This window comes from Bifidobacterium vespertilionis (assembly GCF_008698145.1).
GTDB lineage: Bacteria > Actinomycetota > Actinomycetes > Actinomycetales > Bifidobacteriaceae > Bifidobacterium > Bifidobacterium vespertilionis.
In genome coordinates, this window is record NZ_RZNZ01000006.1 from 57,672 (window position 1) to 115,342 (window position 57,671).

Sequence of the window (57,671 nt, forward strand, 5' to 3'; positions counted from 1 at the left end):
CGTCGGGGCGCATGTAGGCCTCCAGCGGCACGGGGTTGGCGGTGGGCGGAACATCGTCGGACGCAACTTCCTGAACCTTGTTGATGGAGTCTGCGATGACGTTCAGCTCGCCCTGCAGACGGGTGATTTCCTCATCGGTGAGCGCAATTCGGGCCAGATCGCCCAAATGCACGATTTCTTCGCGTGAAAAAGTAGGCATGCCCCTCACTATATGTGCCGTATGTGACGAGCGGAAGTCGTGCGGGCCCTGCGGTCGGCATGCGGAACGGGGATGCGGGACGGGAGGGACGGGCGCGGCCGTCCGCAGCCCTCGCGCAGCCGTCCACAGATTCCGCCCGACCGCCGCAGACCCGCATGACCATCGCAGCTCTCGCGCGACCGCAACCCTCGCGCGACCGCCCGCCCGTCGCGTGGCGGCCGTGAATCGTCTAAGATGAACTGCGGCAAGGGACCCGCCCACGGGTCCGATCCAAGGAGGGATGACCATGTCCGCCGATCGCACGTTCAGCACATCTTCCACATCCAGTGATCCGAGCGCAACGGGCGCGCGCGTCAGGCTCTTTTCCAATGCGTGGGCGTCGGGCAACGCTGCCCAGTCATTCCAACCGTTCCAGCCATTCCGCCCCTTCGCACCGGCGGACGATCAGGCGGCCGATCGGGACGCATGGCGATCGCTTCCCCCGTTCCTCGCCGCCCTGCACCGCCGGCGGGCCGCCGCACACCGCGAACGCCCATGGCCGCGGCTGTTCGCGCACGACTGGGCGCGTTTCTTCCGCGACGGCGATCGCATGGCCTACGAGATGGCGTACGGCGAAATGCGCCGGCGCGTGGCGGACGATCTCATGGCCTATGGTGTGGCCCGTACGGCGGACGGCCCCGAAGCGCGCGAATGCGGGGCGCTGCTGGCGGACATCATCGACGGGATCTCGATCATCTGCGGCCAAAGCGCCTGGCAGCTGCCGGCGCACAACGCCTATGTGCGCGACGCCCCGCAGCTGCCTTGGCCCGACCCGGACCGGCCGCTGCTGGATCTGTTCGCCTGCGAGACCGGGCAGCTGCTCGCCGCCGCGCTGTACGTGCTGGGCGACGATCTGCCCGAGCCCATTCGCCGGCGCGTGGAGGGAGAGCTGGATCGCCGCATCATCGCGCCATATCTTGGGGACCGGTTCTGGTGGATGGGCGATGTGGACGGTCCGACCAACAACTGGACGGTCTGGTGCACGCAGAACGTGCTCCTCACGGCGTTCCTCGCCCCGTTCGGGCTCGACACGCGTCACGCGGTGGTCACACGGGCCTGCGCAAGCCTTGACTCATTCCTCTCCGACTACGGCGAGGACGGGTGCTGCTCGGAGGGCGCGGGCTACTACCACACGGCCGGCCTGTGCCTGTTCGGCGCGATGCGGGTGCTGGCGGATGTGCGGCCGGACGCGTTCGGCGGGTTGTGGCGCGAGCGGCGGATCGCGAACATCGCCACGTACATCATGCGCGTGCGGATAGGCGAAGACCGGTACTTCAACTTCTCCGACTGCGCGGTGAAGGCCGGGCTCATGGGCGCGCGCGAATTCCTGTTCGCGCGGGCCGTGGGGGATGACGGCATGGCCCGCGCCGCGGCGCTCGAATGGCGACATGCCGTGGCGGCCGGCGCGGACACGACCCGGACGCCGGCGACGGGAATGGACCGGATCAACACGGTGTATCTCCTGTGGGAGGCCGGTGCGGCCGGGGAGATGCTGGATGAGTCGGCAGGCCCGAACCATCCGGCCGGACTCGGAGGCGATTGCGTTGAGACATGGTTTCCTAGCACCGGCATCGCCGTGATGCGCGGCGGAGGGTTCGACGTGGGCGTCAAAGCCGGGCGCAACGGATTCAGCCACAGCCACAACGACACCGGCAGCGTGATCGTGTGGCGGGACGGGCACCCGGTGCTCATCGACGCCGGCGCGGGAACTTATACGCGGCAAACGTTCTCGCCGCAGCGCTACGAGCTGTGGACCATGCAGTCGTCGTGGCACAATCTGCCCGATTTCGACGGCGTGATGCAGCGCGAAACGCCGGAGTGCAGGGCTTCGGATGTGAAGGTGACGTTCGAGCCGGAGGAAAGCAGCGTATCGGCCGACCTCACGCATGCATGGCCGGCGTCCGCGGGACTGCGGTCCTATGTGCGGACGGTCACGCTGAGCAAGCGCGACGGAGCACTGACGATTCGGGATATAGCCCGCGGAACCTTCGGGACGGCGACGATGCATCTGCTGACCGCGGAGGAGCCGAAGCGCGTGCCGGGCAATGCGATCGCGCTGCGCGTAGGCGACGCCATGCTCGAGATGCGCGGAACCGACGCTGCGGACAGTTGGATCGGGCCGATCACGATCGAGCCGAAACCGCTGGAGGACGCCAAACTGCGCGCTGATTGGGACGCAGACCGTCTGTGGCGGATCAATGTGCCGTTCCGTGGCGGGCTGATCGTCGAAGTGCGCTGAATGCACTGAATGCGCAGTGGCCACTCCGGCCGGGGCCATCCATCGGGGATTCCCAATCGTCCCCATCAAGGCGCATTCAGCGTTGCACCCTGCTTACGTCCTGCTCGAATCCCGCTCGAATCCTGCGGTATCTTGCACATTGGGGGCGGATTTCGCCTGTTGCAGGATGCTATCTGCGTTTCCGGGGGCACTTCCCTGACTGCTTTCCATTACAATCGGCACACTGACCATTGGAATTCCGCGGTTTTCCCGGTGCCTGCATCTCCTTGATCGCCGTTAACCGCCATCAAGGTGCCCTCGGAAACGCAGATAGCATCCTGCAAGGTCCAAAATCCGCCCCCATTATGCGAATAACACGTGAATGCTGCACGCGCGCAAGCTGTCGCACGCGCCGTCGCACGGGCGCTGCACCGTCACTCACACGGAAAACGCACATTTCGCGCGCGCATTACGCGTGAAACATCTTGCGGCACCGCAGTCTTGCAACACCGTGTCTTGCTACGTCGCACGCGCCATCCACATCACTTCACATCGGAGCGTCTGATGACCAGCTGTCCGATCGCATAGGCCACCGCAGCCCACGCGAGGAAGATCAGACCGGACTGCCACCATGTCGGATCGAAATAATCGATCTTGCTGTCTCCTGTCACGCCTATTGACAGACCGCTGTCCATCGCGTTCCCCACCATGCCGTTGAGGAAATCGCCGAGCGCGGAGCTGGGCATGCAGTTGGACAGACTCTGAAACGCCGGACGCAGCTTCTCGCTGAACGCGGCGATGCTGAGCATGGACGGCAGGATGGTCCACAGGCCGATCAGCGCGAAAACGCCGCCCACCGTGGATCGGCAGATCGCACCGAGCCCCAGCGACATGATCGTCATGAGCATGCTGGCCACCGGGCCTCCCAATATGCACACCACAGGCAGGAGCCGCTGTGATTGAGTCAGCGGCGTGATCTCGATGCCGGAAAGGATGCCCCGGACCGCCGCCCACGACAGCCCGACGCCCACAAGCGAAGCAAGGAGCGACAGCGCGCCGGCCACCGTGGCCTTCGCAGCCAGATACATGCCACGCCGCGGATTGGCCACGAAACCGGACTGAATGGTGAGATTCGTGTACTCGCTGGTGATCGACATGACGCCGAAAATGCCGAACACCAAGGACGCGGTGGTGATCATGCCCACCGTGGACGTCCAGATATACGCCGCCTCGACGGGCTTCGGCGTGGTCAGCGTGACCATTTCGCCGGTTTCGACGTTGTAGTCCATGAATGCCATCGCCTTGTACGACCATGCTGAGATCGCTCCGCCCGCCACGATGAGTAGCGCGGCGACACCGAGCAGCCAGCAGGTGGATTTGATGGATGCGAGTTTGGTGAGTTCGGCGCGCACGCTGCCGATGTAGGTAAGTTTGAGTCGGCTGGCGGCCATGCGACGGCCGGTGGTGTAGCCTCCGTTGCCGGCGGCATTGCGCGCGGGGGTGGTGGTCGGGGCGGTCATCGGTCGGACTCCTTCGTGGGTTGCACGGGTTGCATGGTTTGCACGGTTTGAGAAGGCTGCGTTGGCTCGTCCGTCGGGGACGACGGGGCTGGAGCGGCGGGAACGGCTGGCGCAGCGGGAGCAGCGGGAGCTGTGGGAGCAAAACTGGGCTCCACCGATGCCGGCAAACCGTATTGTATGGGCCGCTGGCCAGGCACTTCGCGGTTCGCGTACTGCACCTGACTGTGGGTGAGGGTCATGTACGCGTCTTCCAGCGAGGCATGCTCCTCAATGAACTCGTAGGTGATCAGCTGCGCCTGTGCGAACACGCGGGCGGCGGCTTCCAGATCAGCACCCGCAATGCGGAACACCTCGCCATTGGCCGGATCGGAGGCATTGCGCTCCGCCGGTTCAATCCTCACCTGCGGCGCCGATGCGAAGATTGCCCGCAGCTTGCCGGGTTCAGGCGTCGCAACACGCAGCGCATGCGCGGAATGCTCGGCCACGAAGTGGGAAACCGTTGTGGTTTCAAGAATCCGCCCCTGTCCGATGATGACAAGGTTATCCGCCGTGAGCGCCACCTCGCTCATGAGATGGGAGCTCAACAGCACCGCGCGTCCCTGCCCGGCATAGAAGCGGCACAGTTCACGCACCCATTTGACGCCTTCCGGATCGAGTCCGTTGACCGGTTCATCCAGAACAAGGTTCCGGGGATCGCCCAGCAGGGCCGCGGCGATGGATAACCGCTGACTCATACCAAGGCTGAACGCGCCCGCCCGGCGTTTTTTGACCGATCCTATGCCGGTCAGATCGATCACCTCGTCCACGCGGGACGCGGGAATGCCGTTGGTCTGGGCCAAAGCCTTCAGATGCGCATAAGCGGAACGCCCCTTATGAGCCGACTTGGCATCAAGCACCGCACCAACGGCGGCCATGGGCGCCTTGATCGACGCGAACGGTTTGCCGTCGATGAGCGCCCGACCGGAATCGGGCGTGATCAATCCCAGCGCGGCACGCATCGTCGTGGATTTGCCGGCACCATTGGGCCCGAGGAAACCGGTGACCTTCCCGTCCTCAGCCATGAAGCTGACGTCGTTCAGAACCTGTTTTCCCCCGAAACGCTTGCTGATATGTTGGATCTCTATCATGTTCCAACCGTAGCATTCCAAGGCCCGCGGCGACAGCCCCGGTCAACGCCTGTGGACCACGGGATCAAGCACTGAGCGCGTGCGATCATGCAATCCCTTGTGGAGGATGCGGCAGTGGGGACGCGACAACATGGTGATGCAACAGCGGGGATGCAACGGGACCGGCCTCAATGGCGTCGCAATGACGTCGCAATGGCGTCACGATGGCGTCACGATGCAAACGGCATAACCTGACGGCAAGTGCCTGCGCTCGGAGACAAACGCCTGCGCGGGGCAAGCACCTACGCGGCGTGCTGCGCGATCCAGCTGTGCATGGCCACGGCCGCCGCCGCGCCCGCATTGATGGAGCGCACCGACCCAAACTGGGAGATATACACCACGTTATCCGCCAATTCGAGCGCTTTGTCGCTCAATCCCGGCCCCTCCGCGCCGAACAGCATGAGGCACCGCTTGGGAAACCGATAGCCTTCGATGGGCACGGCGCCGGGAATGATGTCCAGCGCGATCACGCGGGCCGATTCCAGTTCCCGGATGCGCGCATCGGCCTCGTCGACCTTCCGCATGGCTGAGTGAAGAGCGTCCGCATCCCCAGCGCCTGCCGCCTGATGAGCATGGAAGGCCGCCGCCGCTGCATCGGCACGCGCCGATGCGATTTCACCGACGATGCGGTACCGCCAGGATTCCACCAGCGCGGCGATGGAAGGGTGATGCTCGACGTGTTGGTACAGCTCGGTCATCAGGGCACCCTTGCGGTTCCATTTGTGCGGGCCGACGATATGGACACGCCGCGCGGTGAATGCATTGGCGGTACGGACCATGGAGCCGATGTTGAAATCATGTGTCCAGTTCTCCACGGCCACTTCGAAGTCATGCCGGCCCTTGGCATCCAGATCGGCCTTGATGGCTTCGACGGTCCAGTACCGATAGCGATCAAGCACATTGCGGCGGTCGCCTTCATCCAATAGGACCGTGCTATATCGACGATCGAAATTGGATGATGACGGGTCGTCGGGGCGAGCCTCGCCGGGGTGGGCCTGGCTCCAGGGACCGACGCCGACTTCGCGGAATTCCGGTTCCCCGGATGCCTTTGCCGCCAATGTGATGGGATTGGGTTCTCTCATCAGCCGCGCAGTTGATCCTCATCGTAGGCGCGAATGAACGGCAGATCGCTCTCGTCACCGGTCACCGGATGGATGACTTTCAGCGTGCTGAACGGGCCGCCGATGAGTGCCGCCACCGCCAGCACTTCCGCGCCTTCGTTCTTCACAATGCCGAAGTCGAGGCTCAGTTCATTGCCATTGCGCAGCGTGACCAAAGAGGAGGTCTGCACATAGGACTTCTCGCTCAGCCAGGAATCCACCAGAATGACTCGCTTGCCCTTGATGGAGGGGCCCTTGATGGAGGGGTAGACGAAATCCATGACGAAACCGTCGAGATCCTGTCCGCGGGATCCCGCCGCCGTAATCATGGACGTGACCAGCGGAACCGCCGCCGCGGTCAATGCTCCGACTGCGTCGAAGTCGTCGAGCGTATAACCGGATTCCTCGACCGTATCCAGCAGCACGTGGCCGGTCAGCTCGGCGCCACGATGGTGGAACGTCACATCGGACAGCTCACTGAACGGCTTCCGGGCAACGAAGGCGGACAGCAGCTGACCAAGCTGAGTCTTTGGATCCTGCATTTCGAACGACACATCGCCACGCAAACCGGCGGGACCGGTGGGGCGGAAACCAGTGGAAGCGTCATCTGTCAAAGCCATGATCCCAGCCTATCCGCAACCTCGTACCTATTATTCATGCGCACTCCTTTCACTGCGTGCCTTTCGCTGCGCACCTTTCGCTGCGCATCTTTCGCTGCGCACCTTTCACTGCACGCCTTTCGCTGCACGCCTTTCGCTGCACGCCGCATCCGATGAATTTGCGCAGCGCATCCAGTCGGCAGCCACGCTTCAGCTTGCGACCAGTGTCCCGAGCACTCCGGTTCCGCGCGAACATGGTTCCACCACTGATCCGCGATATCACCGTTTGCAATCACTGTTCGCATTGTCACCGGTCCGCGCCTGCCACCGCTTGATGGTCCCCCGATTCGATTCCCGCCTCGGCGGGCTGCATCTCGGGAGCTTGCGTTTCGGGAGCCGTCAATTCTCGGATATTGCCTTTCTCCGAATCAATGAGTTCCACATCGCCGATCACGCGCGACCGGTCCAGTTTCTGCAGTTTGCGCGCCGAAACCAGCACACGCGATTCCAGCGATGCCGCAAATTGGTTGTACGCGCCAACGGTCTTGGTGATGGCCGTCCCAAGCTTGGTGGCACGATCCCCCAGCACTGCAAAACGCTCGTACAATTCGCGGGACAGGTCGAACAGCGTTTTTGCATCGTCGGTCAGACTCTGCTGCTGCCACGCGTAGGCCACCGACTTGAGCACCGCCCACAGCGTGACTGGGGACGTCAAAGCGACCTTCCGGGCAAATGCGTCATCCATCAGGGCCGGATCCGATTCAAGCGCCGCCTGCAGCAACGCCTCATTGGGAATGAAAGCGATTACGAAGTCCGGCGCAACCGGGAATGCTCCCCAGTACGCCTTGTCGGACAACGCACGGACATGCTCCCGCAGATCATGGGCGTGGGCATGCAACAGGTCGGCCTTGCGTTCCAATTCCTCAGGCGAGGCGGTGTCGGGAATCGCACACGCCCTCTGATAACTGGCATATGGCACCTTGGCATCAATGGGAATCGTTTTGCCGCCTGGCAGATGAACCACCATGTCCGGCCTCAGAATCCGGCCTTCCGCGTCCGTTACAACCACCTGGGTGTCGAAATCGACATGATCCAACAGACCAGCGGATTCCACGATATTCCTGAGCTGGGCTTCCCCCCATGCTCCGCGTACCTTATTATTGCGCAACGCAGCCGACAGAGAGCTGGTCTCACGATCCAGTCGCGCCTGCTGCTCACCAAGCCCCTTAAGCTGCTCGCCCAATGCGCCCATCTCCTGCTTGCGTCCCTCTTCGATCTGCGTGACCTTGAGTTGCAGCGCATCCAGGTTCTTTTGCACGGGTGCCAGCGCACTGAGCACCTTGCTTTGCTCCTTAAGAGCACTCTCCTGTTCGCGTTCGCGACGCGCAGCCTCCTCCTGCGCACGCTCCCGCTCGCGCTGCAGGCGCACCTGCTCGGCCTGCTGGGATTGCGCCAGCTGAGATTGAACAAACCCCAGCTGACGCTCCAGTCCCTCGGATTGCGTGCGCGCGGCAACCGCCTGCGAATTGGCCCGCTCCAATTCCGCGCGCATGGTTTCCAGACGGGAACGGCCGTCCTCCAGCTCGTGCGTGGCTTGGGCACGCACCGATTCCGCCCCCTTGGTTTTGCCCAGCAGGTACCCTGCCAGCAGCCCCAAAGCGGCTCCGATCACCAGCGCTGAGATCAGCGCGACTATTGCAGTTACATCGAACATATGTTCTATGCAAGCATTCCGCATGGACCACACCTACCGGACCTTTACAGGAGAAACTTCCGCACCCCTTGCAAAATAAGGCGACACGCCGATCGTCCATGCTCGAACATATGTTCTATATCAACGCCGAAACGCCGAGAGCTTAAATATCTAAGCCCCGGGGAGAAAAGCGGCCGGTCTCCCTTTCGGAACGCATGCGGCCGCGTAGAGTTGGCAACGTACTTATCGAGACGGAGGAGGAACGATGGGATTCGATCTCTTCATGCTGGCCATAGCCGTCATCACGGCTGGTCTGCTCACCTGGTTCATTATTCGTTTCTTCTTTGGCGAGCGCAAAGCCTCGGAAAGCACCGTTGCCAATGGCTCGCAAAGCGCAAACATCACAGTCCACGGCGGCTACTCGCCAGACATCGTCCAGCTCAGGGCCGGAATACCGACCGAATTGGTCTTCGACCGGCAGGAGACCGGCGAATGCACATCGCATGTCGTATTCGCGGATCTTGGCCTCGACGCGGCTCTACCCGGGAACGCCAAGACAACCGTCAAGCTTCCCCCACTGCCTGCGGGTGATTACCCGTTCGCCTGTGGCATGAACATGGTCCATGGCCTGCTGAGGGTAACCGGCGAGTCATCCGCCTCGACGCCGAAAGCTGAGGAAACGCGCACCGGCGGAGTAGCGGCCAACCCGGCGGATGCCTTGGAAAACGAACGATTGGATGCGGAGGAACGTCGCGCGGAGATCAAAAGCACGGCACGACTGACGCTGATCGCCGCCATTTTCACGATTCCGGTATTCATCGTGGCAATGCTATCCATGCACAACGGCTCCATGCTTCCCGAATGGATGACCAATCCATGGCTGCAAGCCATCCTGATCACACCCGTCATGTTCTATTGCGGCAATCCCATTCATCGCGTTGGCTGGGCCGCCATGCGGCATCACAGCCCGGATATGAACTCATTGGTCGCACTCGGAACCGGAGCCGCCTACGTCTATAGTCTGGTGACCTGCATCGCCTCCAGTCTTATGCCCACAGGATCCAGGGATCCCTACTTCGAATCGGTGGGCGTGGTCATCACGCTTGTGCTCGTCGGCCGTCTGCTTGAAGCGAAGGCCCGCGAAGGCACTGGCAAGGCCGTGCAGTCTCTGATCAAGCTCGCCCCCAGAACGGCCCGCCGTATCACGCAGGACGATCTCCATGCCGGCGAAGCCCATTGGAAACTGCTGAGCACCGGCACGGACGTTGCCGTCGATCAGCTTTCCACCGGAGATCTGTTGGTCATCCATCCCGGTGAGCGCATCCCCGCGGATGGCGTGGTTGTCGCAGGATCGGCACAAGTGGATGAGTCCATGATCACCGGCGAATCCAAGCCCGTTGCCAAGCAAGTGGACGCCACGGTAACAGGCGCCACCATGACGATGAAGGGCTCGTTCGTCATGCGAGCCACTCAGATCGGCGCGGACAGCGTCCTGTCGCAGATCATCACGCTGGTGTCCCGTGCACAGGCGACCAAAGCCCCCGTGCAGAAGCTGGCCGATCGCATCGCCCGGATTTTCGTGCCCGCGGTGATGATCATCGCCATCTGGACGTTCGTGGTCTGGACTGTGGTGGGACCACAACCCCGCTTGGCGCACGCACTGGTGGCAGCCGTCAGCGTGCTCATCATCGCATGCCCGTGCGCACTGGGATTGGCCACCCCGCTGTCGGTGACCGTGGCCACCGGCCTGGGGGCAACTAACGGTGTGCTCGTCACTTCCGCACAGGCATTGGAAGACGCAAGGCGCATCAGGACCGTCGTATTCGACAAAACCGGAACCATCACCCGCGGCATCACGGATGCGGGATCCTCACTGGATAAAGCGTCCTACACCAACGACACCATCAAGGATGGATCCAAGGAGGCGGTCACCGCATTGCGCAACGCCGGCATCCGCACGGTGATGCTGAGTGGAGACAAGGCCGAAGTCGCCGAACGCATCGCCAGCGAAGTCGGCATCGATACCGTCATCGCGCAGGTACGGCCGGATGGCAAGGCCGACTGGATCGCCAAACTGCAGGCCGAGCGCGATCAGACCGGGCACCACGACGAACTTATCGCCATGGTCGGCGACGGCATCAACGATGCCCCCGCCTTGGCACGTGCGGACATCGGATTCGCCATCGGCACCGGCACAGACGTGGCCATGCAGTCCGCGGACGTGACGCTGATGAGCGGCGATTTGCGCGGCGTGCTGAGGACCATCAACCTTTCGAACGCCACCATGCGCAATATCAAAGAGAATCTGGCATGGGCGTTCGGATACAACGTCATCGGCATCCCACTTGCCGCCGGCGTTCTCTATCCATTCACCGGGTGGCTGCTGAGCCCCATGATCGCCGGACTGGCCATGGCACTCAGCTCGGTCTGTCTGGTACTGAACGCGAACCGTCTGCATCATGCAAACATCCGGGAGGACGCCGTCGGTGCACCGGCAGCAGCACGCAGTGGCCAGAGCTCCAGCAGCAATACTGGCATCGCTACGAATTCCAGCAACCGGACCGGACGCGTGAACGTCATTATCGACGAGCACACCACGATTGTCGGCGCCGGCACCGGGCTTGCCAACAATGCCGCGGCCAACAATGTCTCAGCCAGCACCAGCAATACTGCGACCATTGATGTCGAATCCGCATCAGGGATCACCAGCCAAGCGCCGCACGCAACCGCATCCGGTAGTATGCCCGCACATCACACTAGCAACGAAGACGGCACCGCCGTCAACAACAATCACAACAATAAGGAGAACACCATGGAAATGCACCACATGCATATGGACAAGCCTGTCGAAGGCGAGACCGCCACCGATCCGGTGTGCGGTATGACCGTCGCCATCAACGCCGACGCCATCACCCGCGAATATGAGGGCAAGACCTACTACTTCTGCGGCGAACACTGCGCCACCAACTTCAGCAAGGCACCGCAGGTTTTCCTGAGCTGAGCACGTAACGGCGGGCAGGGCAGGCAAGGCGGGCAAAGAAGGCACAAACCGGCAAGACCGGCGCAAGGCAGGTACACGGACAGCACACGGACGGATACCTGCTACATACAAAAATCGGTTCCCCTCCATATTTCCAAATCTTCATATGAAGGGGAACCGATTTTCAGAATGGCAGCTCAAATCACCCAGCGGACTGTCCGTTCGCTTGTGTCCAGTTCGCCTGTGCGCATGTGCGCCCGTTCGTCTGCTCGCTGGCCGCCCAAGGGGTCGCCTCGGTCACCCGAGTGACTGCTTGCTTTTGAACCAATCCGTTGGATCAAGAGCAAGCAGTCAGCCCGCCGACGTCAGTCCTTCGACCCCTGAGCGGATCCATCGCTACCCGCACCGGATTCACCCTCAGCATCAGAACCGTCCGCGGAGGAATCCGCGTCCCCATCGGCCTCGACATGGTCCACGGAGACATCCGGATCGTCGGGGACGATCTTGTCGGACGCCCAGGCGGAGAGCTCCAGATGGTCGCCGCCGGTCTGATCGACCAGCACGGTGTCGCCGTCGTGGACCTTGCCGGCCAGCAGCATGCGGGCCAGCTGGTCGCCGACCTCGGTCTGGACCAGACGACGCAGCGGACGAGCGCCGTACGCCGGATCGTAACCGGTGTTGGCAAGCCATTCGCGGGCCGAATCGGTCACGTCGAGGCTGATGCGGCGCTCGGTGAGGCGAGCGGCCACGCCCTTGACCTGGATGTCCACGATGCTGCCCAGCTCCTCGCGGGTGAGCGGGTGGAACATCACGATGTCGTCCAAGCGGTTCAGGAACTCCGGCTTGAAGTTCATGTGCACAGCGTCCATCACGGCCTTCTTCTTGGCGTCCGCGTCCATATCCTCGTTCACGAGGAACTGCGAACCCAAGTTGGAGGTCATGATCAGGATCGTGTTCTTGAAGTCCACGGTCCTGCCCTGGCCATCGGTCAGGCGGCCATCGTCCAGCACCTGCAGCAGCACGTCGAAGATCTCCGGATTGGCCTTCTCGACCTCGTCGAAAAGGACCACCGAGTACGGACGACGGCGCACGGCCTCGGTCAGCTGGCCACCCTGCTCGTAGCCGACGTAACCCGGCGCGGCACCGATCAGGCGGGACACGGAGGCCTTCTCCATGTACTCGGACATGTCGATGCGCACCATGGCCTTCTCGTCGTCGAACAGGAAGTCCGCGAGCGCCTTGGCGAGCTCGGTCTTGCCCACGCCGGTGGGGCCGAGGAACAGGAACGAGCCGGTCGGACGGTTCGGATCGGAGATGCCGGCGCGCGAACGACGCACGGCGTCGCTCACCGCGGCCACGGCCTCCTTCTGACCGATCACGCGCTTGCCGAGGTAGTCCTCCATGTGCAGAAGCTTCTCGTTCTCGCCCTGCATCAGGCGGCCCACGGGGATGCCGGTCCAGTCGGAGACGATCTCCGCCACGGAATCGGCATCCACGCGATCGGGGACCATCGGCTCCGGCTTAGGAACACCGTTCGCGCCATCGCCCGAATCCACGGATTCGGCGTCGGCGGATTCGGCCTTGGCCAGCTCCTTCTGGATGGCGGGGATGTCGCCGTACAGGATCTTCGACGCCTTGGCGAGGTCGCCCTCACGGGTGGCCTTGTCCGCCTGTACGCGCAGATCGTCCAGCTTGGCGCGCAGATCGCCGACCTTGTTGTGGCCGGCCTGCTCAGCGTCCCACTTGGCCTTGAGCCCGCCCAGCTTCTCGCGGGTGTCGGCCAGCTCGGCCTGCAGCTTGCCCAAACGCTCCTTGGACGCGGGGTCCTCGGCCTTCTTAAGCTGCATCTCCTCCATCTCGAGACGCGTGACCTTGCGCTGCAGCTCATCGATCTCCTCGGGCTGCGAGTCGAGCTCCATGCGCAGGTGCGCGGCGGCCTCGTCAACCAGATCGATGGCCTTGTCCGGCAGCTGACGACCCGAAATGTAACGGTTCGACAGCGTGGCGGCCGCGACCAGCGCATCATCGCCGATCGTCACCTTGTGGTGGGCCTCATAGCGCTGCTTCAGGCCGCGCAGGATCGCGATCGTGTCCTCCACGCTCGGCTCTCCCACGAACACCTGCTGGAAACGACGCTCAAGCGCCGGATCCTTCTCGATGTTCTCGCGGTACTCGTCCAGCGTGGTCGCGCCGATCAGGCGCAGCTCGCCGCGGGCCAGCATGGGCTTGAGCATGTTGCCGGCGTCCATGGAGCCCTCCGCGGCACCGGCGCCCACGATCGTGTGGATCTCGTCGATGAACGTGATGATCTGCCCGTTGGCGCTCTTGATCTCGTTCAGGACGGCCTTCAGGCGCTCCTCGAACTCGCCACGGTACTTGGATCCGGCCACCATGGAGCCCAGATCCAGCGAGATGAGCTTCTTGCCTTGCAGCGTGGTGGGCACGTCGCCGGCCACGATGCGCTGGGCCAGTCCCTCGACGACGGCGGTCTTGCCGACGCCGGGCTCGCCGATCAGCACCGGGTTGTTCTTGGTGCGGCGGGACAGGATCTGGATGACGCGGCGGATCTCCGAGTCACGGCCGATCACCGGATCCAGCTTGCCCTCCTTCGCCTGGGCGGTCAGGTCAGTGGAGTACTTCTCCAGCGCCTTGTAGCTGCCCTCGGCGTCCGGGCTGGTGACCTTCGCGCCGCCACGCACGCCGGGCACGGCCTTGCGCAACGCATCCGCGGTCACGCCGTTCTGCTTGAAGATGTCCGCGCTCTGGTTGGGCGCCGACGCCACGATGCCGATGAGCAGGTGCTCGGTGGACACGTACTCGTCGCCCATCGCCTGCATTTCCTTTTCCGCCTGGGCCAGCGCGGCGGTGAGCTGACGGCTCGCCTGCAGCTGGGAGGTGGTGGAGCCGGACGCGCTCGGCAGTCCGACCAACGCATTGCGCACGGCGGCCCCGATGCGTTGCGGGTCGCCGCCTGCGGCCTGAATCAGACCGCGAACCACGCCCTGCTCCTGACGAAGCAGCGCGTCAACAAGATGCAGCGTCTCCACCTGGGCGTTGCCCGCGGCGGAGGCACTCTGGATGGCGTCCCCTATGGCTTCCTGCGCCATCGTTGTGAACTTCTGTTCCATATCGTCCTCCTACGTAGCGCGCCACGATCGACGTCCCGGTCCGGCCGCATCCTCCGCGGCCCGGCCGACCGATCCCGGCGCTATGTCGTTGCCTGACATGCTCAACCGGTTCGTCACCCATTCTATTCCCAAAACTTGAGCCCAACACACTCAAGTTTTGAGATCGAGGATGCGAAACGCGGACACAAAGCCCACACACAGCCCACGCGAGGACCGCACGAAAGCCCATCAAGCCCCCAACCCCACCCACGATTTAGTACAATTGAGATCAGCTTCGATCGAAAACAAAGGAGAACGATCATGAAGGGGCAGGGAACAACCGACGGCGCACCGCTGCGCGTGGGCATCGTGGACAACGACCCGCTTGTCCTGACGATGCTGGAGCGCAGCCTGACGTCACCGGGCGCGCCGGTCACGGTCATCTGGACGGCCACGAGCGCCGTGGAGGCCCTGCAACGCTGCATGACCGCCGACGATCGCCCCGATCTGACGCTCACCGACCTGCAGATGCCGGGAGTCGACGGATTCGAGCTCGCCCGCAGACTGCGCGCCCAATACCCCGGCATGTCCATCGTGGGCATCACCGCGTTCCTGACCAGCCTCGCAGCCAGCACGAAGGACGCCGGCACAGGTGCCGCACTGGACGCCATTGTGGACAAGGCCACGCCCGCGCGCGACCTGATCGCCGAGCTGGCCACGATCAGCGGCAACACACGCCTGCTCACATGGGTAGCGCAACAGGACGCCGCCAAGGAGCTGAGCCCCCAGGAGCTCGAAGTGATGCGCCTGTATTCCGACGGCCACACCAACGACGCGATCGCACGCCGCCTGAACGTGAGCCTGACCACCGTGAAGACATACGCGCGCAGGGCGTTCGAAAAACTCGGCGTCCACTCACGGACCGAGGCCGCGATCGCCTGCCTCAAGCGCGGACTGATCTGAAATCCAGATCCGGTTACCGCAGTTTGCCCAGAGGATCACGCCCGCAGTCGTAAATCTGCTTGCCCCTGTCGCTTCCGGATCCTTCCTCATCCAGAATCGCATACGGTCCAGTGCGCTGCCGAGTGTCATGGGTTAACTCATCGACGGTATAAGACTCATCCACAAGCCTATGATCAATCAAACACTGCACAATATAAGGAGCGGTATCTATGTTATCCGGGTTTGCCGTAGCTTGACTATATATTGGAGCCAGCATGCCATATCCCGTATCGTAATTGCATCGCTGCAGTGCATCTTCAGAATGCGTATCTCGCCCCGTTATAGGCTGACCATCCAGTCGCGCGAGTGATCCAGCACCACTTTCATTTGTTTGCACAAAGACGAAAACTCTCATCCGAAAAACATTTTCGAACTCTGTTCTGGAATTCATTCATCTCATCAACAGAGACAATATTATCAGAAATGATCTGTTTCAGATAATCACTATTGTTGATCTTAAGTAATTTCTGAATATCTGTCTGATAATTACTTATATCTGCATCATAAGAATAGGTAATATTCTCCTCATTAAAAGTAGGACCCTCATCAGTACGATCAGTAGAATTCGCACAAGAACCAAATAGAACAGCACAACAAAACAATAAAACGATACAAGCAGAAGTATGAAATATATTCTTCATCATATCTACTCCACATTCCCCAATGGATCACGAACACAAACAGAAGTTTGATTCCGCTTTTGCACATCAGCACTTTCATCATCCAAAACTTCAAATGGTCCAGATCGCTGCTGACTATCATGAACGTAATCCGCAATACTATATGATTGATCCGCAAGACCATGGTCAATCAAACACTTCACAACATATGGTTTGAGATCAAGATTCTTAGGATTATATACTGCACTAGCATATTTCACCACCAATCTGGAATATCCAGTGTCATCAGAGCATTTATAAGTCACGTTATCCAAATCTTCCAACGAGACTTCCACACTTTGCCCATCAAGGCGACTGACAGTGCTGTTTCCGGAATTGACATCGTAAGAGAAATTATATCCTCTCTGCGCATAACACTGCTTAACACGTCGATTGAACTCATTCATCTCGTCAGCGGTAAGCGCATCATCAGCAACTATCGCTTTAAGATACTCATTATCCACACTACCTGTAACAATGGCATCGATCTCTTGTTGATAGGCAGTAATATCAACATTCTTCAAGAACCGAGTCCCTTGATTTACTTGACTCGACTGAGGTGAATTACCACTTGAACAAGACACTAAAAGAACAAGCATAACAACCATAATCACACAACGATTTATCTTTTTCATCTATTACTCCTCAATAACAATTGGGCATTGATTCTTATCAATGCCCAATCATCTCAAGTATATCAATGATATACTCGCATCCACCATCGCGTTATTGCAGGCACCTGCGCCGGCAACACCGCCACTCGACTTACACCTGGACCATCATTAAAAAAAGGATCATCATCACCAGGAGCCACACGTGGTCCGCGTTTTTCAGTACCATAAAGAATAAGTACGTGTTGGATTCCGGCGTCACAACTGAAGTTAACACTGTACTCTTTATGCGTACTATACGAACAATTATAGTTATCGTAAGCCGATGCAGAATTCAAAGAGAATGGCAAGATTGCACTAACTACCGCAATTATCATTGCACATGCCATATACCTGACTGCAATAACATGCTTTTTCATGATTATTCCTTTCATTATATTTTATGCGTAAAATACACGAGTCCAAAACTGAGAGATACCCATGGCCTCACCTGAAAGCAAAGGCACATAACTCACATCCTTGCCATAGCCGAAGTCATCGTTGGGATCAACAACTTGTCCATAATGAATCTGAGTAAACGTAATCAGTACATGCTGAATCCCATAATCACAGCTGTAGTTAACACTGCGAATAGGATATGTGCGATACGTACATTCATATTCATTTACGGAATCTGATGCCGCATATGCCGTTCCACCCATGCTAAGCAAACAAGCCATGGTAACAGCCATCGACAACATGATTGCCCGTCGCTTCAATCGAGAACACTTCATTGTATTTCCTCTTTCTAAGTTCATTTTGAACTTACTATCAATATATCCCTGCATCATTTTTATTTCTCATCACTTTTGTCGTCCGAATGGTCAGTTTCAGCGATTTGCAATAATTAAATCACTGGACAAATATACAGTGATTCATAATTCTTTTTCAGGAGCAATAAAAGATCCATCATCCCATCCTCCCCAGCGGATCAATCCCGCACTCGTACACCTGCTTGCCCTTGCCGGACTGCGGCCCCTCCTGATCGAGGATCCTGTACGGGCCGGAGCGGGAGGCGCTGTCGCGCTGGTAGTCCGCGACCGTGTACGACGGGTCCACCAGTCCGTAGTCGATGAAGCACTGCACCACGTACGGGGAGAGATCCTTGATGTTGTCGGGGTTGCGGACGGCGTTGGTGTAGATGCGCTGGATGGTGCCGAATCCGGTCTTCTCCTCGCAGGAGATGGCGACGTCGTTGGCACCTCGTGGATCATCGGACGGGGATTTGCCGTCAAGCCGATCAACCTGCGCGCCGCCGGTCTGCAGCGCCGTGTATTTGTATCCGGCATCAGCGTAGCATTGTTGCGTCCGCCGGTACACCTCGTCCATCTCCTCGGCGGTCACCACGTCGTCGGCTATGATCGTCTTCAGGAAATCGCTCCCGGTGCGGGCCGCTTCGCGATCCAGATCGTCCCGATAGTTTCGCACATCGGCATCGCGGGAATAGCGCACCTCATCGAGCTGTGTTTGTGTGGCGACCGGCGAACCGACCCCGCCCATTCCGGCGCACGACCCCAGCATCGACAATATCGCCAACGTCATCATCGCCGCCAACGCGACCGCGCACTTCGGCGTGCGTCCTGTTCCATCCCCATTCATCATTGCCTTCCTCCAAACTCGCGGGTCTTCGCTGAACCTGCTTTCACGCTACCAATCCGCGGCACGCAACGGGCGTCGGCATTGTCGTCCGTTCGGCCAGTTTGGCGAGTTCGGAGCATTCGTCCATCACGCCGCGGCATGCGCCGGCGCGGGCAGCGTGACGGCGATCGACCACTCCCCCTCCTCGCGGGAGACGGCTACCGTGCCGCCATAGGGCTTCAGGCTGCGCCGCATGAGCGGCAGTCCGACGCCGCCGGAGAGCGGATCGTCCGCAGGCGATGCCGAACCATCAGGCAACTCCGGGCCAACGGACGAACCGTCAGCCAAGCCACCAGACGCGTCCGCGCCGTCAACAGCGCCCGCGCCGGTGCACATATTGGACGACCATATGCGCGCGCCGGACCCATTGGACATCATGGTCACGGCGATGGCGCATGGGCCCGGCGAGGCGTATTTGAGCATGTTGTTGCCCATTTCGTCGATGATCCGGACCATCAGATCGAGCCGCGCCGCACCCATGACCGTCAAGTCGCCGCGCGTCAGGGTCTCGCATCGCAACCCCACGGTATTGAGCCGGTCGGCGATCTGCCGCATGCGCCGATCGACCACGATCGCGCCGATCTCGGCATTTCCGGCGAGCCCGTCCGCGTCCGCGGCAGGCTCCCCCTCCCCGGTCGGATTTCCCCCTGACCGCCCAGCTGCCTCCCCATCCGGCGCGGCGACGGTCCCCTCGTGTTCATCGACCAAGCGCCGGGTGGGATCGATCACCTCGCGGCGCAACGTCCCGAGCGTCTGCGCGAGCACGCCCTCCACCTGACGCGCCCGCTCGCGCAGCGCCGACAGGTCCATACCCCCTTGACCGTCGCCGCGATCATCCTCCAACTCGCGGCACAGCCAGATCGCATACGTGAGCGATCCGGCCACGGATCCATGCAGCTCATGCAGCAGCCGCAATCGCTCCTCGTACTGCCGATTCTCCTGCAGCAGCAATTCATGCCGCGCCTCGGCCCGACTGTGCTCGCGCACGGATACCCGCCACATGCGCAGGCTCACGCCCAGCGCCGCCGCAAACAGCATGAACGGCAGCATCTCGAACGAACTGTGATGCGAGACCGGCCACATCGGACGGTCACCCTGCGCCCACGCGATGCCACACACCACCGCCACGGCCGCCGCGGCGGGCACGATCAGCCCCTCCATGGCGAACACGGCCAACGCGTAGCAGAAACCCCACAGGCTTTGGACGAACGCATCCGATGGCAGCAGCCCTTCGGCGACGGTGACGATGACGATCGCCACGGCGGACGAGACGGGCTTGAACGGCAAAGCGACCAATGCCGCCATGTAGATCACGGACACCGCGACGTCCGGCCCATCCATCATCTCGAACCCGATGGGGTGCAGATTCCACAAGGCCATCGCGAGACATGCAATCGCCGCGACGGCGTGCATGACGTTGCGGGCGGGCGGCCGGCCGAATGGATGAAAACGGCCGGAAGGACTAGGAAGGCCGGAGGGAAGGATGGTCGATGGCATATCCGATGCTCGCTTTCCGAGCCGCCGTTGAGCTCGCTGCCTTCCAATCTAGCGCGGGCGCGGGCGCGGGGCGAACGGGCCTTGTCGTCCGTTCGGCCGGATTGCGGTTGCGGGTCCGCTCAGGCGTGCGCGCACAGATTCGCAAGCCTGTCGCGGAATGCCGCGATGAACCGGCCGGCATCCACGTCGAGGGCCACATGCGCGGTCTTGGGCCACTTGCGCAGGCGGATCGGGTCGCCGATCGTGCGGCCGCGGAAACCGTGCCCGTTGCCGGTGGCGGTTTCGACCATCATGTTCACGTCGAAGCACGTGACCAGACTCGGATCCAGCGCCACGGCGGCGGCGAGCGGGTCGTGCAGGGGGCTGCCGGCCAGGAAGACCGGATCGGATGCCTCGTTAGCGTTGATGTAGAAGCCGACCATGTCCGCCAGGAACGCGCCGGCCGGGGTGCCGGTGGCGCGCCAGGCGGCCGCGTCCGCGCGGGTCATGAGGCACTGGTGGGTCACGTCGAGGCCGATCATCATCACGTCCGGAACCGTGCGGAACACCAGGTTCGCGGACTCCGGGTCCTGGAAGATATTCGTCTCGCAGATGAGGTCGTAGCAGTTGCCCTCCTGCGTCAGGGCGCCGCCCATGATCACGAGCTTCAGGTCAGGGACGATGTCCGGGGCGGCCTTGATCGCCGCCGCCACATCGGTGAGAGGACCGGTGGCCAGCACGGTCACGGCCCGACCATGGGCGCGGACCTCGTCGATGATGAATCGGACGCCGGCGGGCGGCTCATCGCCATCACGCCACTCGGACGGGCGGGTGGCGAAGGATCGGTTCGCGGATTCACCCGGAGTGAGGTCGTGCCGCTCGCCGCCGAGGGACAGCACGGCGGGACGGCTGAGAGTCGCGACACGGGCGGAGACGGGTGACGGCTCGGCGAGTGCGAATGCACCGGGCGACGGCACCGCCTGTGCCGGCAACGTCGACGGCACCGGCGGGCGGACATTGCCCAACCCATTGGTGCCGTGGAACCGGGCGCATCCCTCGTCCACCGCGAAGCCGTCGACCCACGCCGGGCACACGCAGCCGCGCAGCACCGGGATGCCAGCCGCGCCCGGAACCGCGCCGGCGAACAGATCCAACACCGCGCGATTGTTGCGCACGGCCGTGGACGCCAGAACATTGCCATAGGTGCCCACCACGCCCGCAAGCTCGCATTCCCCCGTGCGGGCCGCGTCCAGCAGATAGCACAGGGCCAGCGTGTCATCGATGCCGGTGTCCACATCCAATACGATTCGGGGGGTTGCGGTCATTGTGGTCCTTTCTCATTGGCCGGGGACGGTCCAGTAGTCTCGTCGCTGCATAACGGCCGCCCCGGCGAAATGGTTCCAGCATATCGTTCCGGTATCTCAAACCCGGTATCTCGAGGTATCTCACACAGTGGGGGCGGATTTCGGCCTTTGCACGACGACATACATCAAAGTGGGGGCGCCGATGACCGGCATCCGCCCTGCAAATGGGCTCAATTCACGCCTAAAACGCCCATATTCTCGAGGTATTCGCCCAACGCGACGCCCCCACTTTGACGTATAGCGCTCTGCAAAGGCCGAAATCCGCCCCGACTATGCGAGATACCTCGCAAAATGCACGGCCGCGGACGCAGACGCCGCCACAGCCACAGCCACAGCCACAGCCACAGCCACAGCCACAATGCGACGCGTATCACACGCGTACCACACCACCCGGCGCGCAGCTTGTTGACACAAAAAACGCGCCGCGCGAACCGCCGTAAACCGGCAGCCCGCGCGGCGCGTCGAGCCTTCCCCCATCAAACCGTCGCGCGGTCTGCGCGAGGCTCCAAGGCAATCCCCTTACTTGCCCAGGAACTCGTTGGTCGAGACGTCAGACACCTTGGGCGCCTGCTTGACCACGTTGTCGCTCGCATCGGTGAACGCGTCGGCCTCGGCAATGAAGTCGAGGTACTTCTGCACGCCGTCGAAGTCGTTGGTGCCGAGCACGAAGGAACCGTCCTTGATCTTGGCCGGGTCACCCCAGTACTGGCCCTCGGTGATCACCTGCATGCTGCGCTTGACGAAGTCGAGCTTAAGGGTGTCGTCGCCGGCGTCGTCCACAAGGATCTGCGCGGCCTCGTCCGGGTTCTGATAGGCGTACTCGTAGCCCTTCTGAGCGGCCTGGGTGAACGCGCGCACGGTATCCGGGTCCTCCTTGATCTTCTTCTCGGAGGTGATGATGCCGATGCCGTCCGCATTGCCGGGCACGCCGTAGTCGGGCTCGGTGAAGCAGTTGAGCTTGGGGCCGTACATCTCGGCCTGCACGCCCTCCCAGGTGGCGTAGAAGCCGCCAAAGTCGGCCTGGCCGGAGCTCAGGGTCTGGAACGTGTTGGTGCCCACGGTCACCTTGTCGAACTCGCCCTTGCCGCCGTCGGCCTGGATCATGCGGCGGATCACGGCGTCGGACTCGTTGGAGCCGAAGGTGGCGAAGGTCTTGCCGTCGAAGTCCTTCGGGGACTTGATGGCGGTGTTGGAGGCGAGCGAGCACCACACGGCGGACGGCTTCTGCTGGACCTGCAGGGTCTGGATGATGCCGGCGCCCTTGAGGCTGTAGCTCGCGGCGTTGGTCAGGTTGGATAGCGCGAAGTCGGCCTGGCCGGTGGACACGGCGTGTTCGGCGCCCGCCTGACCCACGGCGATGATGTCCACGTCAAGGCCGGCGTCCTTGAAGTAGCCCTTGTTCTTGGCCACGTACACGCCGATGTGGTTGGTGTCGGGCACCCACGCGAGCATGAAGGTGACCTTCTTAAGCTCCTTGGACGCCGAGGACGACGTCGACCCGGAGGCCGGGGCGGAGGCGGTGGTGTTGGCGTCGCCGCCGCACGCGGCCAGCGAAAGCGCCATGGCTGCCGCGCCCGCAAGCGCGACGATCTTGCGCATGATCTTCATGATGATTCCCTAATCCATCTCTCGAAGCGCCGCGCTCTGGGAGCATTTGAAAACACGATCGAACCGGCAGAGCACGGCGCGTAGGGCCGGTTCGCGGCGCCGATGTCCCCTCGCGCCCGCTCTTCAAGGCGCAGGTTTGCCACACATCGGCGTCAAAACACTGCAAGTATAGCGCGGCCCCTTCACAGCCCCGCCCCGGCACCGCCATCCGCCCCGGCACCCGCCCCGTCACCCGGCCCGTCCGCAATGCGCCCATCGCGCCCCCGCACCCGCCCGATGCTCCTATACTCACCTGCGTGAGAGAGCCCCGCGACCGCACGGGGACAACCCCTACCGGGACCGAGGGATCATGCTGTTTCAATCCGGCTCGCTGCTGCTGGTGATCGTCGCCGCCTATCTGCTCAAACACCTCCACGTGTTCGGCGACCGCGACTACAAGGTGGCGCAGGGCCTCGTCTTCAATCTCACGCTGCCCTGCGCGATTGTGATGAGCTTCGCCACCAACGAGCACGACATGTCCATGCTGTGGATCGTGCTGTTCGGCTTCGTCTGCGCGCTCGCGCCCATGATCGTGGTCTACTTCGGTTCTCGCCGCGACGAGACCCGCTACCGCGCCTACCAGATGCTCAACGCCTCGGGACTCAACCTGGGCGCGTTCTGCCTGCCCGTGGTGCAGACGATCATCGGGCCCTCGGCCGGCCTGCCCGTGGTGATGATGGACATCGGCAACGCGATGGTGGCCACCGCGCTGGCCCTGACCCTCACCAAGGGCCTGCTGCACATGGGCGACGCGGCCCAGTCCCTGCCGCTGGGCATGCGGCTGCGCAACATCGCGCGCGACTTCCTGAGTTCCACCTCGTTCGACACGTACATGCTCATGCTGCTGCTCATGTTCACGCATGTGACGATCCCGCATTGGATCGTCTCGCTGGTCACGCCGTTCGCCAACGCCAACGCGTTCATGACGATGGCGATGATCGGCCTGATGATGGAGATCCCGCAGGAGCGCAAGGATCGTATGGAGCTGCTCAAGGTGGTGGCGTGGCGCGCGCTGTTCGCGGTGCTGATCGGCGCGGCCGGTTGGACGCTGCTGCCGTTCGATCGCGAAATCCGCGGGATCATGCTGCTGTGCGCGGCCAGCCCGGTGACGATCTTCTCCACGAAGTTCACCGATTCGCTCACCGGCAACCCGAAGCTCGCCGGATTCAGCCTGACGGTGACCGGCGTGTTGGGACTGATCGCGATGACGATCATCCACGCCGTGGTGAGTTTGTAGGAGCCTTGGAGGGTTGTCGGCCAATCAGGGTGCAGCGCTGGCCGATTGCCCCTTTTTCGTCATCCTGAGCGAAGCCCGACAGGGCGCAGCGAAGGATCCTTAATTTTGTGCATAAGGCAAGGATCCTTCGACTCCGCTACGCTCCGCTCAGGATGACGGGAAGGGGCTACGGGCCACTCAGGTGACGGGAAGGGGCCCCGTGCCACTCAGGTGATGGGAAGGAACTACGCTCCGCTCAGGATGACGGAGGAAGCGCATCCGCCCGCTCAGGATGCGGCAGAAACTCAGCCGCGCACCACGATGTTGCGCAGGCTGCCGATGCCCTCGACGTGCACCACGGCCTCGTCGCCCGGGTCCAGATGACCAGACGCGTTCGGCGTGCCCGTGAGGATCACGTCGCCCGGCAGCAGCGTGGAGAAGCTCGAGATGGCGGCGATCTGCTGCGGGATCGAATGGATCAGGCCCGCGGTGGTGCCCGACGCCTCCGGAACGTCCTCGCCGTTGAGCGTGAACGAGATCTTCGCGTCAGCCCAGTTCAGATCGGTCTGGATCCACGGGCCCAGCGGGCAGGAGGTGTCGAAGCCCTTGGCGCGCGTCCACATCGGGTCGCCGCCCTGCAGGTCGCGCAGGGTCACGTCGTTCACGCACGTGAAGCCCAGCACGTAGTCCATCGCCTCATTCTCCGTGACGTTCTTGGCGATGCGGCCCATCACCACGGCCACCTCCGGCTCGAAGTTCATGTCGTGGGAGTACTGCGGGATCACGATCGGATCGTCCGGGCCGATCACCGACGTGCTCGGCTTGGTGAAGATCCACATGTCCTCAGGCGCGTGGGCCACCTCGGAATGACCGGCCTCGTGCATGAACTGCGCGTGGGCCTCGTAGTTCTTGGCCAGGCCGAACACCTTCGAGGGGATCACCGGGGCCAGCAGGCGGACGCCATCGGCGTCCAGCGCGTAGCGCTTGCCCGTGGGCTTGACGGTGCCGGGGCCCAGCGGATAGCCGTCGAGCTCCACCAAGTAATCCTTGCCGTCCGACTGGTCCTCCTGCACGAAGGCGTAGCGGGGCGATTCATTGAGCGAAAAACGTGCGATTCTCATGCGGCCAGTCTACCCTCCGGTGCACACGGGCCACCGTCGCGGAGCCGTCAGATGAACGCGCGGGGGCCGAAGATCGCGGTGCCGACGCGCACGATCGTGGAGCCCTCGGCGATCGCCAGGGCCATGTCGTTGGTCATGCCCATCGACAGTTCGCGGCAGGAAGCCGTGCCGGGCGCGCCGGATGCGAGGACCGCGTCGCGGGTGGCGCGCAGGTGGGCGAAGCCGCGGCGGATCGTCGCCTCGTCGTCCACATGGGCGCCGATCGTCATCAACCCCTGCAATTCCAAACCTTCCAGCGCGGCGACGGACGCGGCGATGTCCAGGGCCGCCTCCGGATCGCAACCGGATTTCGATTCCTCGCCGGACTCGTTGACCTCAAGCAGCACGCCCACCGTGATGCCGCGAGCCACTGCCCTGCGCGCGATCTTTTCGGCGAGGGCCAGGGAGTCGACGGATTCGATCGTGGTCACCGAGGGCAGGACCTTGTTGATCTTGTTGGACTGCAGCTGGCCGATCAGATGGAAAGGCAGGGGGGACAGGGCGGCTTCGGCGGCCCCAGCCAGCCCAGCCGAACCGGTGGCCGGAGCGGCTTGCCCGGTGACCGGAGCGGCTTCCGCGACGGATGCCCCGGCGACGGAACCGGTGGCGCCCAGCGCGAATCCGCGCTCGGCGCACAGACGTGCCAATCCGGCGGACTTGACCTCCACCTCCTGCGGACGGTTCTCGCCGATCATGCGCACGCCGGCGTCGATCGCGGCCATGATCTCCCCCACATCGCGGGTCTTGGTGGCGGCGAGCAGGCGCACCTCGCCGGGCTTGCGACCGGCGGAATCCTCGGCCCGCGCGATGCCGTCGAGCACCCGGTGCACGCCGTCCGCGATCTGCCGCGCGCGAGTGCCGTCGATGGTCTCGTTGGCCAGATCCTTATGATCCATATAGGCTGTCATGCCGCTCCCCTCAATGTGTGCGATGTATGCGATGCCGTCCGCCCGTCGCGATGGCACCCGTCGCAATAGCATCCGTCGTCGTATGGGCGTCCGCCCGTTTTCCGCGTATTTCCGCGTACGAGTGTAGTCGGGAGCGTGGTCTCAGGCGGGGCGCGGCGCCGATTCCGAAGCCGGCTCGACCACCGGCTCCCGCATCGGCTCCGGACCGAACGGATGGTCGGGCACCATGCGGTCGCGCAGGTCCCGGCGCACCTTCGACCAATCGAACGCGGCGAGGGCCTCCCTAGCGGTCATGGGTTCCGGGCGCGCGGGATTGGCCGGACCGGCAGGCGCACCGGGGCCGCCGATGCCGTCGCCGCCGGCGATGCCCAGCATCCACGCGCAGTAGCCGATCACCTGCTCCGGTTTCACCCCCTGCGCGCGCAGGAATCCCAAATCCAGCGAATGCTCGCGCTTGGCCATGCGGCGGCCTTGCGCGTTGTCGATGAGCGGCAGATGGGCGAAAACGGGACGCGTCCGGACAGCGACCTGGCCTTCGGGGGTCACCCCATCCGTCAGCCAATCGCGAATGTACAGCTGCAGAGCGGTGGAGCGCAGCAGATCGCGCCCGCGCACGATGTCCGTGACGCCCATGTCCAGATCGTCCACGGTCACCGCAAGTTGGTAGGCGAACAGGCCGTCCGACCGGCGGACCACCGTGTCGCCCACATCGCGGGAAAGACTGTAGTTCTGCGGGCCGAATACGCGGTCCTCAAAGACGATGCGATCGTCCGCGACAGGCTCATCCGACACGTCCGGCTCATCCGGAGCCTCCGGCGATCCCGGCGCCTCCGGCACGGCGATGCGCCAGGAATGCCTGTCCCCCGCCACAAGTCGCCGGGAGACCTCCTGCGGATCGGCTTCCAAGAGCCGGCGGCACGTACCGGGATAGACCACATAGCCGTCGCCCTCGTTCGGCGCGGAGGCGGCACGGATGTCCGCGCGCGAGCAGAAGCACGGGTAGATGAGTCCGGGCCGGCATTCGCGCAATGCGTCAAGCGCCTCGGCATACCGGTCGAGCCGCGCCGACTGGTAGACCGGTTCGCCGTCCCAATCGAGGCCGAGCCAGTTCAGATCGTCCATGATCCAGCGGTCGGCATCCTTCACCACGCGCGGGGCGTCAATGTCCTCGATGCGCAGGATCATGCGCGAACCGGCGCCGGACCGCACACCGGCCGACCGCGCGGACAGCCATGCGGCGAGCATCGCGTACGCATTGCCCAGATGCATGCGGCCCGACGGCGTGGGCGCGAACCGACCCACCACGGGCCGGGCGGATTGCGAAGTTTTCGCGAGCTGTGAGGCGGGTTGCGGGGACGTCATTTCCTGAGTGTTCACACGGCCACCCTACTGCCACTGCCCCACCGCCGGCGCCACGCCCGTAAGTCCGCGAACGGCCGCGGAAAACAGGGAAACCTACGGGAACTTATCCACAGCGGCACGAGTTGCCCACTTATCCACCGGCCCGTCGCAGGTCGTGGCGGCCCCGGCCGCAACCGCATACCGTGGGCGATATGGACATCACTTCCAGCCCGGACATTCTCCTCACCACCCTGACCAGGCATCGCGAGGAGACCATCGCGCGCTGCCTCGCCGCCGTGGACCACACCTCGCAGCGTCTGGTCTTCAGCCATTCCACCGCCCTGCTGCTGCTCGGCGCCGAACTGCCCGCCCGCATCGAGCGCGACGCCCGCGAGGAGCTGCACGTGTGCTGCGCCACCCGTGGTTCCAGGCCATCCCTTGATGCTCTCATCCCCCATGCATGGGCCCAGACGATGAATATACAGGTTCCTTACAACGGGCTGGAATGCGTTGGGCCAATAACTGCATGGGCCCAACTCGCAACCGAACTGACTCTTGAGGAACTGGTTGTTCTCGGCGATTCGCTGATGCGGCGAGACAAGCGACTGCGACTGGTCTCCACCGCGGACTTTGAGGATTACCTTGCCAATGCCGGTAAATTCCGCTCGAAAGACAAATGCAAGCTTGCCATCAGACTGATGCGAGAGGACACGGACTCATCGCGAGAAACGCAAACCCGTCTTCTGATTGTGAGACACGGATTGCCTTGCCCATGCGTCAACGTCGCCATCCAAACGGACCACGGCATCCTGCACCCGGACATGTCATACCCGGATCTCCTCATTGCAGTGGAATACCAGGGATTCCAGCACGACACCGACGAATATCAGATCCGACTGGACCGAGGACGAAGGGATTACCTGCGCTCCCATGGCTGGCTTTGGCTGGAGCCGGACAACAGGATTTTCGTGGACAAGAAGTGTACAGAGTCATTCATCAACAACTTAGCGGCGATTCTTAGCCAGCGACTGGACGTTGAGCTGGAACCGACGCCCATCATGACTCTTCGAGATGCCGCCGATGCCAGAAAGCATCACAACCGACGCAATGCGGCACTGCAGCTCTGACCAACTTCCGGCCGATTCCGTCGACTGATCCGATAATGGAACGCCCCCTCAAGCGCCCCCTCAACCCTCCCAACCCATAAAACTACGTATTTAAAGCACAAACAACGCGCAAAACCGCGCAGGGGCCCAACAATTCCCAAATTCCCGATCTGCTTTTCCGATGAGTGCGGTCGGATTCCGGTACCCCTGCATATAGAGCCATTGGAATAACGCCGAAATTCCAACAGGTCTATCTCACCCACCCCAGAAAATCGACCGCACTGATCGGAAAAGCGAAACTACATGAAGCGCCGACACCCGTCAATCTCCAATGATGTCGCACCAACAGGCAGTTTCGCCCCTGAAACTGCCCAAAATAGCAGTGCCGGCCGCGTTGCGGCCGGCACTGAGCGCTCATCGGCGCATCACACGAACAGCTGGAACATCCATGCACCCACAATGGCGCCGCAGATGGGGGCGACCACCGGGATCCATGCCTCGCCCCAACGGGAAGAGCCCTTGTGCGGGATGGGCAGCAGCTGGTGCAACAGTCGCGGCATCAGATCGCGGGCCGGGTTCAGGCCGGGGCCGGTGGGGCCGCCCATGGAGGTCACCAAACCCCACACGATGAAGCCGACCACAATGGAGGCCGCGGCCGGATCGGCCTTGCCCCACGGCAGCACGAGGCAGCACAGCGCGCCCACCACAAGCACCAGCGTGCCGAAGAACTCGTTGAGGAAGTAGTTGACCTTGTCGTTATGCGCATCGGTGGTGCAGAAGGACGCGAAGATGGCCTCGGCCTCCTCGGTCTCCTTGTAGTGCGGGTAGTACGTGACGAACACGATGAACTGGCCCGCGAAGGCGCCCAGCAGCTGCGCGATGATGTAGGGCAGCACGTCGGACCACGGGAACATGCCGTTGACGGCCTGCGCGAGGGTCATGGCCGGATTGATGTGCGCACCGGAGACCGCGCCGAACATGAGGACCGGGAACATCACGCCGAAGCCGTAGCCCATCGCGATGTTGAGCCAGCCGGCATGGTGGCCCTTGGTGTTCTTGAGCTCGACGTTGGCCACCGAGCCGTTGCCGAAGATCATGAGGATTGCCGTGCCGAGGAATTCGGCCAGCAGTTTGGTGGTGAGGGTGTACTCCACTGCTTCTTCTCTCTGTCGTCACGCATGCGCACGCCCACGGCAGAGATCGGCCGCGTTCATTGCGATGCGTTGCTTGTTTGCGAAATGGCATAATCCGCGCATGGCCCTTGACGGGCTTGCACGGCATAGACATGATTATGATACGCCGAGGGCTGAACCATATGCATATGCACGAAAAACAAAAAGGCACCGACCGGAGTCGGTGCCTTGTCTGTGCCCCCGCAGGGATTCGAACCCTGGACACGCTGATTAAGAGTCAGCTGCTCTAACCAACTGAGCTACAGGGGCGTTGGCTGGCAACAGGTGACTAATATACACCATATTGAATGCGACACACCCGGCGTGTCGCAATTTTTCCCCATGATCTCGCAAGAACCATCAAGAACCGCCCGCAGTCCTGCCGGGGAAAGTTCCTATGTTCCGAAAACAAAAAGGCACCGACCGGAGTCGGTGCCTTGTCTGTGCCCCCGCAGGGATTCGAACCCTGGACACGCTGATTAAGAGTCAGCTGCTCTAACCAACTGAGCTACAGGGGCGTTGGTCAGTACTTGAGCCAAGAGATAAATATACTCAGGATTGCCAAAAACGCAAATTCCGCGACACACCGATGTTTTTCAACGGTTTTCAACGATCGCAGCCCCCGAATCGGATGGTTCGGGGGCTGCGATCAGTCATCGGCGAGCGCGATCAGATGCAATCTGCGTCAGCGCGCCCACACGCGCTCACACAATCTTCGGCATCGGCGTGGTGAGCGAGGAAGTGAGGTTCACGTGCACCAGACCGGCGCCCGTGCGCACCTCGACCTTCTTCAGCGTCACCGTGCGCTCGTTCTCCGGCGCGCGGTCGTCATCGGTCATGGTGGCCGGCGACTTCACGGCCACCACAGCCAGGTCATCGAGGGAGATGCCCTCGTCCGCGCACAGCTTGGTGGCTTCCGCCAGGGACTCCGCGAAGCCGTTCTTGAGCACCACGCGATCGGAGGGCACGCCGTACGCGTTGTCCGCGATCCAACGCACCTTCTCCAGCAGGTTCATGCCCTTGCGGCTGTGGAACTGCGGCGCGGCGGGCGCGCCGGTGATCGCCTCCACGAAGCCGTCGAGCTGCGGGGCCAGCGCCTCGCCGCCGTCGCGGTACAGATTGCCGATGATCGGATCGCGGAATTCCAGCTCCTTGGCGGTGGCGCGCAGGGACTCCACCTGATCGTCCTCGCCCTCCCACAGGTTGACCAGCGGGAAGGTGGGGATATCGAAGTTCTCCAGACGCTGCACGTGGAACGGGTAGCGCCACGCCAGTGCCAGATCGTCGCGCCAGGTGGACGCGCGGGTCACCACGACCGCGGCGGCGGGCCACTGGGCGCCGTACTCGCGCGCGGCGATGTCGAGCCACTTCTGAGCGCCCGCGTCCGCGCCGTAGCCGGCCTCGACGATCACCACATCGTGCAGCGCGCATGCCATTTCCACCGAGACGAGCGTCGGGATGCCGATCGACACGTTGGCGAACGGGCCGCCGTGCACGTACACGGGCGAGCCGTTGACGGTCTCGGTCACGGCCGGCTTGACCGCGTCGCCGAGGATGTTGGTGATGCGCCACAGGTCCACGAACTCGCCGAACGTGACCGGCTTGCCCTCGAGCGTGCCGGCGGTCATGGCGGCCACGCGGCGACCGATCTCGTCCATCGAGCGCGACAGGCACACGATCTGCATGAGCTCGGAAGTCGGCGTGAGCACGACCTTCTCCGCCACGTTGCCCTTGCCGTAGTCCACGGCGATGGAGCGCAGGGAGCGGGAGGGGACCTCGGAGACGCGCGGCACGAGGATGGTGTCCAGCTTGCCGTCGTCCACGGCCTTCTCCGCGAAGGAGACGAGCAGGTTCTGCGCGGCGGCGATGGCGGCCATCTCGCCGGTCAGGCCCCAGTCGATGACCTCGGGGTGGGTGAGCGACGCCTTGCCGCCGCCGGACGCGCCGCCCTTGGAGCCGGCCGCGGTGATGCCCATGCTCGGCTGGCGCAGCACGGCGGCCGCGTCGATGCCGCGCTTGTTGAGCGCGTCGATCAGGGCGATCGTGGTGGTGGTCTTGCCCTCGCCGCGGCTCGCCTTGAGCGGTGTGTCGGCGGTGACGAGCACGACCCTGCCGTGCTTGCGCGGCGCCTCGGGGTTGGCCTTGAGCCAGTCGAGGTAGCCGAACGCGTCGATCTTGCCGACGAGGCCGTACTGGGTGGTGAAGTCCTGAATGGTGGTCATATGGCTTGGTGTTCCTTTCGTTCGATGTCGTACGCTGATGGGCCGATCAGAAGTCGGACATGTGGAAGCCGTTCTTCATCTCCATGCTGCGCGTGTAGAGCACGGAGTCGAGGAGCTTTTCGGTCTCCTCCTTGAGCTGGTCGGCCATGGTCTGGTTGGCGGCGGCGAGGATCTCGCGCACCTCCGCGTTGCGCGTGGCGGCCACGATCTCGTCCGGATCCATCGGATCCACGTCGCCGTCCGCGTTGTCCGCGTCGAATTCGGGTGCCACGGCATCCAGACGCGCCACCTGCTCGTCGGTGGCGGCCACGAGGCGGTGGCCCATCGCACCGGTCTTCTCCTGATATCGCTCCACGGCGTTGCCGGTGGAACGGAACGCACCGTCGCACAGGGCGGCGATCACGCGGTTGGCCCAGTAGAAGTTCTCGGTGGTGACGCGCGTGGTGGTGTCCTCGAGGTACTTCGGGGTGGAGTCCACGTTCGGGAAGAACGGCACGAGCGTGTTGAACGGGTTGGATCCGTACGCGAGCCACTGGATGGCTCGACTGGCCTGCGGGCGGTAGGGGCGGATCTGCATCACGGACAGCTGGCTCTGGCGGTTGATGCCGATCGGGCGGAACATGTGGCGGGTGCGCTCGTCGCCCAGCTGGCCGTACGGGTCGTACGGGGTGCCCTGGTAGTGGGAGCTCAGCACGTACTTGACGTCCTCGATCGTCACCTTGCGCTCGGGCTGGCGGGCCCACGGAATGTCGTCGCTCATGGGGCGATGATCCGCGTCGTCGCCGTCCCAGACCTCGTCGTACGGGTTGAGGAAGCGCTGCATGACCCACGCGCGCGGCGTGTTGTACACGTGGTCGGAATCGGAGTGGGAGCCGAAGGCGTCGCGCGGGTTGAACGGCGTGGTCGATTCGACGGCCAGATCGAGATGGTTGGCCTCGATGAACTCGGCGAGGTCGGCGGAGCACATGTGGTCCTCCTGATCGCCCAGGGCGTCCTCAAGATCGAACTCGTCGATGCCCAGCTGGTTCGGCATGGTCACGTAGGCCTCGTCCGGCACGCGCTTGGCGATCCAGTGGTGGCCGCCCACGGTCTCGAGCCACCAGATCTCCTCGGAATCGGAGAAGGCGACGCCGTTCATCTCGTAGGTGCCGTATTCCTCGAGCAGGGCGCCCAGACGGGCCACGCCCTCGCGCGCGGTCTTCACGTACGGCAGCACGATGGTCAGGAAGTCCTCCTCGCCGATGCCGCCGGGGATCTCAGGCTCGTAGCCGTCCTCGCCCTCGCGGCCCTTGGCGGGCACGCGCTCCACGAACGGATCGGCGCCGAGCACGCGCTCGTTGGTGGTGAGGGTTTCGGTGGCGCTCATGGCCACGTTGGCCTCGTTCACGCCGGCTTCGCCCCAGATGCCCATCTTGGTGTCCGCGTTCGGCACGGCGGTGTACTGCAGCGGATCGTCCGGCAGGTCCAGCTCCACGTGGGAGAGGACGGAGCGGTAGTGGCGCGGCTGCTCGTCCGGCTTGACGACGATGAAGCGCTTGGGGTTGAACTCGCCGTTCGGGGAGTCCTCGTTGCGGGCGATGATCGTGGAGCCGTCGTAGCTCGCGTCCTTGCCGACCAGAATGGTGGTGCAGGCCATGGTTTGTATGCTTCCTTTCTGTTCCGTTATGAGTGAAGTCTGTTGTACGCCGGGCGGATGGCGGGTATGCGATGGGCCGGGCCCGGATGGCCGGCCCCGAAGCCCCTACGCCCTGCCGGTCAGGAAGATGCCGTCCGAATCCGGCGCCTCGCCGCAGCCGCGCAGCGCATGGAGCAGCTCGTTGAGCCAGAAGCCCTGGTTGAGGCCCGGCAGCGGCTTTTCGGTGGCCCACACCTGCAGGTAGTACTCGTGGTCCTTGTCCGGCGGCTGCGGTCCGTTGTACCGCATGGTCACGGCCGGATCGGAGGCACGGCCCAGGAACTTCGACGCCGAGGAGTTGCGGCCCTGCACGGCCTCGGGGATCATCGCGGGCAGCTGGCGGGAAAAGTCCGGCGGGATGGCGAGGGCGTGCGAGTCGTTGAAGTCGTACATGAGCGCGTCGATCGGCAGGTTCGCCACCGACCAGTGGATCCACTCGAAGCCGCACACCGGGATGGAATCGGGGTCCACGAACTCCCAGTGCAGATAGCGCGCGCCGGGCTTGATCTCGTCGATGTAGAAGGGGAAGGACACGACCGGGATGCCGTCGACGCGGTATTCGGGGGCCGCCGCCTTGGCGAAGTCGTCGGGAACGACGGTGAAATCAGCTGAAATCCTCATGAGTCCAGTATAGGAGTGGCCCGGGTCCGGGGGTTTGCACCCTCTTGTCATCCTGAGCGAAGCGTAGCGTAGCCGAAGGATCCTTAACACTCCCACACCAATGACCTTGTGCGAAATGACGAAGGATCCTTCGACTTCGCTCAGGATGACGGTATGGGTCTTTTCCCGTCTAACCAATATCAACGTCATCCTGAGCACTGAGCCGTGAAGCGGACAGCCCGGTGGGCTGTCCGTAGGCGAAGGGAGCCGCCGCCAAGGCGGCGACGGTCCGGCGCAGCCGGACGCTAGGGCGTAGCCGAAGGATCCTTAACCTTCTGCACGGGTTGACTTGGGTGAAGTGACGAAGGATCCTTCGACTCAGCTCCGCTTCGCTCAGGATGACGGAAAGGGAGCCGGGTAGTAGAAGTCCCCGTTGAGGGCCTTCTCGGCCTTCGCGCGGGCTTCGGTCAGCGTCCAGTTGGCCAGCTCGACGCGCACATCGTCCAGAGCCGCCGGGGTCATGGACAGCGAGTCGGCGCCAAGGCCCACCAGCACGACGGCCAGATCCGGATCGGCCGCGGCCTCACCGCACACGCCCACCGGCATGTTGTTGTCCCTGCCGGCGTCGGCGATCATCTTGATGGCTCGCAGCACGGCCGGATGCCATGCGGTCTGGTAGCCCGCGACCGAGCCGAGCGTGCGGTCGGCGGCCAGCATGTACTGGGTCAGGTCGTTGGTGCCGATGGACACGAAGTCGGCCACCTGCGCCACCTTGTCCGCCATGAGGGCGATGGACGGCACCTCGGCCATCACGCCCACCTTCTTCAGACCGAAGCTCTTGCCGAGGCGGACAAAGTACTCCGCCTCGCGCTCGTCGGCGACCATCGGGGCCATGACCCACAGGTCGGCGTGCGTCTGGGCGTCGGCGGCGGCGAGTGCGCGCAGCTGGTCCTCGAGAACGTTCCTATGGGCCCTCAGTGTGCGCAGGCCGCGCAGGCCCAGAGCCGGGTTCGGCTCGTCCTCCGGGGTGAGGAACGGCAGGGGCTTGTCCGCGCCGGCGTCCAGCATGCGGATCACGACCTTCCTGCCCGGGAAACGGGACAGCAGATCGGCGTACGCCTTGGTCTGCTCCTCCACGCTCGGCGGCTCGGCGTTGCCGATGAACAGGAATTCGGAGCGGAACAGGCCCACGCCCTCCGCGCCATGCTCGAGCGCCAGTACGGCGTCCTCCGGCTTGCCCACATTGGCCAGCAGCGGGATGCGGGTGCCGTCCTTGAGCGCGCCCGGCTTGCCGCGCAGCTCCCTGGCCTTGGCGGCGCGGGCGCGGGCGGTCTGCGCCGCGGCGATGTCCTCGACGCTCGGTTCGGAGGTGACGACGCCGGTGGCCGCGTTGACGATCACGTTCTCGCCGTCGGTCAGGCCCGCGGCCTCGGGCGCGCAAACCACCGCGACGATGCCGCGCGCGCGGGCCAGAATGGCGGTGTGCGAGGTGGGGCCGCCCTGCGAGGTGACGATGGCGAGGATCTTGCGCATGTCCAGCGCGGCGATGTCCGCAGGGGACAGATCCTCGGCCACAAGGACGAACGGGGTCTCGCTGGCCGGCACGCCCGGGGCGGGCACGCCGCGCAGGTCAGCGATGACGCGCTGGCCCACGTCGTGCAGGTCGGCCGCGCGCTCGGCCTGATAGCCGCCGATGGCGCGGAAGGTGTTCTCCACGGCGCCGAAACCCTCCAGCACCGCGCGCTCGGCGGTCTTGCCGGAGTCGATCAAAGCGCCGATGCTCGCCGCCAGCGACGGGTCGGAGGCGAACATGGAGATGGCCTGCAGAATCGGGGCGGCCTGCTTGGCGCCCTCGTCGCCGGAGCGGGCCAGTCTGGCGGCCTCCGCGGCCCTGCGGTTGAGGTCGGCGTTCACGGCGGCCATCGACTTGGCGACGCGGTCGATCTCGAACTTCGCGGACACGCCTGCGGGACGCGGCGCATCGGCGGGCTCCTCCAGCGGAGCCGCCATGCGCAGGACCGGACCGATCGCGATGCCGCGGCCGATGCCAACACCCCTGATGTCCATCACGCCGCTCCTTTCATGGACGCTTGCCAGCGCAACCGATCAGACGACCGACCGCCTTGTCACCCACCACGCTATACTGCTGGGCGAACGACCGGCGCAACGGTCGCACGACGCATGCATCGCAGACGCAAAGGACTTATTCCACATGGCCACCCGCACCATCGCCATCACCGACCCCTCCGGCATCCACGCCCGTCCGGCGGCCCGGCTCGCACAGGCCGCGCTGGACTCCGGCTGCACCGTCACCATCGCCAAGGGCGACGGCGATCCGGCGCCCGCCGATTCGATCCTGTCCGTCATGGCGCTGGACATCCGGCAGGGCGATGAGGTGAGGCTCACCGTGAAGGGAAACGACGCCGAACACGTCGCCGACGCCCTGATCGCCGCACTCACCGCAGCGGAATAACTCCGTTCCCATCCCATCGCCCCGCGTGCGGCTGTTTCACGGCCGCAGCGTGGACAGCGCGGCGACGACCACGCCATCCGGCCGGACATAGCTATACGATCCGACTCCGGTGAGCACCATGAGAAAACTCGGGCCACCCATCCGTTCGGCATCAATGCGATCGGCCAGTTTGCGCAGATTCGCGGCACCCTCGTCAATAAGCCGATCGCCTCCAAGCTTGACTTCGACCAGCCCGTATCTGCCATCGCGCAGATGGATCACGGCGTCGCACTCCAGACCGGTCTTGTCCCGGTAGTGGAACACTTCGCCGTCCAGCGCATCCGCATACACGCGTAGATCGCGCACGCACATGCCCTCGAACAGCAGGCCGAAGGTCTCCAGATCGCGCAGCGCACCCTTCGGATTCACGCCAAGCGCGGCCGCCGCGATCGAAGGATCCACGAAATGCCGGGTCTCAGCCGTGCGAATGGCCGTCTTCGACCGCAGATTCGGATTCCACGCCGGCAGATCCTCAATGACGAAGATCTTCTCCAGCGCCCGCAGATACATCTGCACGGTCTTGGCACTTGGACCGGATTCGTCATTCGCGGATACGTCGGCCGTGATCTGGGCCACCGACGTCTGCGAGGATTCCATACGCGCGTAGGAACGCAGCAGACGCCGGGCCAGATGGGGGTCGCGCTCCACATCGTCCACGCGCGAGATGTCGGATTCGACCACGGCATCCACGTAATCGATCGCCTGACGCAGAGCGATCTCCTCACGTTTCACTTCAACGGCCCCCGGCCAACCTCCCCTGCACAGCAGGAACGCCAGTCGATCGATCGTCATGTCCGCATGGGCTGGGCTCGGCGTCTCCCCGCCGAACAGGGCGTCCAATGATATGGCCCCCGTGGAATCGCCCGATTCGAACAGGCTCATCGGGCGCATCCGCATTCTGGCGATCCGTCCGGTACCGGTGTGGGACAGTCGATTCAGATTCGGAGGCACGCTCGAACCGGTCAGCAGGAACTGGCCGAACACGCCACGCCTGTCCACCTCGAACCGGACCGCATCCCACAGCTGCGGGGCGAGCTGCCATTCATCGATCAGACGCGGCGTGGGTCCATCCAGAAGGAACGCCGGCTGGGTCTCGGCAAACAGCAGATTCTGGGCCCGCGCCGCCGGGTCAGCCATATACAGCACGCTCGCGGCCACCTGCTCACACGTCGTGGTCTTGCCGCACCATTTCGGCCCCTCAACCAGAACCGCGCCCTTGGCCGCAAGCCGCTTGCGCAACAAGCCGTCGTATACGCGCGGCAGATACCGCCCACCTTGTCCAACAGCCACAGCACCCCCCGTTTCCTCATTTGGACCGTTTTCACTTCCTCATTTGGACCGATTCTACTTCCTCATTTGGACCGTTTTCACTTCCCAATTTGGACCGTTTTTGGTTCCCCATTTGGACTGATTTCACTTCCTCATTTGGACCGCCACCCGGCGGACCGCGGCAAAACCGTCCGGCGCGCGGCCGGGAACCGACCAAGGATCAGCCGGAAGCCAGCCGGGGATCAGGGAAAGTCACGGGATCAGCGCGCAGAACAGGGCCTCGAACACCAGCGTGGGATTGCCGTTGCCGAACAAACGGCGACGGGCGGTGCCGATCTCCTCGAGCCGACGCACGGCACCGGCGCGGTCCAGCCTCACCGACAGCTCGGTGATCGCCGCGCGGTTCTCCAGATTGATGAGGCCCACGGCGTCCTCGGCGTTATTCTGCAGCACGGCCACATCGCGGTAGACGCTGGCCACGGAATTGAGGGCGCGGTCCAGCACATCGCGGCTGCGGCGGGTGGCGCGCCTGCGGACTTCGTCCTTCTTGCCGATCGCATTGAACGCGCCGCGCAGGGCCGGCGGGATGCGGTCCTTCTCCGCAAGACCGTTGATGCGGCGGAAATCGGACTCCTCCGCGGCGACGCGCGCCTCCACGTCGCGCTGCGCCTGCGCGTTGGCGTCGTCGATGAGGCGGCCCGCCAGCAGCACGGCGTCGGATGCCTTGGCGAGGTTCAGCACGCCCACGATCAGCTCGTCGCGGTCGGCCATGACCTGATCCTGCGTGGCGTACAGCTTCGCCACGCCGATGTGCCCCTCCGCGAGCCGCGCCGCGCGCTGGGCGATCTTCGGCTCCACGCCGGCCGATCGCGTGAGGAAATCCGCCACCGCGGCGTTCGACGGCACGGCCAGATTCACGATCCGGCAACGCGACCGGATGGTGGGCAGCACGTCCTGCGCGCTCGGTGCGCACAGCATCCAGATCGTATGCTCGCTGGGCTCCTCGATCTCCTTGAGCAGCACGTTGGTGGTGCGCTCGAGCATGCGGTCCACATCCTCCACGATGATCACGCGCCACGGGGCGGTGGACGGGGTCTGCTCGGAGGTGGCGATGAGATCGCGCACCTGATCGATGCCGATCGTCACGCGGTCGGTGGCCAGAACCGTCACGTCCGGATGCGTGCCGGCCAGGATATGACGGCAAGCATCGCACCGCCCGCAGCCATGATCCGGGCATTCGAGCGCGGCGGCGAAGGCGCGGGCCATGTTCGATCGGCCCGATCCGGGAGGCCCGCAGATCAGCCACGACTGGGCGAGCTGCCTCGGGTCGCCGGCGGCCAAGCGGGAAAGCATATCCACCGTGGGCTTCTGCCCCACGATGTCCGCCCAGACGCCCTGCGCGGCCGGTGATGTCTGGCCTGCCGGAAACATGGGCGCTGTCGGAGACGTGGGCGCGGATCCTGCGGCGGCGCTCACGATCGCTCCCCGGTCTCCAGCAGAGGGGCCACGTCGGCGCGGATCTCCTCCCACACCGCGGTGACCGGGCGGGCCGCGTCGATCACGCGGAACCGGTCCGGCTCGGCGGCGGCCAGATCCAGAAACGCCTGCCGCGTGCGCGACTGGAAGCCGTCGCCGGCCGACTCCATGCGATCGGCCGATCGTTTGATCCTCCGATGCGACTGCGCGGGATCCATATCCAGCAGGTACGTGCGCACCGGCAGCAGGCCGCCCGTGGCCCACATGCTCAGCGTGCGGATCTCGGCCGTGGTCAGTTCGCGCCCGCCGGCCTGATACGCCAGGGAGGAGTCGATGTAGCGGTCGGTGATCACCACTTCGCCGCGGTCCAGCGCCGGGCGGATCAGTTCGGCCACGTGCTGCGCGCGATCGGCCGCGAACAGCAGGGCCTCGGCGCGCGGGGCGATGTCCGCGGCCTGCGCGGCGGCGCCTTCCCCGGCATCGCCCGCGTTCGGGCACAGCGGATCGTCCACGCCATGCAGCAGCAGCCGGCGGATCGTACGTCCCAGCGCGGTTCCGCCGGGCTCGCGGGTCACCGTGACGTCATGCCCCAGCGAACGGGCGTATGCGCGCAGATGCTTGACCTGCGTGGTCTTGCCCACGCCGTCCACGCCCTCGAACGAAATGAAAACTCCAGCCATGGTCACCACCCTAGTCAATATGTCCGGTTCCTCTCGGAGGGCCCCGCAATCCTCCCCGATCTCGCTACGAGCATGCGTCACGCGGCGCGAAGTGCGTCACCGGGCGCGGGCGCACCGTGTGACGCACCCGCAAAATCCTTGGAATCAAGCCGTTTTTGCACCCCAGTCACCGGGAGCGATCGCGCCACGTGACGCCATCCGCTCCCCGTGACGCGCAATCCGCGCCGCGTGACGGTTCCGGGCGAAGACTACTCGTCCTTCTTGGCGGCAGTCCTGCGCGTGGTGGTCTTCCTGGCCGCACCGGTCTTCGATGCGGTCTTGGTCGTCTTGGTGGCCGACTTGGACGAGGCGGCCGTCTTGCGCGTGCGGCGCTTGGTGGGGCCCGCGGCGCGCTTCTCCGCCAACAGCCTGAACGCCTCTGCCGGTTCGATCGACTCGGGCGTGTACTGCTTGGGCAGCGTGCGGTTCGTCTCGCCGTCCGTGATGTACGCGCCGTAGAAACCGTCCTTGATCGTCACGTTCTTGCCGGTGTCCGGATCCGGGCCCAGCTCGCGCAGCGGCGGCTTGGCGGTGCCCCGGCCGCGGCCACGACCGTACTTGGGCTGGTCGAACAGCGCCTTGGCGGCGGCCAAATCCACCGTGAAGATATCGTCCTCGGAGGCGAGCGAACGGGTCTCGGACTTGCCATCGGGACCGGTCTTGGTCAGGTACGGGCCATAGCGGCCGTTGCTGGCCTCCACGGTGAACGTCGTGATCTCGCCGGTTTCCGCGTTGGTCTCCTCCAGCGTGCCCACCGTGCGCGGCAGGCTGAGCAGCCTCAGCGCATCCTCCAGCGTGAGCGATTCGGGGTTCATGGTCTTGAACAGCGACGCCATCTTGGGCTTGGGCGCGGCGGCCTTCCTCCTGGTCGTCTTGGCGGCTGAGGCGGAGGAGGCGGCCCCAGCGGTCCCGGTTCCGGCGACATCCTCAGCGGCCTCGGGCGGAACCAGCGCCACATACGGACCGAAGCGGCCGTTGCGCACCTCCACGGTGCCACCGGTGACCGGATCCTTGCCCAGTTCGCGCGGGCCGCCGGAATGATGCTCGATCAGATCGCGGGCCACCTCCACGGTCAGCTCGTCCGGGGCCAGCGTGTCCGGCAGCTGCGCGCGCTTCGGGGTGCCTTCGGCGTCCAGTTGGTTCGTGTCCTCAAGGTACGGGCCATAGCGGCCCACGCGCACGTGCAGCCCGTCGCCGATCTCGATGGTGTTGATGGCACGGGCGTCGATCTCGCCCAGCTGCGCGACCTGCTGCTGCAGGCCGGCGTGCGCCTCGTCGGCGTTCTGCGCCGCGCCCTCGCCGGAGCCGAAGTAGAAGCGGGTGAGCCACTCCTTGCCTGTCTCCTTGCCGTGGGCGATCTGATCCAGCCCGTTCTCCATGTCCGCCGTGAACTGGTAATCCACGTACTTGGGGAACTTGGTCTCCAGCAGCTTGGTCACCGCGAAGGCAAGCCAGCTGGGGATGAGCGCGCGGCCGCGTTCGTACACGTAGCCACGGTCGATGATCGTGGAGATGATCGAGGCGTAGGTGGACGGGCGGCCGATCTCCTTGGCCTCCAGCGTCTTGACCAGCGAGGCCTCGGTGTAGCGGGCCGGCGGCTGGGTCTCGTGGCCCTCCGCCTCCACGCCGGTGGCGCGCAGCACATCGCCGGTGGCCATGACCGGCAGGGAGGCGTTCGCATCGGCGCCCTTCTCCTTGCCATCCTTGCCCTTGGCCTGCCCGGAGCCCGATCCGGCCGCGCCGGCCCCGCGCTCGCCGGTGGCCTTCATGAAGCCGGGGAATTCGATCACGGTGCCGGACGCCTGGAACACGGCCTCGCCGAAATCGGGGCCGGCCGGGGCGCTCAGGCGCACGGTGGCGGTCGATCCGGTGGCGTCGGCCATCTGCGAGGCGAGCGTGCGCTGCCAGATGAGCGTGTACAGCTTGAGCTGGTCGGCGGGCACCTTGGTGGCGATCTCGTCCGGGTCGCGGAAGCTGGCGCCGGCCGGGCGGATGCACTCGTGGGCCTCCTGCGCGCCGGCGGTCTTGGTGGCGTACTGCTTGGGCGCCTCGGAGAGGAACGTCTGGCCGAAATGCGCGGTCACGGAGGCGCGCGCGGCGGCGATGGCCTCCTGGGAGAGGGTCACCGAATCGGTACGCATGTAGGTGATGTAGCCGTTCTCGTACAGGCCCTGGGCCGCGCGCATGGTCTGGCGCGAGCTGAAGCCCAGACGGTTGCCGGCGGTCTGCTGCAGCGTGGACGTGGTGAACGGCGGCTGCGGGCGACGGCGGTACGGCTTGGTGTCCATCGACATCACGGTGAAGGGGGCGTCCTTCAGCAGATCCGCCACGGCGTGGGCGCCGGCCTCATCCAGCAGACGCGCATGGTCCTTGCGCGCGTCCGGCGTGGGCAGCCCATCCGGTCCGAAGTCCTTGGAGACGGCCAGACGCTCACCGCCCAGGGAGACCATGCGGGCCTCGAAGGCATCGGCCTCGTCGGTTCCGGCACCGGAGGCTCCGGCGACCAGCATAGCGGTCACATCCCAGTAGGGCGCGCGCACAAAGGCCATGCGCTCGCGCTCGCGCTCCACGATCAGGCGCGTGGCGACCGACTGGACGCGGCCGGCGGACAGTCCCGGTCCCACCTTGCGCCACAGCACCGGGGACAGCTCGTAGCCGTACAAACGATCGAGCACGCGGCGGGTCTCCTGCGCATCCACCATATGATCGTCCACGTCGCGCGTCTGGGTCAGCGAGGCCTTGATCGCCTCCGGGGTGATCTCGTGGAACACCATGCGCTTGACCGGCACCTTGGGCTTCAGGGTCTGGACCAGGTGCCACGCGATCGCCTCGCCCTCGCGATCCTCATCGGTTGCGAGGTAGAGCTCGTCGGCGTCCTTCAGCGCGCTCTTAAGCTCGGCGACCGTCTTCTTCTTGTCGCCGTCCACGATGTAATAGGGCTTGAAGCCGTCCTCGATGTCCACGCCGAACTTGCCGAACTTGGCCTTGGAGGCCGCGGGCACCTGGCTGGGCTGGGCGAGGTCGCGGATGTGGCCGACCGACGCCATCACGGTGTACCCACTGCCCAGATATCCGCCGATCTTCCGGGCCTTGGTGGGCGACTCCACGATGACGAGCTTCGTGCTCTTGGTGCCGGTAGCCATTGCCTTCTCCTTAATACTCCTTTATCACGTTCCAACCACGCGTTCGTGACGCCATCATACCCACATCGTGTGGGCAACGATGACACGCGGCCGTAACGGCGACGCCCCGGCAATGCCACCGGCCCTCCTCCGGCCGAGTCTCCGGCCCGGTTTCAGGCCGGCTTCAGCCCGGTTTCAGGCCTTGGGCGGGGCGGGCGGGGCGCCCACCAGACCCACCTTGCTCAGGGGGGCCGCGGTGAGCTGGCGCATCGTCAGCACCAGCCCGAACGTCAGGGCCGCCACCCCGGCGAATGCCACCTTCGAGGCCGCGACGGCCGGGGCGATCATCCACTCGGGTCCCACGTCGAGCGACGGGGCGAACTGCCAGACCACGTAGGCCACGTACAGGCAGGCCACCACGCCGGCGGTCACGAGCACGCTGCACACGATCTGCACGCTCACCGAGCTGACGCGCGTGCCCGGCTCGTCCATGCCGTCGCGGCGGGTGAAAGCGAGCGCGACCAGCGCCAGGCCGGACACCAGCAGATACGCCATGACGATGTCGCTGGGCCTGTGCCAGCCGTTCGCCACCAGCAGCAAGGACACCAGCACCGACCACGAGCCGGCCAGCAGAACCGTCACCGCACGGGCCGCGCGCGGCACCGCGCACACCAGCACCAGCGCGGCGGCGATCGTCAGGGCCGCATGGCCGGAGGGGGCGGTGTTCGTCAGCGGGGCGCCCGATTCGGTGATCACCGTGCGAACCAGCGTCTCGCGCGGCAGGAACTCTTTGAGCAGACGGGCCGCCGCGTACGCCACCACCGCGAAGGCCGCCACCTGCCCGATCCCCCACCACCGTTTGCGTAGCGCGTCGATCGCAAGACCGCCCAGGCCCATCGCCACGGCCATGCCGATCATGAAGGCCGAGGAACTGACGACCGCGCCGAATCCGGTCAGGGACGTCATCCATCCGGGCACGGTGTCGTGGAACGCGCCCAGCACCATGTCGTCGAGCTGCTGGCCGGCCACCGTGCGCACCGCGAACCACCACACGCCCACCGATGCGGCGACGAGCGACACGCCGAACAGCACGCACATCACCACACTGGACACGCGCGGACGGAAGGTGAGCGGGTCGATATCGCGGATGGTCGAGGCCAGATCCTCGGGTTCGTCGGGCGTCCGGGACTCGTGGGCCAGCGGGGGCGCCGGCGCCGGAGCGACAGGCGCCGCGGGCCACTCGAGCGGGACGAACACGGGCCGACGGCCGTCCGGACCGCCGTCGGACGTGTCGGAAAGCTTGCCATTTGGCTGGAAATCAGTGGATTGTTCGTCGGTCATACGTACGAGAGTAGCCGTGCCGTGGCCAACCGGCGGGCGACGATGCCGAAATCACACAAAAACCAAGCATAAAAACCCAAGCATAAGAAAACCCCCACGTACCCGCAAGAGGCCACTTACCCTTGCTGCATTCCTGCCCTGGGGGAGTTGGGTGACGTAACGCCACGTGGAGGCTCTGGCTAGTATACACCAATCCTAGCCATCGGCGGGTCGCACCTTGCCCGCCGCACGGCATGGTCGCACTGCATGGTCGCACTGCATGGTCGCACGGCATGGCCGCACTGCATGGCCGCACAGAATGAACAAATCCGATGCGCGCCACGGCATTCGACGGCATTCAGCGGCATTCGACGGCCCCGCCACACTCAATCTGCTCACTCTGGCACCTCTACGACCCAGAATGAGCAAATCCGATGACTGACAGGCCAAATCAGACCCCCACCACACTCAATCCGCTCACTCTGACTCCGCCACGGCACAGAATGAGCAAATCCGATGGCAGACAAGCCCAATCGTGGCCAATCGAGCCCAACCGCAGGCCCACCGCATCCGATCCGCTCACTCTGGCACTGATCGGGCCGGCTTGCGTGGCCGAAGACCCGATCCCCCGCCCCGACTCAGCCCCCTTGAGTACGATGGAACCGAACATTTTGTCTGATCGAAACGGAAGGACACCACATGGACGCGGATCTGGTGATTGTGGGAGCGGGTCTGTTCGGCCTGACCATCGCGCAGCAGGCGGTCGAGCACACCGGCGCCAAGGTCGAGATCATCGACGTGCGCAAGCACATCGGCGGCAACGCCTACAGCTACATGGACGAGGAGACCGGCGCGGAGATCCACCAGTACGGCGCCCACCTCTTCCACACCTCCAACAAGCGCGTGTGGGACTACGTGAACCGCTTCACCGAGTTCACGAACTACGTCCACCGCGTCTACGCCACCCACGACGGCGAGGTCTACCCCCTGCCCATCAACCTGGGGACCATCAACCAGTTCTTCCACGCGCACTACACGCCCGCCGAGGCCCAGAAGCTCATCGCCGAGCAGGCCGGCGAGCTCGCTGGCACCGATCCGGCCAACCTCAACGACAAGGGCATCCAGCTCATCGGCCGCCCGCTGTACGAGGCGTTCATCAAGAACTACACCGGCAAGCAGTGGCAGACCGATCCGGCCGAGCTGCCCGCCAGCATCATCAAGCGCCTGCCAGTGCGATTCAACTACGACAACCGCTACTTCAAGGACACATGGGAGGGCCTGCCCAAGGACGGCTACACCAAGTGGATGGAGCGCATGATCGACGACCCGCGCATCCACGTGACCCTGGGCGTCGACTTCTTCGACGAGTCCCAGCCCCTGAATAAGAAAGCCCTCGTGGGCAAGGTCCCCGTGGTCTACACCGGCCCGGTGGACCGCTACTTCGACTACGAGCTGGGCGATCTCAAATGGCGCACGGTGGACTTCAAGGAGGTCCGTTACGACGAGGGTGACCACTTTGGCTGCCCGGTCATGAACTTCTCCGACGCCGAGGTGCCCTACACCCGCGCCATCGAGTTCAAGAACTTCAACCCCGAGCGCAGGGATTCCCAGAACCCCAACAAAACCGTGGTGTGGGAGGAGTACTCCCGCTTCGCCGAGCGCGGCGACGAGCCGTACTACCCGGTCAACACCGCCGAGGACAAGGCCCTGTACGCGCAGTACGAGGCCAAGGCCGCCGCGGAGCCGAAGGTGGTGTTCGGCGGACGCCTGGGCACGTACAAGTACTACGACATGCACAATGTGATCGACACCGCCCTGACCGCCTACGAGGAGCAGGTCGCCCCGTTGCTGGCCAAGTGACGGCGAGGGGCCCTATGGAGGGTCCCCTCGCCGTCATCCTGAGCGAGCCCGTCAGGGCGAGTCGAAGGATCCTTTGGCCGCGCACACAAGGTTGCTTGTAACTATGCGCAGAATATTAAGGATCCTTCGACTCCGCTACGCTCCGCTCAGGATGACGGGAGGGACGCTCAGGATGAAGTGCCGCCTGCGGTGGACCACCCACAAACTGGGCAAATCGGGACGCTGGATTCGCAAACTGGGCAGATCCGGTATTCTGCGACCGGTTTTCGGCCTCCAGACGGCAGGATCCGCCCAGTTTGCGGCGCAATCGGGCGAGAACTGGGCAGATCGGGCGCATACCGGGCGCCAACCAGGCAGATCGGGCCGGTTCCGGGATCCGACGTGACCGGGGGCGCGACCCGGCGTGTGACCGGGAGAGTGACACGGCGTGCGGTGTGACCGGGTGCGTGACACGGTGTGGGCACGCCCGGTCACGGGGTGCCGGAATCGTTGGAATAAAGCCATTTTGAAATCACTGTGACCGGGAATGGGCACGCCATGTCACACACCCGGTCACGCACCCCCGGTCACACGCCGGTCCACCTTCCGGAGAGAGGTTTGCCCCCGAGCGCAAGCCGAAGGGCGAAGTCGGAGGATCCTTAATCCGGGCGGGAAGTTAAGGATCCTCCGCTTCGCTCAGGATGACGAGAAGGACTTTCTGGGATGACGGAGGGCGGGACTTCCGGGCTCAGGATGACGATGACGGCGAAAGCTACCTCAGCGGGAACGGCCGGATGGCGTCGAACTCGCCGCGGAACGGAATGCCCGAAATGGCCTTGGAGCATATCGTCATGGCCAGCGTCAGCGCCACCAGTGCTGTGGCGATGCCCATGGCGAGGGTATAGCCCAGCCCCTTGAGCAGCACGCCGGACACCGCCGCGGCGAGCGAGCCGAAGACCATCGCGAACAGATCGGACACCGCGTTGATGCGACCGCGCATGTCGTTCGGCATGATCAGCTCCGTGTACGCGCCGAGCACCGCATTGCACGGGATGAGCAGCAGCGAACCCACGCCGCAGCATACGGCGATGATCCACGGGTTGTCCGTCAGCGTCATGCCCACAAAGGCCACCGGCGCCGGCGCCAAGCCGATCTGCACCACGCGCCCGCCGCGGAACCGCTTGGTCAGGGGCTCGGTGAACAGGGATCCGATCAGCATGCCCATGCCATTGAACGTGCTGATCATGCCGATGGTCCACGCCGGCGTGGAGATGGCCTGCTGGTGCAGCAACGCCACGGTGGAGCCCAGATTGAGCGAAAAGTTGACCAGCACGACCAGCAGCATCAGCACGGTGGCAGCGGGCCATTGGATGTACCAGCGCAGCGCGGCCGTCAGCGACTTGTCCGCATGGGAGGCGGCTTGGGCCTTCTCCTCCTCGGTGCGGTCATCATCTGCGCGCCCGGCCTCCGGGCGCAAATCGGCCTTGATGAACGGCGCGCAGGCCACCATCACCGCATACATGACCGCACTCACCATGAACGGGATGTCCGGCCCGAACGCGTACAGCCATCCGGACAGCGGACTGGAGAGCATATTGGCCACGGCATCGCGCGTCTCATTGGCGGCATAGGCCTGCGTGAGCTGGCCGCCGGAGACGATCTGCGGCAGCACGGTGTCCGTCACGCCGGAGAACAGACCGGAGGTGAGTCCGCGCAGGGCCGCGAAGACGAACAGCACGGGCACGGTCATGAGGCCGGTCGTCCACGCACCGATCATGCCGGCCAGCACCACGAAGGAGGCGAGGCCGCCCACGATCATGAGCTTCCTGCGATCGAAGCGGTCGATGATCATGCCGCCGATCAGCGTGGCCCCGCCGCGCACCAGCGAGTACGCGGTGGCCGCGAAGCCGGCGATGGCCACGTCATGGCTCACGGTGTAGCCCAGCAGACTGAACGCGAACGCGCCGATCGTCACGCCGATCAGCAGCGAGGTGTCCGCGGCGAACCAAACGCGATAGTTGCGATTGGACCACGGAGAGCTCTGCGACCGGGCGGATTCATTGGATTTGCTGGACTTCATGGCGATTCCTTCCTTCGGCATACCGCGATATCTTACGCGATATATCGCTTTAATTGCGATAATAGCCCTCCCCGATTTCGACACGCGCGGAGTCGAGCATCGCCCATCGTCCCTCCATCCTGGAGGCAGCAGTGGCCGCCTCCGTCATCCTGAGCAAAGCGAAGGATCCTTCGACATTCCGCGCAAAGCCGCAATGCGAAAAAGCTAAGGATCCTTCGACTCCGCCCTATCGGGCTTCGCTCAGGATGACGGAATTAGACTGCGATTGCTCAGGATGACGGAGGGCGGGTCGCGCTCGCCCAGGACGACGGGGCCAACTCATCGGCCAACAAAAAAGCTCCCCCGAAGGGGAGCTTGCGATCAGCGCTCAATCGGCCAAACGGCCCGGGATCAGGCGTGCCAGACGTCCTTGCCGGCGGCCTTGGCGGCGGCCACATCGGCGTCGAGCTGGGCCTCGGTGCCCTCGGACTCGCCGGTGATGAACTGCTCCACGAGCGCCTTGGCCTCATTGTCCTCATGCTGCACGGCCGGGGACTTCATGAAGTAGGCGGAGGCGGACAGCACCGGGCCGCCCAGACCGCGATCCATCGCGATCTTGCAGGCGCGCAGGGCGTCGATCACCACGCCGGCGGAGTTCGGGGAGTCCCACACCTCGAGCTTGTATTCGAGGTTCAGCGGCACATCGCCGAACGTGGTGCCCTCCAGGCGGACGAACGCGAACTTGCGGTCGTTGAGCCATGCCACGTAGTCGGACGGGCCGATGTGCACGTTCTTCGGATCCATGTCGTGCGGGACCACGGAGGTGACCGCGCGGGTCTTGGAGATCTTCTTGGATTCGAGGCGGGAGCGCTCGAGCATGTTCATGAAGTCCATGTCACCGCCCACGTTGAGCTGGTAGGTGCGGTCCAGACGCACGCCGCGGTCCTCGAACAGGCGGGCCATGACGCGGTGGGTGATCGTGGCGCCCACCTGGCTCTTGATGTCGTCGCCCACGATCGGCAGCTTGGCGTCGCGGAACTTCTGCGCCCACTCGGGGTCGGACGCGATGAACACGGGCAGGCAGTTGACGAAGCCGCAACCGGCGTCGATCGCGGCCTGCGCGTAGGCCTTGTCCGCCTGCTCGGAACCCACGGGCAGGTAGGAGATCAGGACATCGACCTTCTTCTCCTTCAGCACGGCGGCCACATCCACGGGCTCGGCGTCGGACTCGGTGATCATCTCGCGGTAGTACTTGCCCAGACCGTCGCCGGTGGGGCCGCGCAGCACCTCCACGCCCAGGTTCGGCACGTCGCAGAACTTGTAGGTGTTGTTCTGGGAGGCGAAGATGGCCTCGGACAGATCGGTGCCCACCTTGGCGGCATCGACGTCGAACGCGGTCACGAACTCGACGTCGCGAATGCGGTAGCCACCGAAGTTGGCGTGCATGATGCCGGGGATCTTGGCGTCGTCCTTGGCGTCCTTGTAGTACTCGATTCCCTGCACCAGCGACGAGGCGCAGTTGCCCACGCCGGCGATAGCAACGCGGATGCTCATACAGACACTCCTTGGGTAAGCGGATTTCGTTCCAATCGGTCAGTTTAGCGCCATCGGCTCAACAATGGATGGGCGATGGCTGCAAAACCGGTGCAACCGCGGGCAATTGCGACATTGGACGACATGTTGTCGCATAATCGTCGCGCCGCACGGAGCAGCACGGAGCAGCACGAACCGCTAGGACCAGACCGGTCCTGCACACTGCCCATGCACGCCAGCCCACGCGCACCGCCTTCGCCGCCGACGAACAAAACGTACGAAACCTATGGACGTTTCCCCGCCCGCCGGCCGCTTTTCAGCACTCGCCATTACGGTAGGTACCCATGACCAATGTGAGCAGAACCGTCAATTTCGCCCAGAGCGCGACGCGCGGCGCCGGCTCGGGCCGTTCGGCGTCAAGCCGCACCAGCAACGCCCGCCGTCGCAACGCGGGCCCGAAGAACCTCCGGCAGCGCGCCCAGCATGGCAAGGGCCAGCCGAAGCGCGGCAGGGGCGGCCCCAAGCGCCACCTGTTCCTCAAGTGGTTCGCCGGCATCATCGGCGCCTGCCTGGCGCTCGGCATCGGCGCATTCGCCTACCTGTACATCACCACGGAGATCCCGGAGCCGGAGAAGTTCGCGATGGCGCAGAAGACCACCGTGTACTTCGCCGACGGCACCACCGAGGTCGGCTCCTACGCCACGCAGAACCGCCAGATCATCAGCTGCGAGGCGCTACCCTCCTATGTGGGCCAGGCGATCGTCGCCTCCGAGAACCGCACGTTCTACACGGACCGCGGCATCGATCTCAAGGGCATCGCCCGCGCGCTCATCAACAACGTGACCAAGGGCACCCGCCAGGGCGGCTCCACGATCACCCAGCAGTACGCCGAGCGCTACTACATGGGCGAAACCACCACGTATCTGGGCAAGCTGCGCGAGGCGATCATGGCCACCAAGATCGCGCAGTCCGAAAGCAAGGACACCGTCCTATGCAACTACATGAACACGATATATCTTGGTCGTGGCGCGTACGGCATCGAGGCGGCCGCCGAGGCCTACTTCAACAAGGACGCCAAGGACCTCACGCTGGACGAGGCTGCGATGCTCGCCGGCATCATCCCCGCCCCCAGCGCATGGGATCCGGCCAAGAACGCCGCCATGGCCGAACAGCGCTTCAACCGCGTGCTCGAGATCATGTCCGAGGACGGCTACATCACCGCCGACGACAAGGCCAACGCGAAGATGCCCACCACCGTGGAGAACAAGCAGCAGAACGTGTACGGCGGCACGAACGGCTACATCCTGCGCATGGTGCGCGACGAGCTCACCTCCTCCGGCACGTTCACCGAGGACGATCTGGACACGGGCGGCTACAAGATCGTCACCACCATCCAGAAGGACAAGCAGGATCTGCTCTACCAGTCCGCCAGCCCCACGGCCAACAACATGCCCGACGGCGTGCAGGCGGGCGCGATGAGCGTCAATCCGAAGGACGGGTCGATCCTGGCCATCTACGGCGGCGAGGACTACCTGAGCCATCAGCTCAACAACGCCACGCAGGCGTACTACGAGGTGGGCTCCACCATGAAGCCGTTCGCACTGCTCACCGCGATCGAACAGGGCACCAGCCTCGACACGGTGTTCAACGGCAACTCGCCGCGCGAATTCGACGGCCTCGGCACGGCGATGACCAACTCCGAAGGCAAGAGCTACGGCTACATCGACCTGTACACCGCCACCGCCAACTCGGTGAACACCGTGTACATGGACATGGCCCAGCACCTCGGCAGCACCTTCGGCGCGGCGCAGATCGCGGACACGGCCAAGAAGGCCGGCGTCACCGGCAACATCACCACCGAGGGATCCGGCGCGGCCTACACCGTGCTCGGCAACGACGCGCTGACCGTCAAGGACATGACCCAGGCCTACTCCACCTTCGCCAACGGCGGCGCCAAGAGCACCCTGCACATCGTCTCGCAGGTGCTCGATGCCAACAACGAGAACCACTACAAGGCGCCCACCTCCACCGAGCAGGTGTTCGACGCCAACAACGTGGCCCTGCTGGACAAGGCGCTCACGGGCGTGGTGGAATCCGGCACCGGCAAGACGCTGAGCTCGATCGGCAAGACGATCGCCGGCAAGTCGGGCACCGCGAACGACGCCAAGGCCGTGAGCTTCATCGCCTTCACGCCGTCGATGGTGACCACGATCGCCCTGTGGAACCCCGGCCAGGACGGCTCCGCGCAGGTGATGCCCAAGATCAAGGGCTACTCCTACGGCATGGGCTATCCGGTCACGCTGATGAAGACCTATCTGACGCAGGCGCTCAAGGGCGTGGCCGACGAGGAGTTCCCCGAGGCGACGGACAACGGCAAGGTCGGCGGGCAGGACGGCACTTGGGGCACCGGCCGCCGGTACACCTCCTCCAAGCCAAGCACCGGCAGCAGCACCGGGACCGACGGCACCGGATCCACCGGCGCGGACGGCCAGTCGACCGCCACCGCCGAGCCCACCACCGGGGCCACCAGCTCCTCGGGCTCCAGCAACGGCTCGACGTCCGGCTCCGGATCCGGCACGCATACGGGAACGTCGGGGTCCGGCTCCGGCAGCGGATCGGGCTCCAGCAACGGATCCGAAACGGGATCGGGCAATGGATCCGGCAGCAACAGCGGGTCCGAATCAGGCAACGGCAACGGATCCAACTCGGGCAACAACTCGCAAAACGGGTCGGGCAACGGCAACGGATCGAACTCCGGGAGCAACAACGGATCAAACTCCGAATCAGGCAACAACAGCGGGTCCGAGTCAGGCTCGGGCAACGGCAACGGATCGAACTCGGAAAACGGGTCCAGCTCGGGCAACAGCTCGCAAAGCAAGTAGCTGGTCCAGCATACGGCCTACTGACCCGACAGCCTGACCCGACAGCCTGACCCGACAGCCTGTGCCCCCAGTTCCGATCTGCCCAGTTCCCATACCGCAAACTGGGCAGATCGGATCCCCTCCGCGCAAACTGGGCAAATCAGGACGATCGCCGCACGAACTGGGCAGATCTGGTCATCTAGGGCCCCAAATCGGCTTCCAGATGACCAGATCTGCCCAGTTCGCAAATGAAGAGGCCCGATCTGCCCAGTTCGCTCGCCGGTAGGCAGCGCAGCCGGTGATCCGGCGAACCGGCGAACCGGCGAACCGCACAACAGCGAGCCGGCGAACATAGCAATGCGCCCCGCGGAATCGAACGAATCGACTCCACGGGGCGCATTCGCGTAATCGCAGCCGATCAGCGCTCCGACCGGTTGATGGCAGAAATGATCGCCTTGAGCGAGCTGGTGATGATCGACGAATCGATGCCCACGCCCCAAATGATGCGGCTGTCGGCATCCTCGCCCACCTGGCACTCCACGTAGGAGGCGGCCATGGCGTCCGTGCCCACGGACATGGTGTGCTCCACGTAGTCCATGACGGAGGCGGTGATGCCCAGGTTGGACACGGCGTTGAGGAACGCGGCGATCGGGCCATTGCCGATGCCGGACAGCTCGCGCGTGACCGGCTCGTCCTTGCCCGGGTTGACGCCGCGATCAAGCAGCTTGACCTTGATCACGGTGTCGGAACCGTCCTCGCCGGAGCTGACGGCCACCTTGAGCAGCTTCAGACGGCCCCACTGCTGGAGGCTCTCGTCGCGCACATCGCCCACCACGGCACCGGCCGCGGTGGCGCCGGACTCCTCGACGGGCAGGTACTCGTCCTTGAACAGGCGCCAGATGTCCTCGTCCTTGACTTCCTTCTTGGTGTCGTCCGCGTACTTCTGCACGATCTTGTCGAACTCCACCTGCAGGCGCTTGGGCAGGTCCAGATTGTGGTTGGTCTTGAGCAGGTAGGCCATGCCGCCCTTGCCGGACTGCGAGTTGACGCGGATGATCGCCTCGTAGGTGCGGCCGATGTCCTTCGGGTCGATGGGCAGGTAGGGCACGAGCCACACGAAGTTCTCCAACGCGGCGCCGGCGCGGTCGGCGGCCACCTGACGGGCCTCCAAGCCCTTCTTGATGGCGTCCTGATGCGAGCCGGAGAACGCGGTGAACACGAAGTTGCCGGCGTACGGGTGGCGCTCGGAGATCTTGATCTGGTTGCAGTACTCCACGGTCTTGCGGATCTCCGGCACGTTGGAGTAGTCGATCTGCGGATCCACGCCCTGCGTGAGCAGGTTGAGGCCCAGCGTGACCAGATCCACGTTGCCGGTGCGCTCGCCGTTGCCGAGCAGACAGCCCTCGATGCGGTCCGCGCCGGCCAGGATGCCCAGCTCGGTGGCGGCCACGCCCATGCCCTCGTCGTTGTGCGGATGCAGGGACAGCACCACGGACTCGCGGTTGTCCAGATGCTTGGAGACGTACTCCACCTCGTCGGCGAACACGTTCGGCGTGGTCATCTCCACGGTGGCCGGCAGGTTGATGATCATCGGGCGCTCCGGCGTGGGCTTGATCACGTCGATCACCGCATTGCACACCTCCACGGCGTACTCCGGTTCGGTGCCGGTGAAGGACTCCGGAGAGTACTCGTAGTACAGGTCGATACCCTCGGCCTCGCCCTCCAGACGCTTGCACAGTTCGGCGGCGTCCGTGGCGAGCTGCTTGATCTCCTCCTTGTCCTTGCGGAAGACCACCTCGCGCTGCAGGACGGACACGGAGTTGTAGAAGTGCACGATCGCGCGCTTGGCGCCCTTCAGCGCCTCGTAGGTGCGGCGGATCAGGTGCTCGCGGCACTGGGTGAGCACGACGATGGTCACGTCGTCCGGGATGAGCTCGCGCTCGATCAGCATGCGGATGAAATCGAAATCGGTTTCGGAAGCGGACGGGAAGCCAACTTCGATCTCCTTGAAGCCCATGGACACCAGCAGATTCCAGAAGCGCAGCTTGCGCTCGGAATCCATGGGGTTGACAAGAGCCTGATTGCCGTCGCGCAGATCGACCGAGCACCAGCGCGGGGCGCGGCGGATCTTCTTCTCCGGCCACGTGCGCTCCGGGTAGTCGAACGGGATCTGCTTGTCGTACGCGGCGTACTTGGTGTACGGCATCGCGCTGGGCTTCTGCGGGGATCCGATGAAACGCGCCGGCGGCAGCAGCGGGTCGTTGTTCCCTCCATTGGATGCCGCGGCCACGGCTGCGAGATCAAACACGGATGATTGATCCTGACCCATTACTCCTCCTTTGCTTGGAAATTCGGCGCGCCGGTATTGCTTGGTGCGGCGCGCACGCCATTACGTTACATATCCGTAACAGACCCCCATCGTACCTTTTGCGCCGGCCAACGCCGCGCCCATGCCACATATCGATATCGGCCGGCGATCCACCCGTCCGATCCGAGCGTCCCGGCAACCCCCACCGGTACAGTGGTGACTATGAGAAGGACTTTGCGGTTCAGGCACGACGGGACCTTCCGCGTGCTGCAGATGGCGGATGTTCAGGATGGCCCGGATGTGGATCCAGACACCGTGGTGCTGATCGAGGCGGCCATCCGCCGCGCCGATCCCGATCTGGTGGTGTTCACCGGCGATCAGATCCGCGGCTACGACCCGGCTTGGATGCACACGTTCCTGCGCCGGCGCGGCGAGCGGCCCGGGGACAGCGTGCGCGAGGTCACCAGACTCGAGGCGTGGTGGCGCAGGCGCTTCGGCGGTCCGAACCAGCCCGGACCGGACGATTGGCCCGCCGGCGCGCTCATGGCCGACGCCCGCGCCAAGGTCCGCCGCTGCTTCGCGGGATTCCTCGCACCGATCGTCCGCGCCGGCGTGCCCTTCGCGGCCACCTACGGCAACCATGACTTCCAGTGCGGCATCCTGGCCGATGAGCAGGATCGCATCTACCGCGAGTTCCCCGGATGCCTCAACCCGGACGCCCAGCCCGACCAGCCGGGCCGGATTGCGTCCAGCCCGTCCGCCCCGATCCCCTGCGAGCCTGGCACCTTCGCCCTGCCGGTGATGGCGTCCGACGGTTCCAACCACATCGCCATGGGCGTCACGCTGGTCAATTCCGGCGACTACGCCACCGAGCATCCCTCACGATCGGACACGATCGACGGCGAGCCCTCCTCGCATCTCTCCCCCGCGGCCAGACGAGCGATCGGCCGCAACGCCAGCCGCAACGCCGGTCCCGCCACCAGTCAGGCCGACTATGCGCGGGACCCCCGCAAGATCGATCTGGCCGATTCGGACGGCTACGGCTCCCCCACCCCGCAGGCCCTTGCGTGGCTCGCCGAATCGCAGCGGGAGATGGTCCGCCGCAACGGCGACGGACGCCCGGTCCCCGCGATCGCCTTCCAGCACATCCCCCCGCAGGAGTTCTACGACTGCCTCAAGGAAGTGCCGGCCTTCACGCCCAACGCCGTGGAGGGCACGCGCGCCTTCGCCGGCCGCTGCTACGTGCTCGATCGGTCCGTCTGCCGCCCCGGCTCCAGACTGGGCGAGGCGATCGGCTGCGCGGATGTGAACTGCGGCCAGGTCCAAACGATGGTCGACGCCGGCGGCTATTTCGCGCTATTCTGCGGGCACGATCACAAGAACGCCTTCGTGGGCCATGTGGACGGCCTCGATCTGGGCTACGCCCCCACCTGCGGCTTCGCCTCCTACGGTCCCAAGTCGCGTCTGCGCGGCATCCGCCTGTTCGAGTTCCACGAGTCCGATCCGTCCCGCTACACCACGCGCATGCTCACCTACGGCGAGCTGGTGGGCCGCCGCAGCCGCAACGAGACCCGCGTGTTCTTCGGCGACCATCTGGTGACCGACGGCCCAAGCCTGCGCGATCAGCTGCGCCGGCCGAGCGTGTTCGTGACGCTCGTCGGCATCGCGGGAGGCGTGGCCGCCGCGATCGGATCCGCCTGCGCCCGTGGAGCGCGCCGCCTGCTGAACCGCCCGTCCCGCTAAGTGCCGCGGCCCTTCCCGTCATCCTGAGCGCTGAGCCGTTAAGCGGACAGCCCGGTGGGCTGTCCGTAGGTGAAGGGAGCCGCCGCCAAGGCGGCGACGGTCCGGCACAGCCGGACACCGAAGGGCGGAACCGAAGGATCCTTGGCCACTGTGCACCAATCGTTGTATGCATCAGTGCGGGGAATTAAGGATCCTTCGACTACGGCTGCGCCTTCGCTCAGGATGACGGGAAGGGGCCGCTGCGCCACGCTCAGGATGACGAGGGGAGACTCTGCCGCGCTCAGAACGGCGGAATGGGACTATGATGGAACGTATTCGATATCGGGGGTACGGCGGAGACGTCGGATCGTGTCATCGATGCACGGTTCGGCGACCGCCATCGAACACGAGAAGGAGCCATCGTGAACAGCTCAGCAGACCAAAACGCAGGACCTTCAGGTGCAATCGTTCCAC

General features: G+C 64.2%; 40 protein-coding genes, 2 tRNA genes and 1 other RNA gene (1 of these 43 only partly in view). 9 read left to right on the top strand and 34 right to left on the bottom strand.

The genetic code is table 11. The annotated features are described in order from the left end of the window. A protein-coding gene (gene gatC, locus EMO90_RS05450) for an Asp-tRNA(Asn)/Glu-tRNA(Gln) amidotransferase subunit GatC (RefSeq protein ID WP_150354458.1) crosses the window boundary here: on the bottom strand, window positions 1–199 show its 5' portion. It extends 101 nt beyond the left edge of the window; 199 of the gene's 300 nt are visible here — the first part of the coding sequence; the start codon lies at window positions 197–199; its stop codon lies off the left edge, out of view. A gap of 280 nt (window positions 200–479) precedes the next feature. Here gatC and EMO90_RS05455 point away from each other — a divergent pair, with 280 nt between their 5' ends. After that, complete coding sequence (locus tag EMO90_RS05455) at window positions 480–2,477, top strand: heparinase II/III domain-containing protein (protein ID WP_150394989.1); 1,998 nt, start codon at window positions 480–482, stop codon at window positions 2,475–2,477. 521 nt (window positions 2,478–2,998) lie between these two features. On the opposite strand, the gene EMO90_RS05460 is transcribed toward EMO90_RS05455, so the two are convergent. The 5 genes from EMO90_RS05460 to rmuC form a co-directional block, all read right to left on the bottom strand. Then, window positions 2,999–3,976: a permease of ABC transporter system gene (locus tag EMO90_RS05460; protein ID WP_150354456.1), complete on the bottom strand. Its 978-nt coding sequence runs from the start codon at window positions 3,974–3,976 to the stop codon at window positions 2,999–3,001. Next, the gene (locus EMO90_RS05465; protein WP_150354455.1) at window positions 3,973–5,103 is read right to left on the bottom strand and encodes an ATP-binding cassette domain-containing protein; all 1,131 of its coding nucleotides are present in this window, start codon (window positions 5,101–5,103) and stop codon (window positions 3,973–3,975) included. The genes EMO90_RS05460 and EMO90_RS05465 overlap by 4 nt, the downstream gene beginning before the upstream one ends. Window positions 5,104–5,384: 281 nt before the next feature. Then, window positions 5,385–6,224 carry a TrmH family RNA methyltransferase gene (locus EMO90_RS05470; protein ID WP_150354454.1) on the bottom strand — a complete coding sequence of 280 codons (840 nt, stop codon included), beginning with the start codon at window positions 6,222–6,224 and terminating at the stop codon, window positions 5,385–5,387. After that, window positions 6,224–6,784 carry an orotate phosphoribosyltransferase gene (locus EMO90_RS05475; protein WP_395952933.1) on the bottom strand — a complete coding sequence of 187 codons (561 nt, stop codon included), beginning with the start codon at window positions 6,782–6,784 and terminating at the stop codon, window positions 6,224–6,226. Before EMO90_RS05475 ends, EMO90_RS05470 begins: the two co-directional genes overlap by 1 nt. A gap of 364 nt (window positions 6,785–7,148) precedes the next feature. Then, window positions 7,149–8,555 (bottom strand): DNA recombination protein RmuC, encoded by a 1,407-nt coding sequence (rmuC, locus tag EMO90_RS05480; RefSeq protein WP_150354453.1) that lies wholly within the window; start codon window positions 8,553–8,555, stop codon window positions 7,149–7,151. A 244-nt stretch (window positions 8,556–8,799) separates the two neighbouring features. On the opposite strand from rmuC, the gene EMO90_RS05485 reads away from it, so the two are divergent. After that, window positions 8,800–11,535 (top strand): HAD-IC family P-type ATPase, encoded by a 2,736-nt coding sequence (locus EMO90_RS05485; RefSeq protein ID WP_150354452.1) that lies wholly within the window; start codon window positions 8,800–8,802, stop codon window positions 11,533–11,535. A 344-nt stretch (window positions 11,536–11,879) separates the two neighbouring features. Here the strand turns inward: EMO90_RS05485 and clpB are convergent, their stop codons facing one another. Beyond that, window positions 11,880–14,642, bottom strand: coding sequence for an ATP-dependent chaperone ClpB (clpB, locus tag EMO90_RS05490; protein WP_190972051.1), 2,763 nt, complete (start codon window positions 14,640–14,642; stop codon window positions 11,880–11,882). 300 nt (window positions 14,643–14,942) lie between these two features. Between clpB and EMO90_RS05495 the strand changes: the two genes are divergently transcribed. Beyond that, window positions 14,943–15,584: a response regulator transcription factor gene (locus EMO90_RS05495; protein ID WP_150354451.1), complete on the top strand. Its 642-nt coding sequence runs from the start codon at window positions 14,943–14,945 to the stop codon at window positions 15,582–15,584. Between the two features lie 362 nt (window positions 15,585–15,946). On the opposite strand, the gene EMO90_RS05500 is transcribed toward EMO90_RS05495, so the two are convergent. The 8 genes from EMO90_RS05500 to EMO90_RS05535 form a co-directional block, all read right to left on the bottom strand. Next, window positions 15,947–16,267, bottom strand: a complete 321-nt coding sequence (locus tag EMO90_RS05500) for a hypothetical protein (protein WP_150354450.1) — start codon at window positions 16,265–16,267, stop codon at window positions 15,947–15,949. A gap of 2 nt (window positions 16,268–16,269) precedes the next feature. Continuing rightward, window positions 16,270–16,917 carry a hypothetical protein gene (locus EMO90_RS05505; protein ID WP_150354449.1) on the bottom strand — a complete coding sequence of 216 codons (648 nt, stop codon included), beginning with the start codon at window positions 16,915–16,917 and terminating at the stop codon, window positions 16,270–16,272. A gap of 62 nt (window positions 16,918–16,979) precedes the next feature. Next, window positions 16,980–17,312 carry a hypothetical protein gene (locus tag EMO90_RS05510; protein ID WP_150354448.1) on the bottom strand — a complete coding sequence of 111 codons (333 nt, stop codon included), beginning with the start codon at window positions 17,310–17,312 and terminating at the stop codon, window positions 16,980–16,982. A gap of 21 nt (window positions 17,313–17,333) precedes the next feature. Then, window positions 17,334–17,624, bottom strand: coding sequence for a hypothetical protein (locus EMO90_RS05515; protein WP_150354447.1), 291 nt, complete (start codon window positions 17,622–17,624; stop codon window positions 17,334–17,336). 217 nt (window positions 17,625–17,841) lie between these two features. Then, a complete protein-coding gene (locus EMO90_RS05520; protein WP_150354446.1) occupies window positions 17,842–18,534 on the bottom strand; it encodes a hypothetical protein in 693 nt (230 codons plus the stop codon). A 123-nt stretch (window positions 18,535–18,657) separates the two neighbouring features. Next, window positions 18,658–19,950 (bottom strand): sensor histidine kinase, encoded by a 1,293-nt coding sequence (locus EMO90_RS05525; RefSeq protein ID WP_150354445.1) that lies wholly within the window; start codon window positions 19,948–19,950, stop codon window positions 18,658–18,660. 236 nt (window positions 19,951–20,186) lie between these two features. After that, window positions 20,187–21,371 carry a nucleoside hydrolase gene (locus tag EMO90_RS05530; protein WP_150354444.1) on the bottom strand — a complete coding sequence of 395 codons (1,185 nt, stop codon included), beginning with the start codon at window positions 21,369–21,371 and terminating at the stop codon, window positions 20,187–20,189. A 558-nt stretch (window positions 21,372–21,929) separates the two neighbouring features. Continuing rightward, a complete protein-coding gene (locus EMO90_RS05535; protein WP_150354443.1) occupies window positions 21,930–23,018 on the bottom strand; it encodes an ABC transporter substrate-binding protein in 1,089 nt (362 codons plus the stop codon). Window positions 23,019–23,367: 349 nt separating this feature from the next. Between EMO90_RS05535 and EMO90_RS05540 the strand changes: the two genes are divergently transcribed. Next, window positions 23,368–24,294 (top strand): AEC family transporter, encoded by a 927-nt coding sequence (locus EMO90_RS05540; RefSeq protein ID WP_150355145.1) that lies wholly within the window; start codon window positions 23,368–23,370, stop codon window positions 24,292–24,294. A 284-nt stretch (window positions 24,295–24,578) separates the two neighbouring features. On the opposite strand, the gene EMO90_RS05545 is transcribed toward EMO90_RS05540, so the two are convergent. The 3 genes from EMO90_RS05545 to EMO90_RS05555 all read right to left on the bottom strand — a co-directional run bounded on the left by EMO90_RS05545 (window position 24,579) and on the right by EMO90_RS05555 (window position 27,646). Continuing rightward, window positions 24,579–25,394: a fumarylacetoacetate hydrolase family protein gene (locus tag EMO90_RS05545; RefSeq protein WP_150355146.1), complete on the bottom strand. Its 816-nt coding sequence runs from the start codon at window positions 25,392–25,394 to the stop codon at window positions 24,579–24,581. 47 nt (window positions 25,395–25,441) lie between these two features. Continuing rightward, window positions 25,442–26,341 (bottom strand): YggS family pyridoxal phosphate-dependent enzyme, encoded by a 900-nt coding sequence (locus tag EMO90_RS05550; protein WP_150355147.1) that lies wholly within the window; start codon window positions 26,339–26,341, stop codon window positions 25,442–25,444. Window positions 26,342–26,482: 141 nt separating this feature from the next. Beyond that, window positions 26,483–27,646 carry a glutamyl-Q tRNA(Asp) synthetase gene (locus tag EMO90_RS05555; RefSeq protein WP_190972132.1) on the bottom strand — a complete coding sequence of 388 codons (1,164 nt, stop codon included), beginning with the start codon at window positions 27,644–27,646 and terminating at the stop codon, window positions 26,483–26,485. 248 nt (window positions 27,647–27,894) lie between these two features. Here EMO90_RS05555 and EMO90_RS05560 point away from each other — a divergent pair, with 248 nt between their 5' ends. Next, the gene (locus tag EMO90_RS05560; protein WP_150355149.1) at window positions 27,895–28,809 is read left to right on the top strand and encodes a hypothetical protein; all 915 of its coding nucleotides are present in this window, start codon (window positions 27,895–27,897) and stop codon (window positions 28,807–28,809) included. A 404-nt stretch (window positions 28,810–29,213) separates the two neighbouring features. Here EMO90_RS05560 and EMO90_RS05565 read toward each other — a convergent pair whose 3' ends face one another. The 7 genes from EMO90_RS05565 to ptsP form a co-directional block, all read right to left on the bottom strand. Next, a complete protein-coding gene (locus EMO90_RS05565) occupies window positions 29,214–29,942 on the bottom strand; it encodes an MIP/aquaporin family protein (protein WP_150355150.1) in 729 nt (242 codons plus the stop codon). 214 nt (window positions 29,943–30,156) lie between these two features. After that, window positions 30,157–30,230, bottom strand: a tRNA-Lys gene (locus tag EMO90_RS05570). A 174-nt stretch (window positions 30,231–30,404) separates the two neighbouring features. After that, window positions 30,405–30,478, bottom strand: a tRNA-Lys gene (locus EMO90_RS05575). Window positions 30,479–30,664: 186 nt separating this feature from the next. After that, window positions 30,665–32,182, bottom strand: a complete 1,518-nt coding sequence (locus EMO90_RS05580; protein WP_150354382.1) for a formate--tetrahydrofolate ligase — start codon at window positions 32,180–32,182, stop codon at window positions 30,665–30,667. A 46-nt stretch (window positions 32,183–32,228) separates the two neighbouring features. After that, the gene (locus EMO90_RS05585; RefSeq protein ID WP_150354383.1) at window positions 32,229–33,818 is read right to left on the bottom strand and encodes a C69 family dipeptidase; all 1,590 of its coding nucleotides are present in this window, start codon (window positions 33,816–33,818) and stop codon (window positions 32,229–32,231) included. A gap of 105 nt (window positions 33,819–33,923) precedes the next feature. Next, window positions 33,924–34,478: a YbhB/YbcL family Raf kinase inhibitor-like protein gene (locus EMO90_RS05590; RefSeq protein WP_150354384.1), complete on the bottom strand. Its 555-nt coding sequence runs from the start codon at window positions 34,476–34,478 to the stop codon at window positions 33,924–33,926. 372 nt (window positions 34,479–34,850) lie between these two features. Further along, complete coding sequence (gene ptsP, locus EMO90_RS05595; protein ID WP_150354437.1) at window positions 34,851–36,524, bottom strand: phosphoenolpyruvate--protein phosphotransferase; 1,674 nt, start codon at window positions 36,522–36,524, stop codon at window positions 34,851–34,853. A gap of 145 nt (window positions 36,525–36,669) precedes the next feature. Here ptsP and EMO90_RS05600 point away from each other — a divergent pair, with 145 nt between their 5' ends. Continuing rightward, window positions 36,670–36,930, top strand: a complete 261-nt coding sequence (locus tag EMO90_RS05600) for an HPr family phosphocarrier protein (protein ID WP_150354385.1) — start codon at window positions 36,670–36,672, stop codon at window positions 36,928–36,930. 36 nt (window positions 36,931–36,966) lie between these two features. Here the strand turns inward: EMO90_RS05600 and EMO90_RS05605 are convergent, their stop codons facing one another. From EMO90_RS05605 to ffs, 6 genes are all read right to left on the bottom strand, one after another. Continuing rightward, on the bottom strand, window positions 36,967–38,259 hold the full coding sequence (locus EMO90_RS05605; RefSeq protein ID WP_150354386.1) for an ATP-binding protein: 1,293 nt from the start codon (window positions 38,257–38,259) through the stop codon (window positions 36,967–36,969). 231 nt (window positions 38,260–38,490) lie between these two features. Further along, complete coding sequence (locus EMO90_RS05610; protein ID WP_150354438.1) at window positions 38,491–39,669, bottom strand: DNA polymerase III subunit delta'; 1,179 nt, start codon at window positions 39,667–39,669, stop codon at window positions 38,491–38,493. Between the two features lie 41 nt (window positions 39,670–39,710). Continuing rightward, entirely contained in the window at window positions 39,711–40,394 is a 684-nt protein-coding gene (gene tmk, locus EMO90_RS05615; RefSeq protein ID WP_150354387.1) for a dTMP kinase, read from the bottom strand. Window positions 40,395–40,642: 248 nt separating this feature from the next. After that, window positions 40,643–43,576 (bottom strand): type I DNA topoisomerase, encoded by a 2,934-nt coding sequence (gene topA, locus EMO90_RS05620; protein ID WP_150354388.1) that lies wholly within the window; start codon window positions 43,574–43,576, stop codon window positions 40,643–40,645. Window positions 43,577–43,750: 174 nt separating this feature from the next. Then, window positions 43,751–44,896: a phosphatase PAP2 family protein gene (locus EMO90_RS05625; RefSeq protein ID WP_223849786.1), complete on the bottom strand. Its 1,146-nt coding sequence runs from the start codon at window positions 44,894–44,896 to the stop codon at window positions 43,751–43,753. An 82-nt stretch (window positions 44,897–44,978) separates the two neighbouring features. Continuing rightward, an RNA gene (gene ffs / locus EMO90_RS05630) (signal recognition particle sRNA small type) lies at window positions 44,979–45,075 on the bottom strand. Between the two features lie 499 nt (window positions 45,076–45,574). On the opposite strand from ffs, the gene glf reads away from it, so the two are divergent. Next, a complete protein-coding gene (gene glf, locus EMO90_RS05635) occupies window positions 45,575–46,735 on the top strand; it encodes a UDP-galactopyranose mutase (RefSeq protein WP_150354389.1) in 1,161 nt (386 codons plus the stop codon). 751 nt (window positions 46,736–47,486) lie between these two features. On the opposite strand, the gene EMO90_RS05640 is transcribed toward glf, so the two are convergent. Together EMO90_RS05640 and EMO90_RS05645 are read right to left on the bottom strand one after the other, a co-directional pair. Next, window positions 47,487–48,794: an MFS transporter gene (locus EMO90_RS05640; protein WP_190972042.1), complete on the bottom strand. Its 1,308-nt coding sequence runs from the start codon at window positions 48,792–48,794 to the stop codon at window positions 47,487–47,489. A 390-nt stretch (window positions 48,795–49,184) separates the two neighbouring features. Beyond that, complete coding sequence (locus EMO90_RS05645) at window positions 49,185–50,327, bottom strand: inositol-3-phosphate synthase (protein WP_150354391.1); 1,143 nt, start codon at window positions 50,325–50,327, stop codon at window positions 49,185–49,187. Window positions 50,328–50,650: 323 nt separating this feature from the next. On the opposite strand from EMO90_RS05645, the gene EMO90_RS05650 reads away from it, so the two are divergent. Further along, on the top strand, window positions 50,651–53,188 hold the full coding sequence (locus tag EMO90_RS05650) for a transglycosylase domain-containing protein (RefSeq protein ID WP_150354392.1): 2,538 nt from the start codon (window positions 50,651–50,653) through the stop codon (window positions 53,186–53,188). Between the two features lie 397 nt (window positions 53,189–53,585). Here the strand turns inward: EMO90_RS05650 and leuA are convergent, their stop codons facing one another. Further along, window positions 53,586–55,496 (bottom strand): 2-isopropylmalate synthase, encoded by a 1,911-nt coding sequence (gene leuA / locus EMO90_RS05655; protein ID WP_150354393.1) that lies wholly within the window; start codon window positions 55,494–55,496, stop codon window positions 53,586–53,588. Between the two features lie 201 nt (window positions 55,497–55,697). Between leuA and EMO90_RS05660 the strand changes: the two genes are divergently transcribed. Then, entirely contained in the window at window positions 55,698–57,218 is a 1,521-nt protein-coding gene (locus EMO90_RS05660; RefSeq protein WP_150354394.1) for a metallophosphoesterase family protein, read from the top strand. The last annotated feature ends 453 nt before the right edge of the window (window positions 57,219–57,671 follow it).

What these genes read in the sequence shown, in the direction of transcription:
- EMO90_RS05650 (WP_150354392.1), top strand. Translation starts at nt 50,651, where the DNA reads ATGACCAATGTGAGCAGAACCGTCAATTTCGCCCAGAGCGCGACGCGC.
- EMO90_RS05485 (WP_150354452.1), top strand. Translation starts at nt 8,800, where the DNA reads ATGGGATTCGATCTCTTCATGCTGGCCATAGCCGTCATCACGGCTGGT.
- EMO90_RS05550 (WP_150355147.1), bottom strand. Translation starts at nt 26,341, where the DNA reads ATGACAGCCTATATGGATCATAAGGATCTGGCCAACGAGACCATCGAC.
- EMO90_RS05470 (WP_150354454.1), bottom strand. Translation starts at nt 6,224, where the DNA reads ATGAGAGAACCCAATCCCATCACATTGGCGGCAAAGGCATCCGGGGAA.
- EMO90_RS05535 (WP_150354443.1), bottom strand. Translation starts at nt 23,018, where the DNA reads ATGAAGATCATGCGCAAGATCGTCGCGCTTGCGGGCGCGGCAGCCATG.
- EMO90_RS05560 (WP_150355149.1), top strand. Translation starts at nt 27,895, where the DNA reads ATGGACATCACTTCCAGCCCGGACATTCTCCTCACCACCCTGACCAGG.
- rmuC (WP_150354453.1), bottom strand. Translation starts at nt 8,555, where the DNA reads ATGTTCGATGTAACTGCAATAGTCGCGCTGATCTCAGCGCTGGTGATC.
- EMO90_RS05580 (WP_150354382.1), bottom strand. Translation starts at nt 32,182, where the DNA reads ATGACCACCATTCAGGACTTCACCACCCAGTACGGCCTCGTCGGCAAG.
- EMO90_RS05660 (WP_150354394.1), top strand. Translation starts at nt 55,698, where the DNA reads ATGAGAAGGACTTTGCGGTTCAGGCACGACGGGACCTTCCGCGTGCTG.
- EMO90_RS05475 (WP_395952933.1), bottom strand. Translation starts at nt 6,784, where the DNA reads ATGCAGGATCCAAAGACTCAGCTTGGTCAGCTGCTGTCCGCCTTCGTT.
- EMO90_RS05515 (WP_150354447.1), bottom strand. Translation starts at nt 17,624, where the DNA reads ATGGCTGTTACCATGGCTTGTTTGCTTAGCATGGGTGGAACGGCATAT.
- EMO90_RS05520 (WP_150354446.1), bottom strand. Translation starts at nt 18,534, where the DNA reads ATGATGAATGGGGATGGAACAGGACGCACGCCGAAGTGCGCGGTCGCG.
- EMO90_RS05640 (WP_190972042.1), bottom strand. Translation starts at nt 48,794, where the DNA reads ATGAAGTCCAGCAAATCCAATGAATCCGCCCGGTCGCAGAGCTCTCCG.
- EMO90_RS05590 (WP_150354384.1), bottom strand. Translation starts at nt 34,478, where the DNA reads ATGAGGATTTCAGCTGATTTCACCGTCGTTCCCGACGACTTCGCCAAG.
- EMO90_RS05495 (WP_150354451.1), top strand. Translation starts at nt 14,943, where the DNA reads ATGAAGGGGCAGGGAACAACCGACGGCGCACCGCTGCGCGTGGGCATC.
- EMO90_RS05545 (WP_150355146.1), bottom strand. Translation starts at nt 25,394, where the DNA reads ATGAGAATCGCACGTTTTTCGCTCAATGAATCGCCCCGCTACGCCTTC.
- glf (WP_150354389.1), top strand. Translation starts at nt 45,575, where the DNA reads ATGGACGCGGATCTGGTGATTGTGGGAGCGGGTCTGTTCGGCCTGACC.
- EMO90_RS05530 (WP_150354444.1), bottom strand. Translation starts at nt 21,371, where the DNA reads ATGACCGCAACCCCCCGAATCGTATTGGATGTGGACACCGGCATCGAT.
- clpB (WP_190972051.1), bottom strand. Translation starts at nt 14,642, where the DNA reads ATGGAACAGAAGTTCACAACGATGGCGCAGGAAGCCATAGGGGACGCC.
- leuA (WP_150354393.1), bottom strand. Translation starts at nt 55,496, where the DNA reads ATGGGTCAGGATCAATCATCCGTGTTTGATCTCGCAGCCGTGGCCGCG.
- EMO90_RS05465 (WP_150354455.1), bottom strand. Translation starts at nt 5,103, where the DNA reads ATGATAGAGATCCAACATATCAGCAAGCGTTTCGGGGGAAAACAGGTT.
- EMO90_RS05455 (WP_150394989.1), top strand. Translation starts at nt 480, where the DNA reads ATGACCATGTCCGCCGATCGCACGTTCAGCACATCTTCCACATCCAGT.
- EMO90_RS05505 (WP_150354449.1), bottom strand. Translation starts at nt 16,917, where the DNA reads ATGAAAAAGATAAATCGTTGTGTGATTATGGTTGTTATGCTTGTTCTT.
- EMO90_RS05525 (WP_150354445.1), bottom strand. Translation starts at nt 19,950, where the DNA reads ATGGCCTTGTGGAATCTGCACCCCATCGGGTTCGAGATGATGGATGGG.
- topA (WP_150354388.1), bottom strand. Translation starts at nt 43,576, where the DNA reads ATGGCTACCGGCACCAAGAGCACGAAGCTCGTCATCGTGGAGTCGCCC.
- EMO90_RS05610 (WP_150354438.1), bottom strand. Translation starts at nt 39,669, where the DNA reads ATGTTTCCGGCAGGCCAGACATCACCGGCCGCGCAGGGCGTCTGGGCG.
- ptsP (WP_150354437.1), bottom strand. Translation starts at nt 36,524, where the DNA reads ATGGACATCAGGGGTGTTGGCATCGGCCGCGGCATCGCGATCGGTCCG.
- EMO90_RS05600 (WP_150354385.1), top strand. Translation starts at nt 36,670, where the DNA reads ATGGCCACCCGCACCATCGCCATCACCGACCCCTCCGGCATCCACGCC.
- EMO90_RS05500 (WP_150354450.1), bottom strand. Translation starts at nt 16,267, where the DNA reads ATGATGAAGAATATATTTCATACTTCTGCTTGTATCGTTTTATTGTTT.
- EMO90_RS05645 (WP_150354391.1), bottom strand. Translation starts at nt 50,327, where the DNA reads ATGAGCATCCGCGTTGCTATCGCCGGCGTGGGCAACTGCGCCTCGTCG.
- EMO90_RS05585 (WP_150354383.1), bottom strand. Translation starts at nt 33,818, where the DNA reads ATGGCCTGCACCACCATTCTGGTCGGCAAGGACGCGAGCTACGACGGC.
- EMO90_RS05510 (WP_150354448.1), bottom strand. Translation starts at nt 17,312, where the DNA reads ATGAAAAAGCATGTTATTGCAGTCAGGTATATGGCATGTGCAATGATA.
- EMO90_RS05625 (WP_223849786.1), bottom strand. Translation starts at nt 44,896, where the DNA reads ATGACCGACGAACAATCCACTGATTTCCAGCCAAATGGCAAGCTTTCC.
- tmk (WP_150354387.1), bottom strand. Translation starts at nt 40,394, where the DNA reads ATGGCTGGAGTTTTCATTTCGTTCGAGGGCGTGGACGGCGTGGGCAAG.
- EMO90_RS05540 (WP_150355145.1), top strand. Translation starts at nt 23,368, where the DNA reads ATGCTGTTTCAATCCGGCTCGCTGCTGCTGGTGATCGTCGCCGCCTAT.
- EMO90_RS05460 (WP_150354456.1), bottom strand. Translation starts at nt 3,976, where the DNA reads ATGACCGCCCCGACCACCACCCCCGCGCGCAATGCCGCCGGCAACGGA.